The 57,671-nt window shown below is 59.2% G+C and carries 46 protein-coding genes and 1 pseudogene (1 of these 47 running past the window's edge); 32 read left to right on the forward strand and 15 right to left on the reverse strand.

Going from position 1 to position 57,671, the window contains the following annotated elements; genetic code table 11:
* The 5 genes and pseudogenes from LQE90_RS03945 to LQE90_RS03960 all read right to left on the reverse strand — a co-directional run.
* The coding region (locus LQE90_RS03945; protein ID WP_216528979.1) for an ATP-binding protein at positions 1-748 on the reverse strand (748 nt) is incomplete at its 3' end.
* On the reverse strand, positions 748-1,200 hold the full coding sequence (locus LQE90_RS03950) for a hypothetical protein (protein ID WP_216528978.1): 453 nt from the start codon (positions 1,198-1,200) through the stop codon (positions 748-750). The genes LQE90_RS03945 and LQE90_RS03950, both read right to left, overlap by 1 nt.
* A 12-nt stretch (positions 1,201-1,212) precedes the next feature.
* Positions 1,213-1,278, reverse strand: a pseudogene (locus LQE90_RS12550) (hypothetical protein); the annotation flags it as partial.
* 8 nt (positions 1,279-1,286) lie between these two features.
* On the reverse strand, positions 1,287-2,303 hold the full coding sequence (gene istA / locus LQE90_RS03955) for an IS21 family transposase (RefSeq protein WP_216528977.1): 1,017 nt from the start codon (positions 2,301-2,303) through the stop codon (positions 1,287-1,289).
* 492 nt (positions 2,304-2,795) lie between these two features.
* Positions 2,796-3,296, reverse strand: a complete 501-nt coding sequence (locus LQE90_RS03960; RefSeq protein ID WP_114534140.1) for a hypothetical protein — start codon at positions 3,294-3,296, stop codon at positions 2,796-2,798.
* 231 nt (positions 3,297-3,527) lie between these two features.
* Between LQE90_RS03960 and LQE90_RS03965 the strand changes: the two genes are divergently transcribed.
* Positions 3,528-3,761, forward strand: coding sequence for a sugar transferase (locus tag LQE90_RS03965; RefSeq protein ID WP_231088194.1), 234 nt, complete (start codon positions 3,528-3,530; stop codon positions 3,759-3,761).
* A 300-nt stretch (positions 3,762-4,061) separates the two neighbouring features.
* Here the strand turns inward: LQE90_RS03965 and LQE90_RS03970 are convergent, their stop codons facing one another.
* Entirely contained in the window at positions 4,062-5,492 is a 1,431-nt protein-coding gene (locus tag LQE90_RS03970; RefSeq protein WP_216528976.1) for a radical SAM protein, read from the reverse strand.
* Positions 5,493-5,654: 162 nt separating this feature from the next.
* Here LQE90_RS03970 and LQE90_RS03975 point away from each other — a divergent pair, with 162 nt between their 5' ends.
* On the forward strand, positions 5,655-6,278 hold the full coding sequence (locus LQE90_RS03975; RefSeq protein ID WP_114567045.1) for a TetR/AcrR family transcriptional regulator: 624 nt from the start codon (positions 5,655-5,657) through the stop codon (positions 6,276-6,278).
* 154 nt (positions 6,279-6,432) lie between these two features.
* On the opposite strand, the gene LQE90_RS03980 is transcribed toward LQE90_RS03975, so the two are convergent.
* The 3 genes from LQE90_RS03980 to LQE90_RS12500 all read right to left on the reverse strand — a co-directional run bounded on the left by LQE90_RS03980 (position 6,433) and on the right by LQE90_RS12500 (position 8,879).
* Positions 6,433-6,612 (reverse strand): hypothetical protein, encoded by a 180-nt coding sequence (locus LQE90_RS03980; protein WP_147269867.1) that lies wholly within the window; start codon positions 6,610-6,612, stop codon positions 6,433-6,435.
* 236 nt (positions 6,613-6,848) lie between these two features.
* The gene (gene bsh, locus LQE90_RS03985; protein ID WP_216528975.1) at positions 6,849-7,802 is read right to left on the reverse strand and encodes a choloylglycine hydrolase; all 954 of its coding nucleotides are present in this window, start codon (positions 7,800-7,802) and stop codon (positions 6,849-6,851) included.
* Positions 7,803-8,072: 270 nt separating this feature from the next.
* The gene (locus tag LQE90_RS12500; RefSeq protein WP_231088195.1) at positions 8,073-8,879 is read right to left on the reverse strand and encodes a helix-turn-helix transcriptional regulator; all 807 of its coding nucleotides are present in this window, start codon (positions 8,877-8,879) and stop codon (positions 8,073-8,075) included.
* 970 nt (positions 8,880-9,849) lie between these two features.
* Between LQE90_RS12500 and LQE90_RS03995 the strand changes: the two genes are divergently transcribed.
* From LQE90_RS03995 to LQE90_RS04010, 4 genes are all read left to right on the forward strand, one after another.
* Positions 9,850-11,727, forward strand: coding sequence for an FAD-dependent oxidoreductase (locus tag LQE90_RS03995; RefSeq protein WP_216528974.1), 1,878 nt, complete (start codon positions 9,850-9,852; stop codon positions 11,725-11,727).
* Positions 11,728-12,361: 634 nt separating this feature from the next.
* Positions 12,362-12,946, forward strand: a complete 585-nt coding sequence (locus LQE90_RS04000) for an anthranilate synthase component II (RefSeq protein WP_216528973.1) — start codon at positions 12,362-12,364, stop codon at positions 12,944-12,946.
* 8 nt (positions 12,947-12,954) lie between these two features.
* Positions 12,955-14,343, forward strand: coding sequence for an anthranilate synthase component I family protein (locus LQE90_RS04005; protein WP_216528972.1), 1,389 nt, complete (start codon positions 12,955-12,957; stop codon positions 14,341-14,343).
* Complete coding sequence (locus tag LQE90_RS04010) at positions 14,340-15,086, forward strand: aminotransferase class IV (RefSeq protein WP_114567040.1); 747 nt, start codon at positions 14,340-14,342, stop codon at positions 15,084-15,086. Before LQE90_RS04005 ends, LQE90_RS04010 begins: the two co-directional genes overlap by 4 nt.
* A 904-nt stretch (positions 15,087-15,990) precedes the next feature.
* Here LQE90_RS04010 and LQE90_RS04015 read toward each other — a convergent pair.
* Positions 15,991-17,895, reverse strand: coding sequence for a DHA2 family efflux MFS transporter permease subunit (locus LQE90_RS04015; protein WP_216528971.1), 1,905 nt, complete (start codon positions 17,893-17,895; stop codon positions 15,991-15,993).
* Positions 17,896-18,042: 147 nt separating this feature from the next.
* On the opposite strand from LQE90_RS04015, the gene LQE90_RS04020 reads away from it, so the two are divergent.
* Positions 18,043-18,597, forward strand: a complete 555-nt coding sequence (locus LQE90_RS04020) for a TetR/AcrR family transcriptional regulator (RefSeq protein ID WP_114567037.1) — start codon at positions 18,043-18,045, stop codon at positions 18,595-18,597.
* A gap of 166 nt (positions 18,598-18,763) precedes the next feature.
* Positions 18,764-19,831: an endonuclease/exonuclease/phosphatase family protein gene (locus LQE90_RS04025; RefSeq protein ID WP_216528970.1), complete on the forward strand. Its 1,068-nt coding sequence runs from the start codon at positions 18,764-18,766 to the stop codon at positions 19,829-19,831.
* A 361-nt stretch (positions 19,832-20,192) separates the two neighbouring features.
* On the opposite strand, the gene LQE90_RS04030 is transcribed toward LQE90_RS04025, so the two are convergent.
* Both LQE90_RS04030 and LQE90_RS04035 read right to left on the reverse strand, forming a co-directional pair.
* Positions 20,193-21,275, reverse strand: a complete 1,083-nt coding sequence (locus tag LQE90_RS04030; protein ID WP_231088196.1) for an alcohol dehydrogenase — start codon at positions 21,273-21,275, stop codon at positions 20,193-20,195.
* A 38-nt stretch (positions 21,276-21,313) separates the two neighbouring features.
* A complete protein-coding gene (locus LQE90_RS04035; protein WP_216528969.1) occupies positions 21,314-22,132 on the reverse strand; it encodes an MBL fold metallo-hydrolase in 819 nt (272 codons plus the stop codon).
* Positions 22,133-22,714: 582 nt separating this feature from the next.
* Here LQE90_RS04035 and LQE90_RS04040 point away from each other — a divergent pair.
* The 9 genes from LQE90_RS04040 (at position 22,715) to LQE90_RS04080 (ending at position 34,409) form a co-directional block, all read left to right on the forward strand.
* Positions 22,715-25,621: a molybdopterin-dependent oxidoreductase gene (locus tag LQE90_RS04040; protein WP_114567034.1), complete on the forward strand. Its 2,907-nt coding sequence runs from the start codon at positions 22,715-22,717 to the stop codon at positions 25,619-25,621.
* A 28-nt stretch (positions 25,622-25,649) separates the two neighbouring features.
* Positions 25,650-26,228, forward strand: a complete 579-nt coding sequence (locus LQE90_RS04045; RefSeq protein WP_225748744.1) for a 4Fe-4S dicluster domain-containing protein — start codon at positions 25,650-25,652, stop codon at positions 26,226-26,228.
* Positions 26,228-27,208, forward strand: a complete 981-nt coding sequence (gene nrfD / locus LQE90_RS04050) for an NrfD/PsrC family molybdoenzyme membrane anchor subunit (protein WP_216528968.1) — start codon at positions 26,228-26,230, stop codon at positions 27,206-27,208. Before LQE90_RS04045 ends, nrfD (LQE90_RS04050) begins: the two co-directional genes overlap by 1 nt.
* Positions 27,209-27,309: 101 nt before the next feature.
* Positions 27,310-28,305: a heterodisulfide reductase-related iron-sulfur binding cluster gene (locus tag LQE90_RS04055; RefSeq protein ID WP_216528967.1), complete on the forward strand. Its 996-nt coding sequence runs from the start codon at positions 27,310-27,312 to the stop codon at positions 28,303-28,305.
* Complete coding sequence (locus LQE90_RS04060) at positions 28,302-30,563, forward strand: molybdopterin-containing oxidoreductase family protein (RefSeq protein ID WP_216528966.1); 2,262 nt, start codon at positions 28,302-28,304, stop codon at positions 30,561-30,563. Before LQE90_RS04055 ends, LQE90_RS04060 begins: the two co-directional genes overlap by 4 nt.
* Before the next feature lie 63 nt (positions 30,564-30,626).
* A complete protein-coding gene (locus LQE90_RS04065) occupies positions 30,627-31,490 on the forward strand; it encodes a TIGR04282 family arsenosugar biosynthesis glycosyltransferase (protein WP_114567029.1) in 864 nt (287 codons plus the stop codon).
* A 9-nt stretch (positions 31,491-31,499) separates the two neighbouring features.
* Entirely contained in the window at positions 31,500-32,846 is a 1,347-nt protein-coding gene (locus tag LQE90_RS04070; RefSeq protein WP_216528965.1) for a radical SAM protein, read from the forward strand.
* A 65-nt stretch (positions 32,847-32,911) separates the two neighbouring features.
* Positions 32,912-33,892 carry a DUF169 domain-containing protein gene (locus LQE90_RS04075; protein ID WP_216528964.1) on the forward strand — a complete coding sequence of 327 codons (981 nt, stop codon included), beginning with the start codon at positions 32,912-32,914 and terminating at the stop codon, positions 33,890-33,892.
* 79 nt (positions 33,893-33,971) lie between these two features.
* Positions 33,972-34,409 carry a GNAT family N-acetyltransferase gene (locus tag LQE90_RS04080; RefSeq protein ID WP_181792567.1) on the forward strand — a complete coding sequence of 146 codons (438 nt, stop codon included), beginning with the start codon at positions 33,972-33,974 and terminating at the stop codon, positions 34,407-34,409.
* A 33-nt stretch (positions 34,410-34,442) separates the two neighbouring features.
* Here the strand turns inward: LQE90_RS04080 and LQE90_RS04085 are convergent, their stop codons facing one another.
* On the reverse strand, positions 34,443-34,874 hold the full coding sequence (locus LQE90_RS04085; protein WP_114567025.1) for a PadR family transcriptional regulator: 432 nt from the start codon (positions 34,872-34,874) through the stop codon (positions 34,443-34,445).
* A gap of 280 nt (positions 34,875-35,154) precedes the next feature.
* On the opposite strand from LQE90_RS04085, the gene LQE90_RS04090 reads away from it, so the two are divergent.
* The 7 genes from LQE90_RS04090 to LQE90_RS04120 all read left to right on the forward strand — a co-directional run bounded on the left by LQE90_RS04090 (position 35,155) and on the right by LQE90_RS04120 (position 43,112).
* Complete coding sequence (locus LQE90_RS04090) at positions 35,155-35,943, forward strand: trimeric intracellular cation channel family protein (protein ID WP_114567024.1); 789 nt, start codon at positions 35,155-35,157, stop codon at positions 35,941-35,943.
* A 608-nt stretch (positions 35,944-36,551) separates the two neighbouring features.
* Complete coding sequence (rlmB, locus tag LQE90_RS04095; RefSeq protein WP_114567023.1) at positions 36,552-37,301, forward strand: 23S rRNA (guanosine(2251)-2'-O)-methyltransferase RlmB; 750 nt, start codon at positions 36,552-36,554, stop codon at positions 37,299-37,301.
* Between the two features lie 19 nt (positions 37,302-37,320).
* Positions 37,321-37,875 (forward strand): NYN domain-containing protein, encoded by a 555-nt coding sequence (locus LQE90_RS04100; RefSeq protein WP_216528963.1) that lies wholly within the window; start codon positions 37,321-37,323, stop codon positions 37,873-37,875.
* A complete protein-coding gene (locus LQE90_RS04105; protein WP_216528962.1) occupies positions 37,865-38,167 on the forward strand; it encodes a hypothetical protein in 303 nt (100 codons plus the stop codon). The genes LQE90_RS04100 and LQE90_RS04105 overlap by 11 nt, the downstream gene beginning before the upstream one ends.
* Positions 38,167-38,949: a tyrosine-protein phosphatase gene (locus LQE90_RS04110; protein WP_216528991.1), complete on the forward strand. Its 783-nt coding sequence runs from the start codon at positions 38,167-38,169 to the stop codon at positions 38,947-38,949. The genes LQE90_RS04105 and LQE90_RS04110 overlap by 1 nt, the downstream gene beginning before the upstream one ends.
* A 108-nt stretch (positions 38,950-39,057) precedes the next feature.
* Positions 39,058-41,256: an efflux RND transporter permease subunit gene (locus LQE90_RS04115; protein WP_216528961.1), complete on the forward strand. Its 2,199-nt coding sequence runs from the start codon at positions 39,058-39,060 to the stop codon at positions 41,254-41,256.
* Positions 41,253-43,112 (forward strand): hypothetical protein, encoded by a 1,860-nt coding sequence (locus LQE90_RS04120; protein WP_216528960.1) that lies wholly within the window; start codon positions 41,253-41,255, stop codon positions 43,110-43,112. Before LQE90_RS04115 ends, LQE90_RS04120 begins: the two co-directional genes overlap by 4 nt.
* A gap of 361 nt (positions 43,113-43,473) precedes the next feature.
* On the opposite strand, the gene LQE90_RS04125 is transcribed toward LQE90_RS04120, so the two are convergent.
* Positions 43,474-44,370 (reverse strand): arylamine N-acetyltransferase family protein, encoded by an 897-nt coding sequence (locus tag LQE90_RS04125; protein WP_114567019.1) that lies wholly within the window; start codon positions 44,368-44,370, stop codon positions 43,474-43,476.
* A gap of 563 nt (positions 44,371-44,933) precedes the next feature.
* Here LQE90_RS04125 and nrfD (LQE90_RS04130) point away from each other — a divergent pair.
* The 7 genes from nrfD (LQE90_RS04130) (at position 44,934) to LQE90_RS04160 (ending at position 52,917) form a co-directional block, all read left to right on the forward strand.
* Positions 44,934-45,908 carry an NrfD/PsrC family molybdoenzyme membrane anchor subunit gene (nrfD, locus tag LQE90_RS04130; protein ID WP_216528959.1) on the forward strand — a complete coding sequence of 325 codons (975 nt, stop codon included), beginning with the start codon at positions 44,934-44,936 and terminating at the stop codon, positions 45,906-45,908.
* Between the two features lie 21 nt (positions 45,909-45,929).
* Entirely contained in the window at positions 45,930-46,418 is a 489-nt protein-coding gene (locus tag LQE90_RS04135) for a GntR family transcriptional regulator (protein WP_114567008.1), read from the forward strand.
* A complete protein-coding gene (locus LQE90_RS04140; RefSeq protein WP_225748755.1) occupies positions 46,415-47,455 on the forward strand; it encodes a slipin family protein in 1,041 nt (346 codons plus the stop codon). Before LQE90_RS04135 ends, LQE90_RS04140 begins: the two co-directional genes overlap by 4 nt.
* Positions 47,456-47,917: 462 nt before the next feature.
* Positions 47,918-50,332: a molybdopterin-dependent oxidoreductase gene (locus LQE90_RS04145; protein ID WP_216528958.1), complete on the forward strand. Its 2,415-nt coding sequence runs from the start codon at positions 47,918-47,920 to the stop codon at positions 50,330-50,332.
* A gap of 8 nt (positions 50,333-50,340) precedes the next feature.
* The gene (locus LQE90_RS04150) at positions 50,341-50,958 is read left to right on the forward strand and encodes a 4Fe-4S dicluster domain-containing protein (RefSeq protein WP_114567005.1); all 618 of its coding nucleotides are present in this window, start codon (positions 50,341-50,343) and stop codon (positions 50,956-50,958) included.
* Positions 50,959-50,974: 16 nt separating this feature from the next.
* Positions 50,975-52,201: an NrfD/PsrC family molybdoenzyme membrane anchor subunit gene (gene nrfD / locus LQE90_RS04155; RefSeq protein WP_216528957.1), complete on the forward strand. Its 1,227-nt coding sequence runs from the start codon at positions 50,975-50,977 to the stop codon at positions 52,199-52,201.
* A gap of 68 nt (positions 52,202-52,269) precedes the next feature.
* Positions 52,270-52,917, forward strand: a complete 648-nt coding sequence (locus LQE90_RS04160) for a TorD/DmsD family molecular chaperone (RefSeq protein ID WP_114567003.1) — start codon at positions 52,270-52,272, stop codon at positions 52,915-52,917.
* 93 nt (positions 52,918-53,010) lie between these two features.
* On the opposite strand, the gene LQE90_RS04165 is transcribed toward LQE90_RS04160, so the two are convergent.
* Positions 53,011-54,672, reverse strand: coding sequence for a VgrG-related protein (locus tag LQE90_RS04165; protein ID WP_216528956.1), 1,662 nt, complete (start codon positions 54,670-54,672; stop codon positions 53,011-53,013).
* Positions 54,673-55,540: 868 nt separating this feature from the next.
* Here LQE90_RS04165 and rpoB point away from each other — a divergent pair.
* Positions 55,541-57,671: the 5' portion of a DNA-directed RNA polymerase subunit beta gene (rpoB, locus tag LQE90_RS04170; protein ID WP_114567895.1), read on the forward strand. Its footprint extends 1,406 nt past the window's final position; only the first 2,131 of its 3,537 coding nucleotides appear in the window; it begins with the start codon at positions 55,541-55,543; its stop codon lies beyond the right edge, outside the window.

The following is a 57,671-nucleotide window of genomic DNA, read 5'->3' on the forward strand; positions in this document are numbered from 1 at the left end:
AGCCGCGACCGGATTCCAAAGCGGCGGCTCCCGTTGATCGGGCTCTTGTTTCCGCCCGCTCAGGCAGGCTACGCCTACCTTTGCTAGGACGGATTACACCAACATTTGCGGCACTACCGCGACGATGCCATTCGTCATTTGGGTATTGGGTACAAAATATCGTCGAGGACTTGTCGTAGCGCAGCTCCGTTAATTCCAACAAGAAGTGCATTTGGTCTGTGGTTGGCTTGTCGATGAGGAATTCATCTATCACAAGCACCTTATAACCTGCGTATTTGTTCAGAATACGCTTCTCAGTCCACCCAGCATTCATCTTCTCTGCGCGATACCCAAGCAGGTCGGGCATACGAATGTAAAGGGTGCGAACGCAGTTCTTGCATGCCTGCTTGGCAATAGCGCACGCCAAGTGGCTCTTTCCTGTCCCGGTGAATCCCTCCAATATGATATCGGTCGAACTGGCTACGAAGTGTGTAGTCCCCAAGTCATTGATTAACTCGCGTTTGATTGGGCGCCCATCGTAGTCAATGTTGGTGATGTCTGCCTGAGGAAAGCGGAGTTTGGCGTTTCTTATCAGCCTTGCCACCTTGTTGTTTGCGGTTTCTTGATACATGTAGTCGACAGCGACCCTGGCCTTTTCCTCAAACGACAGACCGGCATAGGAGGGGTCATCGCAGAGCATCTCGGTTACATCCAGCATGCCAGGCACACCAAGTTCGCGAATCTTGCGTTTCGTCTCTGGGTCAAGCATCAGCGGTTACCTTTCTCGTTGTTCGAATAATAGCCAGCCCCGCGAATGTAGCCGCCGGATTTCTCTTCAGTTAAGCCTTCCAAACTTGCCGCAGCCTTGCTGCTAAGCACGGATTTGATGAACCTACAGCGCGGACGTGCTACCTTTGCAAGCGCGTATTCGCACGCCTCCTCTAGGTCGTGTTCGGTATAGCGTTTTGTCAGGTTCAATACTGCAAGAGCTGGGTTGTATGCCTGCTCTTTTATCTGGGCTTCGTCGAACATGCGCTGAATAACAGCAAGCGTGTTAGGACCAATCTCGCGAGCCCAGCGCAAGATGCGCTTGTCGTCCCATTCAGCACGGCAGAATTCCGGTGGCATATGAGAGGAATCTGTTCGGTAACGGTACTGAACGAAGGTCGGGAAGCGCGGATGGCTGGCAACGCGCTTGCCGCCAAAGGATGCCTCAACCATCGTGTCTGTGACCTTAAGGTCGACCTTTTTACCGACGAGCTCGTGTGGAACTGAGTAGTTGTTTTTCTCGAATACCACATGGAAGTTTAAGTTGACGGCACGACCGTAGACCCAGGTACAAATCTCAAACGGGCACTTGGCAAAGGTGCTAAGAAGTTGGCTTCCACCTCGTCAAACACCATCTTGCGGCTACCATCGCGCTTTTGGAATGGCGCCGTATTGAACTCGTCGAGCTTGACGCGGATGGCATCATTTAGGTCGGCCAGTGTGGCAAAAGTGACGTTACGCAGGCGTGCAATTACCGCGGTAGCGACCTTACCGCACGCGCCCTCCACCGACGGTTTTTGCTTAGGTTTGCGAACCCCTGTTGGCATGATGGCGGTGACGTAGTGGCGACCGAGTGCCTCATAGGCCTCATTCAGGATGATTTCACCCTCGCGAGGGTGCTTGATTACACCGGTCTTTAGGTTGTCGCAAACAGTTCTCACGGCAACGCCATCGAAGAATTCGTAGGCGTGTACGTGGCACAAAAGCCACGTATTTTGTTTCATGTTTAGTGTTGCTTCGACGTAGCTGTATTGTGAGTACGGCAAACACGCTACAAACAGGTAAGCTTTAGTTTGCTCAAGCGTGGCGGGGTTTTCTAGCCGCATTGTGGCGCCGTTCCAATCAACTTCCATAACCTGGCCTGGTTTGTGTTCGAGGTGATTGGTAACGTTGCGTGCAACAACGTATTCGGAGTAGTCGCGGCAAAACGACGTGTAGCTCTTTGAGGCTAGGCCATCCAATTTTGCCTGGTCGCAATACTCTTCATGCAGGAGTTTTAGCGTAACGCCGGTTTTCTGCAGCTCGGAGTGCACGTAGTCGATGTCAATCTTCGCTACGGCCGCCTCCGCTTGAGCATGGTCGGGGAAAAGCAGGTTGTAGACGTCGTCACCATCCATGTGCGCCACGTCTGCCCAGGTAACGCCCTTCTCCTCCGCAGCCTCCCTGACCTTTTTGACACTCTGCTGGGCAATGTGCCGAGTAGTTCGTATCTCTCGACCTGACATGCCTCTGTCAAGCAGTTCTAATACGAGCTTGGCATCAATTTTCTTCGCCATTTTAATCACTTCCTTTCATTGTTGTTATGGCGAGACAATGAAAGGTTAGTGGTGCAAACAATGATGATATTGACGATTAACTCAACGTGCAAACATTAGCGGGTACAGGTGCAAACAAATGTGGTACTGCCGCATCTAAACGCTGGGAATAATCAGCAGGATTTTTGCATTGTGATAACTATTCGAGATCCAAGGGCCGAGGCTCCTGTATATGAAGAGGTTTCAACGCTTCTCGAAGAAAATAATTTCTGGAATAGCGGCATTAGCGTCACCAATGAGGCGAAGGTTAGAATCGCTGGCTAGTTGACAGACAAAGGATTTGCAATAAAGCTATTGCCGTCAATGGATGGAGGTTATTGTCCTACTCCTTACCCTGACGATAACAAGGGAGTTCCTGCTGGAACTCCCTTGAATGCGGATTCCGCCAGCCTTTGCAGCTCAATCGCGCACGTACTGCAATGGTATGCGTCTAAGCGAATAAACGCATACTGTTTAATCTAAATCGATAAATGCGTAGCTATATGCATCCATTACGTCTGCTACCTCTTTCCATATCCATACTTCAAATCCGTTGTCCTCGAAGACGCGCCCATGCGTCTTGGGGCCGTCTGCTTTCATCTGTGCGTAGTTAGTTCGAAATGTCGGTACATAAAACCGTTCCTGCTCCTTGTCGGCGCAAAGCTCCTCGATGCGGGGGAGCGTTGCCTTGCCGTCTAAGCGAATCGCCTCGAAATAGGCGGCGATAATCTTGTGGTTGTATTGCTCGTTATGGCATGCCCAACGAGGAATGCGCTTAGCGGCTTTGCCCCAGTACTTCCTTGCATTGTCGGTAGAGGGCTGGTATTCGCCGATTACTTCAGCAAAGGACTGAGCGATAAAAGCCTTCATCGCTTCTTCGATGGCAGCGCCTTCTTCCTTGTCGGTAAGCTTCAGCGCCGCTTGGAAGCGATCGTAGACTTGGTCGTCAACGTCTATAGATATTTTCTTAACCATGCCACCCTCAATCCTTGTAATCATTCCATTGACATTATAAGTACATTTGAGTAAATTGTAAACATCAAAAAGAAGCAGCCACTCTGGCTGCGAAGGCTTCAATCGTCTATGATTGATGAGTTATGAATTTCTGTCTCAATGAAACGACGTAGTTTTGAGACACATCCTCTATAATTTTCTTTTCATTCCCCAAATAATTTTGTCTCTAACTTGACCTAATCAATCACGCGCGTGGGAAGGGTGATACGCAAACTCTCGCTGGACGAGCTGCCCCAGTTCATCAACGTGTTCTCATCGAAGATCTCCATCGTGGGCCCGCGCCCCTGCCTGCCGAGGGAAGTGACGCAGTACACCGAGCGCCAAAAGCAGAGGCTCCTGGTCAAGCCCGGAATTACGTGCTATTGGCAAACGCGCTTGGATCGCGACAAGATCACGTTCGACGAGTGGGTCGACCTGGACTTGTGAATCGAAATGGGCGACGTGAACATGCGCGCCAAGTGCAGGAGGGCAAGCTAGGGGCAGAAAGTGGGCTGCCATTGCTGGCCGCATCGGCAGCCGCTGCTGAAGCTGAGTATTTCGGTTGCTCAAAGTGAATACTGGCACTGCTCAAGCGAGCAAATACTCAAGCACGGTGAACTTCGTTCCGGCAAGGTGGTTTTCGCTTTATCATAGAGCGTCTGTCATAAACCCACATCGAACGAATCTTCGGTGCGGGTTTATGATACGTTTGGGACACGTTAACTCGACAGGGGCAGATCCCTCGGCTTACAGTTTCCTCAGCTCACGACCCTGTTTGGCGAACTTGTTCAGTTCCTCCGAAGACATGAGGACCGAGATGTCCTTGCGGTAGGGGTAGCGCGCGTCGTCCTGATCAGTCCACAGCTCCTCGGCTACCGGCTCCCAGGCGCGCGCGAAGTCGCGGCACTTGCCGCACAGGTGCTCCGCGCTCTCAAACTGGTGCAGGTCGGTGGGGTGCGCACCGGATGCCTCGACCATGGCCTCGAGGCATCCGGGGTTCTCCAGCATCGGGCAGGGGCGAAGGAGGTTGTCATTGAAGGGCTGGCCTTCGTAGTACTGCATGAACAGCGGGGATTTCAGGCACTCCAGAAGGCTCATGTCGTGAATGTTGGCGTTGGAGTAGTGAATGAACACGCAAGGTTCCACGTCGCCTGTGGCGTTGATATGCAGGTAACGGCGGCCTCCTGCGATGCAGCCTCCTACGAACTCACCGTCGTTTTGGAAGTCCATGAGGAAAAGCGGCTTCTCCTCGCGCATCCTGCGCACGAAACCGTACATCCGCTTGCGCTGCTCCACGGTGAGCATGAGCTCGGCCGGGGCGTCCATGCCCACCGGCATGTAGTTGAAGATCCAGCAGAACAAGGCACCCTGCTCGATCATCCAGTCCACAAATTCTTCGGACCCGATGGCGTCGGCGTTCTGGGACGTGATGCAGGCCGAGATGCCGAAGGGAAGTCCGTGGGACTTCAGCAGCGCCATGGCGGCGACCACCTTGTCGTAGGTGCCCTTGCCGCGACGGGCGTCGGTGGTCTCCCGGGTTCCCTCGGCGCTGATGGAGGGCACGAAATTCTTAACGCGCAGCAGATCCTGACAGAAGTCCTCGTCGATGAGGGTGGCGTTGGTGAAGCACAAGAAACTGCAGTCAGAATGCGCCTTGCAGAGCCTGATCAGATCCTTCTTGCGCACCAGAGGCTCGCCTCCGGTGTAGATGTAGATGTGGCAGCCAAGCTCTTTGCCCTGGCGAACGATGGAGTCGATGTCGTCGTAGGTGAGGTTGAGTTTGTGGCCGTACTCGGCCGCCCAGCAACCGGTGCAGCTCAGGTTGCAGGCGCTGGTAGGGTCCAGCAGGATAGCCCAGGGAATGTTGCACCGGTGCTTCTTGCGCATCTCCTCCTGGATGGGCCAGGCCATTAGATTACCGTCCACGACAAGGTTCTTGACCAGTGCGTCGCGAACCTCGGGGTTCATCTTCTCCAGAATGCGCATGATGAGCTGGTACCAGTTGTTCTTCGAGTCGATGGCAGTGCGGAAGGCATTGCGCTGGTTGCGAAAGAGGTCCTCGGGGGCCACCTTGTCGATCATGTCCATGATCTTGGTTATGTTCTTATCCGGGTCCTCGAGCAGGTACCCCACGGTCTTCATCATCGCCGCGCGCTTGATCTGATCAGCAGCCCTCATGCCAACCTCTTTCCATGATACAATCCACAGTGTGGAGCTATCAACACTGTGGATTGTATTGAGATTTGCGAGTACTAACAATGGTCACACTGCGCCGCAGTGAGCATTTATCTACATAACTAGCCTTAATGTAGACTTGTATCAAGAAATGAAAGGAGCGATATGCCGGGGAGCAGCAGAAGCGACAGGCGCAGGAGGAAGGTCGACGAAGCCATTAGGACGGCCTTTGGGGAGCTTTTGGCTGAGAAAGGTCTAAAAAACGTCACCGTCAAGGAGCTAGCCGAGCGTGCTGACATTGATCGCAAGACCTTTTATCTGAGGTACAGCTCGATAGACGGTCTTGTTGACAGCCTTCTGCGCGAGGAGATGAGACGCCTGGCCGAAGTTCTGACCACTGCCGCGGCAGACGAGGACGGCTCCGTAAACGTTCCTGTTATCTTCCGGGAGCTCAGCGCCGAGCTCATTGCCACGTTCGATCAGAGGGCAGCTGTGGTGCAACATGTGGATACCGATGCTCTCATATCGAGGCTCAGGCCCGCTATGGCAGATGTTCTTGCGGAAAGGGACGCTCTTGGGTTGGCTGAGGACCTGGGGCCGTACTTCGAGCTTTTCGTTTCGTTTTTCTGCTCGGGGCTGCTGGCGCTCTACCATCAATGGGCGGACAGCGATTCCGAGCTCCCCATGGAGGAGCTTGCCACGTTGGCCGGCTCCGCCATCGCAGGAGGCATCGCGGCAGTGACGGGGATGGCGAAAAGTCTTGGGATCAGCGGCAAGAACGAGGCATGAGAAAAACACTCGGATGTCTAAAATAGCTCGTAGATGGGTCATGTAAGCCTGAAGAGTGATATCGTCCAAACGGGCGCAGCCTCCATATTTTTCGCCAGCAGATAGGACCCTTGCGCCTGGCAGATGACATGGTCGAACCCTACCTCGTAGTCGGTCATGCCCCAAGGTAGGTGAAGTTCTTGGTTGCATCCTTCTTCACCAGCGCGTTCGTCTTGGTCTTTACGGGATGAAGCACGTACCCGTCCTGGATGGCCAAGTCTATCTCGCGCATCTTGGAGTCGCAGTGCAACATGGCCTGCGGCAAGCGTTGAAAAGAACGGAACCGTCTACTCATGCGATCGCTTCGCGACAAGAAGCATGTGCAGGAAAACCTGATGCGGGAGCCTCTCGCAGACCTGCTTGAACGAAATTACGGCTTCGGCATGGACAAAGCCTAGGGGCTTGATCCCGAATGCCTGCCATGCGAATGCGTGCGCCTGCGCTCTGGCGCACGCCCCAAAAAAAGCGATTCGTTCAAGAGCCCTCGGGGCGACGCATTGGCGCGTTATGCAGAGCACCCCGCATGTTTTTCTATTGTTCGATTGAGATGAGGCTCGGGCCGCGCCAATCGTAATTATCGAGCGATACAGAGCGGATGGCTGGGTCGTCGTATGTGGAGTAGTAGTACGTGTTCGTGCGCGACGAGAAACCCCCGCTGAACACGGTGATTTCGAAGTCGCCGTTCGACATGCGCGCAGCGCCTTCCACCATGGAGACTCCCGCAAGGGAACGGAACAAGCGGGAAACGTTCTCCTTCTCGGAGTTTTTCTGCGGGTAATTTGCGTTCAGGTATGCAAGCCGCACGAAGCGCGAGGGGGAGTAGTAGTCACCCGGGATGCCGCGCATGCCAGCGCCCGATCCATAGGGCTCAAGCGTTGCCGCGCGCCACGTGCGCGTAGGGGGGACGTCGCTGGTGACGTTGAGATAGCCCCGTAGGTTCTCGAACTGCCAGGCGAATCCTGGTTGGTTAGTGAGGACGTCGACATCGTCGTGGAACACTTGCATGCCTTGATCGGTGTATTCGACGACGATCGATCGGGCTGCATCTCCAATGATCCAGTGGAGCAGGGACGACTGAAAATCGGCGTTAAGGGGCTTGTCGACGATCGCGACGTTTTGCAGCGCCGCCTCAACTTCGTCGACGGTTTTGTGCAAGCTTGTTACCCAAAGGGGAAACTCGTAGGACGCAACATTGACCTTGCCGTCGACGGAGACGGGTTCGTACTGTGCGAAGCCAGGGAAGTTCAAGCCTGCTATGGCAAGACCTTGGTCGTTGGCGCAATCGAAATAGAGTGGCGTGTCGTCGGCGACGATCCCCATTCCTATAACAGGGTAGAGGGTTTCCTCGATGGCGTCGAAAGGGGATGCGGGTGCATATCCAATGGGCGTAATGCATACATGCTCTCCGTATGAGCAGCTCCAATCCAAGTTACGACCGAAGTACATGTTTCCCGACGCATCCGTGAACCTGATACCCGAGCACATGGCAATCCTTTCTATTCTCTCGAGACAATCCGGCAAGCCCTTGTCTGCGCGCCGTGTTTGTGCGTGCTTTTTTCCTGCCATGCATGCAGTATGGAGGCGAGAGGTCGTGCGCAGCTCGATAATAGCACTCGCTTCGAGGGAAGGCGCAAAGGCGTCTCTCCTCGAATACGATTCGTAACCTTTGGCTTTTACGTTGTTGGGGTAGGCAGGCAGGAAATCGGTCGCGACCATGGGCCGGTCGCCTGTGGTCGCATTCCGGGTTCGTGCGTTTTAGCTGCTATGGCTTGTTTCCGTTGGGGCTTCCACAAGGTCGATAAGCTCTTGTTTGCAGGTGACTCCCGTTTTCGAATACACGCGCTTGATGTGGGACCACACGGTGTTTTCCGATATGACAAGCGCTTCGGCAATGTATCTGGCAGAGCGTCCGCGAGCTAGAAACGCCATGATTTCTCGCTCGCGTTTCGTGAGTGCCACTTCTTCGGCGATGACGGCAAGCCTTTGCTCGATGCTCGTTTCGCTTTCGGCGGGGTCTAGTTCAGACGCGTGCTCGGCACGCGCTTCTGAGTCATCGACGCTCTTCATTGTTACCGCTTCTGCGATGTGCATGCTTTGGTTCCTGTCGCTTGATCCCCGGCTTTTTCGGACTGCGATCATGAGCACGGTTACCAGCGGGTAGATGGTTGCAAACGCCAGAAGGGTGAGAAGCGACAAGCCGTAATCGGCGCTTAAGGCCCCAAGCAAAAGCCCGATGGACAAGCCGACGAAAAGAGATAGGCTTGAACCTCCTAAGTAAAGTCCAGACAGAATATAGCTGGGGTAAGACAAGGTACGCGATCGCTCGACGATGAAGACAAGGAACATCATGCCACAAACGTCATAGCAGGCGATCATGACAAACCCCGTGAAAGAGCTAAGAAAGTCTCCCATGAAAGGTAACAACGACAAAATCACAAGCATGCAAGGAAAACAGCCTTTATAGACGCTTGTAGGATTGGGGCGCTGAGCGGTTGCGAAAGCGAGAATGGCCGTAATAAACGTTGCAACCCCAAGCGGTAACCACATGTTCACATCTCCCACGATGTGCTCCGTCGAAGAGCCAAGAACCGAGGTGTGCAGAATCCCCACGACGCCGACGAGCACGAACAGGCAAATGTAAGATTGGAACAACTCGAAACGCAGGTCTGGCCGTGTTTCGGGCGGTGTTTTGTGCTCTGTTGCCGGGATATTTCGCCGGACTGCTCGAAGCAGAAAGGAAGAAACAAGGAAAAAGGCAATCTCCGCTATCCTCACGACAGTTGCTGGCGCAAAGGAAAGACACGCGACCTACTCCCTGGATGATCAGCGCGCAGACGATTTGGTTGATCGAATGCTGGAGGCTGTCTTGAGCGGAGAGCACTTCAAGCCAGCATGCGCAAGCTATTGTTATTGAAAACCCGCATAATGCACCAAGCAGTTTTGCCAAGAAGACCGGGGGCAGTGCGAATGGGCCCGAGATAAAATTCAGCGACAAGCCTGCAACGAATATGATGACGGCAGGAACCTGGGAAAGGCTTTTCCCAGCAAGCTTTCCTTTGCCAGCAAGCCATGCTATGGCAAGGCCGGTCGCGCAAGCAACAAGATTCATGGCAATCATGAAATCAAGCTCGGACACAAATCCGATGCTGGATGCAACCGATCCCATTGCGGTCATGTAGGCAAGTGATGTGGCAGCTTTGGCCAATCCAAATCCAACAGCGGACAGAACCCTCGTCTCTCGCGTAGTACCCATCGGCCACCTCCGTGCAGTATTTTAATGCTACTGGCATGATTCGTTCTCGAAAAAATGGTTAAGCAGCTGGGAACAAGCTGTACCGCGTTTTTTGTATGACCGCTCCGAACTGGGGAAAAGGTAGCATCTAACCCAAAATCAATGAATTTTCCTCATTCGCAAATGCACCGACATTCGGTGATGCCGGCTCTTGAAAACGGACGTATTCTACCCAGAGGCAAGCGATCCAGCGAATATGGACGACGCCTACACGTATACGCCTCAAGGAGGGAGAATGCCATGGAAATCGATCGCAGGAATTTTATCAAGGGGTCCCTTGCAGTCGGCTCGCTCGCCGCGCTTGGCGGACTTGCCGGGTGCTCTGCACCGAAGAAACCCGAAGATAAGCCCGAGGGTGGGGAAGCCGGCAAGAAGAAGGTGCCCGACAGCTTCACCGATGGCAAATGGATCGGGAAGGCCATGGGCCACGACAACGAGCTGATCACCGAAGTCACCGTGTCCGGCGGCGACATCGCCAACATCAAAGTCCTGCGTTGCGACGACACCATCGGCGTCGGCTCGGTAGCCGCCCCGATGATGGCCGCAAGGCTGCTCGAAACCAAGAACCTCGACGTCGACGCCGTGACAGGTGCAACCACCACGTCGATGGCCGTCACCATGGCCGTCAAAGACGCCATCGAAAGCGCGGGCGGCTCCGCTTCCGACTTCAAAAAGGGTCCCGTCGAACGGACGGGCGGCGCCGCGCAGACCGCCGACGTCGACGTCGTGTTCATGGGCGCCGGCACCGCCGGGCTCGTCAGCGCGTGCCGCCTGCTCGAAGAGGGCAAGAGCGTCATCCTGTTCGAGAAGCAGGACATCCCCGGCGGTTCGATGTCCATGACCTACTCGGGCGTCGCCGCCGCAGGCTCCGAGCTGCAGGCCAACTACGGCCTGGGCCGCTTCGACGACAGCCCCATGTTCAACAAAGACGCCATGCTCGCCGTCATGAAGAAGTACATCGTCCCCGAAAACGATCGCTTCAACGGCGAGATGCCCTACCAGACCGCCATGTACGACAATTCCGGCAAGCTCGTCGACTGGATGCACAAAATCGGCGTGGGCTTCTACAGCCTCGGCGTGAACAAGGCTTACGGCATCACGCCCTACCTGGCGCCTGGCTGTTACATGGGCGGCTGCGGGTACGCCATGCAGTACCTCGTCGATCGCGTCGGGGCGCTTGGCGGAAAAATCGTGTACGCCACGCCGGTGACCGAACTCGTGAAGAACGCCGAAGGCCGCGTCACGGGAGTGAAGGCCAAGGGCAAAGACGGCAGCACCTGGGAGGTCTCGGCAAAGGCCGTCTGCCTCACCTCGGGCGGCTTCGCGGCGAACAACGAGATGATCGCCGAATACTACCCTGGCTACGAAGAGTACAAGTTCAACTGCGCGCCGGGTTCCACCGGCGATGGGATCAAGCTCGGAATCGAGGCGGGCGCAGCCGTCGAGTGCATGGGGCGCGATCTCGGCGCCTATCTTTCCACGACCGCGCAGGCGGGCTCCCGTTTCGAGATCGCCTTCCTGTACCAGACCACGCCCGGCATCATGGTCAACGGAAGCGGCAAACAGTTCGGCAACATCATGTCGGACAACCACGGCGTCATGAGCAAGGCGCTGCGCAACCCCGACAACGGCGGCCGGTTCTTCCATATCACCGACGAGTCGGGCTACATCACCACGATGAAGAACGAGACGTACGCGATGGACATCTACAAGTGCCTCGTCGACCGCGGCGACATGGTTCACTACGATTCCGTCGAAGCAGCCGCCGAAGCGCTCGAGCTGCCCGAGCTCAAGGCGACGATCGACGCGCACAACCAGCATGCGCTCGCCGGCGAGCCCGACGAGTTCGGGCGCAAGAACCTTCCCTACCTTGACACCTACAACGGCATCTGGGTGGTTTCCTGCGAGCCGACGCTCTACCTCACCACCGGCGGTCTGGCGATCGACACGAGCTGCCATGTGCAGAAGGAAGACGGCACCGCCGTTCCGGGCCTTTACGCAGCCGGCGACGTTTGCGGCTCGATCGAAGAGAAGGACGGCCGCGTCTACGCGATGGGATTCGATGCTGCCATGAACTACGGCTACATCATGGCCGAGGCAGTCAAGGCGGAGGTCTGATTGTTTTTTTGACGGCCAAATAAAGAGAACCGCGCGAAGCGACCCCCCCCTAAAGCTGAGCTGGGTTTAATGAACTCGATCGCGGCTTTAGTGGGTTTATGGGCTAAGGCGTTTCGCGAGCAGGGACAAAAAAGATGGCTTTGACGCCTTTGGGTTGAATGGGGTCATTGGGGCCGAAGCAAATTCAATTCATCCGGAGAAGTGGTGAATTGATGATCGGTCAGGTGGGTTCGGGATGCAAATGGAGGCACTCTCAAACGAATCTAGCAACCAAAACGGTGGGCTAGCGAATAACGTATCTTGAATCTTAGAAGCCGGTTGCCTCGATCAGCTTGAAAAAGACGGAGCGATATAAGGGAAAGCTGCGACCATAACTGTCGACGCGAATCAAGCAAGATAAGCTCCATGGGGGAGTGTGGACGTTTCGTGTATGGCGGGCGTTGCGAGGGGAACTCCTAGTATTTTCTTGCAAGCACTTGTTAAACGGGTACAATCTGTTGAAACAGAGGGTGTGTCCCAAAGCAACAAGTGGGAAAACTGCCATTTATTCGCCGGTGACGGCGGATGGGTGGCAGTTTTTCTTTTGCGGCAGTGTTTTTTGCCGGAGGAGCGTAGGAGGCAAGCAGTGTATTTGATGCTGGATAATTACGATTCGTTCACGCAGATGCTCGTAAGCTATTTTCGTGAGCTGGGCGTTCGCATGGACACGTACGAGAATGACGGTATCGACGCCAAGACCGTGCGCGACATGGATGATGCGGGCCTTCTTCGGGGCATCGTGGTTTCCCCTGGGCCCAAAAGCCCCAAAGAATGCGGCAACTGCGGCGATATCGTGAGGCTGGCTGCGCGTCGTCGCATCCCCTTGTTGGGAGTGTGCCTAGGCCATCAGGTAATTGCTGACGTGTTCGGCGCGCGCGTGACTCGGGGCAAGCGTCCCATGCACGGAAAGGTTACCGCGATTCGACACAACAACCAAGGATTGTTCAAGGCTTTGCCCGAGACGTTCGAGGTTGTTCGTTACCACTCTCTAGTGGTTGACGACGACGAGCTTCCCCATTTTTTCTCCGTTGACGCGCGCTCCGAAGACGGCGCGATCATGGCCTTGCGGCATAGAGAACTGCCGCTGTACGGTGTGCAGTTCCATCCCGAAGCGGCGCGAACCCAGTATGGGCATGAGCTTCTGTCTCGTTTTGTGGTGTGCTGCGAGACGGCGCGATAGGGGGACTCGTGGCCACGGCCGTTCATGTATTTCGCTTCTATAAACCGCTTTCTGACCTGTTCGAGTTGGTTAAGGCTATGCCTCAAGCGCTTTTCCTTGACTCCTCCGAGAAGAGCGATCAGGGACGGTTCTCTTTGGTGGGGCTGATGCCGTATGCCACCGTCGAGCAAGTCGGGGGGAGTTGCTACGTCAATGGCGCTGCGTCCCCCCTCTCGTTCTTTGAACAATTGGGCGCCTACCTCGATGATGCTGCGGCGCCCAATACCACCGGGCTCCCTCTCATCTCCGGCGCTTTAGGCTATCTCGGGTATAGCATGGGGCTTCAGGCGTGCAAGATTGCGTCGCGACACTTGCCGCGCGAGCGCATTCCTGAGGCTTCCTTTTCTTTCTATGACCTGCTGTTTGTGGAAGATATTGCGAACGAGAAGCTGTATTTGTGCACACAGGGCGTTCGCATGAGCCATGGTGATGCCCTTGCATGGGCGACTGGATTGTTGCATAAGGTCACGCCGGCGCCTACGCCGTTAAAGCACGAGCGCCAGGCGAGCTTTGATGCTTCTTTCAGTGCCGGCGATTATTGCGCCGCCCTTGACCGCATGGTGCGCTATATGGTTGACGGGCACATATACGTTGCCAACATGACGCAATTGTTGAGGTCCTCGGCCCCGGCAGACCCCTACGATGCATATCGTTACCTACGCTGTCATAATCCTGCTCCCTTTTCAGCGTATCTATGCGGGCAGGGGGGCGATGCCGCGACGGATTATCAGATTTGCTGTGCGAGCATGGAGCGCTTCCTGCAGGTACGGGGCGGGCACGTTCTTGCTCGTCCTATCAAAGGAACGCGCAAGAGGGGGGGAACGCTTCAAGAAGATGAGGCGCTTAAGGCCGATCTTGCCGAAAGTTCCAAAGATAATGCCGAGCTTCTCATGGTTGTCGATTTGGAGCGTAACGATTTGGCTCGCGCATGCGCACCGGGAACTATCGTCGCGCATCCGGAGTTTGTCGTCGAGGCCTACCCGACAGTGTTTCAGCTTGTGGCGACTGTGGAAGGAGTGCTGGCGCCTGGCAAAAGCGCGTTGCGTTTCGTACAATCGGCGTTTCCGGGAGGGTCCATCACGGGTGCGCCGAAAATTCGCGCTATGGAGATCATCGACGAGCTTGAGCGAGATGCCCGCGGCCTCTACACGGGCTCTATTGGATACTTTTCTGCAAACGGAGACTGCGATCTCAATATTGCTATCCGTACGGCGGTATGTCAAAACGGAACAGCGTATCTAGGCGTCGGCGGGGGGATCACCGTGGAATCTGATTTCGATTTCGAATACGAGGAAACCTTGCAAAAGGCCAAGGCGGTGCTGGAAGCATTGGCTATTGAAGAACGGGAAACGAGATGAGCGATATGGTGGCGGCCGACGACGGCTTCTTTTTCGGTTTCGGCGCTTTTGAGACTGTGGCGGTGGAGAACGGCCGTCCTGTTTTGCTCGAGGAGCATCTGAATCGTCTAGACAAGGCCTTGCGCTTTCTCTGCATTGATGTGCCCAAGGAGCGTGTACTCGAGCGCGTACGGCAGGCTCTTGATTCTCGGCCAGTCGATGCGCCGGAGCGACAGGCATTGAAAGTCACGGTCACGTCTCATAATCTCGTGGTGGCCTTGCGCTCCAACACGTATGTCGGAGAGGATTATCGCAAGGGGTTTTCCTGCAGCGTAAGTTCTGTGCGCCGCAACGAGACTTCTCCGTTTACTTTTCACAAAACGCTGAACTATGCCGATTGCGTCTATGAAAGGCGTAGGGCTCGCGAACAATGTATAGACGAGCCTCTGTTCTGTAATATCCAAGGCCATCTCTGTGAAGGGGCAACTACGAATCTGTTCATCGTTCGCGACGGTCGAGTTATAACGCCCTCAGTTGCGGAGGGTATTCTTCCCGGCATCATGCGGGGCTTTGTGATGGAACACGCAGATGTTGAGGAGGCTGTCGTCACCGTGGATGATGCAATATCGGCAGACGAAATGTTCGTCACTAATTCTTTGCTGGGAATCATGCCGGTTTCGCGTTTTTGCAACCACGGTTACGAGAGTAGAACGAAGGCGCATGAGCTTTCGGTTATATATCGCGACATGGTGCGAAACTTGTGAGCAATAAGTCGCCAAACGCAGTGGCTACTGTTTCTTTCCTCTTGGGCTGGTGGCTTGCATGGTCGATGTATCGTTTTGCTCAATGGTCGCATGGATAGATGATTGGTGGCAAGATTTTTCCTGTTTCCATACAGGCTGTAGTTCACGTCTCTGTTGGCAGCCTTTGTGCAAGGACCGCTCGGTGGAACACCGTTACGCTGCTCTATGCTAGGAGAATTATGGCGAAAAATAGCCACAAACTTTGCAAGGGATAGGCATTCTTTAGAGCGGCTTAATGGCTGCGACTGCTGTTTTTGACCATGAAGAGGATGGAAGAAAGATGTGGTAAAACAAAAAATCCATCATACAAAAAGTTCTAGGAATCAGCACGAGGGGCATGGTATTTTCGTGTGCGTGCTTTGCGGCAACGGCAAGAATCGCCATCACTCGCGTTAAGGCTTGCGAGCTGAATCTCGATTTGGTACTGCGAAAGGCCAGCATCGACTATGTTCCTGTTGACGAGGGCATGGAGTGCCTCGGCATTGCAATTTCGCTGACGCTCGTGGTTAGCTTGCATCTGCAGCGCCCATTGCGAGGCTACTGCCGTCGCCAACATATTTTCCTGACGTCAACACTCTGAGCGCGATCTCTGGGGATGATGCTCGAAACACGATGTTGGCATGCGTATCGTTATGGTCTTCATTGGCAATGCGTTTGCCAGTATGTTAAGAGCTTTTAGAGGCTCGTTCGAGGTTTCTAAGTTCTCTCCACTTCAAAATGCAAAGATTGCCAGAATTTGTGAAGAACGAGGTAGGCCTCCTTGAGGTTTACCTCGTTCTTAGGCGACTTGAAATGGGGGCAGCAGCGTCGATGATGCGCAGGGTGGTCTGACTGAGTCGTTTCGTGCATTAGTGCGGAAGCTGTTTTAACACTTGTTTTCGGTTTTGATCGGGGCTTGCTGCTTTGCGCCTAGATCAACCATAACATCCATAAGGTGTCGTACCGCCTCGTCACGACTGATGGTGCCAATTAGCAGATTTTCGTCTATGACGGGAATTTTCTTGATTTTGCGTTTACTGAGGACTGCGAACACTTCGTCTATAGTGGCATTCGATTCTACCGAAATCACGTTTTTCGTTGCAATATCTTTTACCTGCAGCTGCATGAGTGCGCTGCATCGTTCGGCAAATGTTTTAGTATCCTGTATTTCGCGTACTTCGTACGTTGCGTCGACCGTGAGTGCAGTATGCGCGCCCGTGAAGCTAAGCAGGTCGCCGTCGGTTACGAATCCCGTTACGCGCCTTTCAGATCCCAGTACGGGAACACCGTTGATTTTATTGGCAACCAGGAGTTCAACAAGATCGGATACAGGTGCGTTTTCCGAGATAAACAAAGGGTTTCTGTCTATCAGAACCTCAATTGGGGAAGGCGATTTCGAAGCTGCATTTTCGTTGTTTGCTCGAGTTCGCACGAATATGAACGAAAGAGCCAAGCAGACGGCGGCCAAGCCGAAGCCAACCCAGTTCGTCATCTGGAAAGCCGCAATGGACGTTTCGTTCGCCTGGACGGCTCCGCCTGCGAACAGCGAGAGCAGCACCGCCATGACGGCAGACCCCATAGCGCCGATTATTTGCTTGAGGGTGTTGTTTACCGCAGCAGCGTCTTCTACTAGATCATCTACGGCTTCGAGAGACCATGTCGTCAAGACCTGCATCGAAAGGCCAATGCCCACGCCGCGCAGCACTTGGAAGAACATGATAGCCCAAACGGGTGTTTCGAAATCAAAGAATGCCATACCGGCAAGTCCCGCACAAAGAACTGCGCTACTAATCAAGGTCAAACGTCGTACACCCACTTTTTCTGCGAGAACTCCGCCTAACAAGCTGCACACTGCCATCGCAATGGCTGACGGAAGCGAGAGCATGCCGGAAAGTGTTGCAGAATACCCACACATGCTTTGTGCGTAAATGGGAACAACTAACGTGACTCCCAAGTTGACAAAGTTCATAAGAGCGTTGATGAGCGTTCCCATGTTGAAGCGCTGATTTTTGAATACTGTTAAGTTCAAAAAAGGATGTGAAAGCCTATTCTGGCGACGAACAAACAGGACGGCAGTCAACACGCCGATCGCGAGAGGCGCCCATACGAATAGGCTCGTCACGCCAAATGAACTTATATTGGAAAACGAGACGATAATGCCCACGCAGAGTATGGCCGATTGTGCAAGAGAGACGAAATCAAGAGCGCTCTTTTCGCTGTCTGTAAGGTTGCGTGCGACTATGAAAGCCACTACGGTCATAACGCAACTTGCAACAGCCAGCATGGCGAACACGAAACGCCAGCCGTGCGAGTCTATCAGCACGCCGCCTAGCGTTGGCCCTATGGTGGGTGCTACGCAGATAACCAATCCAACAACGCCCATGGCAAGCTGCCAGCGATGTTGCGGGAGCACCTTGAAAATGGCAATTTGGAGGTAAGGGTATAAAACTCCTGTACCGGCTGCTTGCAATACGCGTGCTAATACGAGCATTGCAAAGCTTTGCGCGAAAAAACCCGCTACCGAACCGACGGTAAGCAGTACGAGAGAGCTGAGAAGAACCTGGCGGGTTGTGAACCGATGGGTAATGTAGGCAGTGGGGGGAATCATGACTGCCAAGACGATCGAGTAAGAGGTGGACGCCCATTGCGCCATACCGGAGTCTACGCCAAATTCGTCCATGAAAATAGGCAATCCAGTAGCGAAGATGGTTTGGGCTAAATATCCCACTATGCTTACGCATAGCAAAACCGCCAAAGTGGCCATGAAACGAGGCTGAACTTTTTGATGCATGTAGTGAGCTTCTCCTTTCGGCAGTAATGGCGCCTTCTAGGGCGCCATCAACAAGTCGTAACATTGACATTTGTTAGACTTTATCGGATGCTTTCTCCCGCGTCAAAGCACGCGGTGTCACTAACCTGACAAAGAAAGAAATCCGTCATGTATTCTGGAAAAAATCCATCGGCGCTCAAATCTCAACATGCATTAGCTTGGGCGTTATACGAGCTTATGAAATCTAGACCTTATCAAAAGATCACCATTACGGGGCTTTGCGCGCAAGCTGGAGTATCGCGGCAGACCTTCTACCAGCTTTTTAATGGAAAAGACGAGGTGATACGCATGTTCTTGCGCATCAAGCTAAGGCGTGGGTTCGAGAACATCGACAAGCGTGAAATCGTAGATTTGTCCGATGTCGTTCGCGATCTGCTGCTTCCGTTCGAACGAGATCGCACGTTTCTTTGCATGCTGTATCGTAACGGCCTTGATGCGCTCGTATATGATGAACTTCTGTGTGCTATTTCTCTCGCAACGGAGAAAGTGCAAGGAAAGCACCCTCGACGTACGCGCGGATATGCCGATGCCTTTCTCGCGGGTGGGTTGACGAACCTGCTTCTTGCTTGGGTTGTGGACGACGATCCTCTTTCCGATGGTGCTGTCGCGGACATCATCTCCGACATTCTCCAAGGGCGTTACTATACTGATCCCATTATTTGATAACAACCCGTCATATGAACAAATGCATCGTACGAGTTTCGAGTCTTTCTACGGAGGTCTAAGGTCGTTCGAGACGATGGGAGCCATGATGTCCCCGATGCTGTGTCGTTTGTCGAAGTGTGATAGATTGGCCTTTCCGCGCACGCCATTCGAAAGCGAGGGATCTATGGAGCCGAACGAAGGACAGCACGCTGCTCGTAACGCACGACCCAGGCACTCTATTGGGCGCACGATCGCAAGCGTTCTCTTGTGGGCGCTGACGGCCTGCATCGTCGTCGGCATGGCCTCGCGGTACGCGCCCTCCGTCCTCAGCAACGGGCGGCTCATTCCCGAAGTGGCGGCGTTCGTTCCGTGGTTCGCCATTCCCAGCGCGGCCGTGCTTCTTCTTGCGGCGTTCACCAGGCGAAAAGCGCTCTCGGCATTCACGGCGCTTTGCTTGGCGTGCCAGGTTTTCTGGCACGTGGGGTTCTTCTTGCCCGCTTCGCGCATAGCGCCGAAGGCGGTGGAGCCTGTTCCCGTTCAGACGTCCACCGACGCCGTCATGCGTATTATGACCCTCAACACCAAGAACGGCTTGGCCGATGCCGACCAGATCGTTTCGATCGTCCGCGACCAGCGCGTCGAGGTCCTGGCGCTCCAGGAAGTCAGCGCCTCGCTGATCGAGCGACTCTCTGCGGCCGGCATCGACGAGCTGCTTCCGTACCACGTGTTCGGCGATCCCGGCCCCTACGACAACGGCGGCGTCAACGTCCTCTACGTGCTCGCTCCCATGAGTGACGCGTCTTCGAGCATTCTGCCCATCACGGGGTCTGCCGCCCCCGCCGCCACGGTAACCGCCGGGTCGCATACGGTGCGCCTGGTCAGTACGCATCCCACGTCGCCCAAGTCGGGCACGCGGGGATTCTGGAACGAAAGCCTGCGCAACTTGAGCTCGCTTCGCCAGTACGACGACGAATACCTGATCATGGGCGACTTCAACTCCACATGGGATCATTCGCGCTATCGCAAGATGCTCGGCGACACGCTGGTGGACGCCTCGCAGCAAGCGGGGGAGGGCTTCCACATGACGTACCCGTCCGAGCCGGATTACGCCATGTTCCCGGTGCCTCCCATGATCGAGATCGACCACATCGTCTACTCCAAGAACAGCGGCATGTCCGTTGGCTCCCTGCAGACCGTCAACGTGAGCGGCACCGACCACCTGGCCTTGCTGGGCACCTGGACCGTGTCGTAGCCAAGCGCGCTCGCCTGTCTTTCGGTCGTGGAAGCCCTCGGCGTACCGGAAGCTGGTTTGCCATGGAGGCCGACCCATTCGCGGTACAAAATCACGGGTCTGCGCTGCCGGATCTGCTCATCGCCTGCATTCGTTTTGTGCGCTTGCATCAACGAGCCAGCTCACCGAGATGCAGCGGATTCGACAGTTGTCGAAAGCCCTTGCCTAAGAGCGCAGGCCGGTGATTTTGTACCTAAGCACCGACTTCTCCGTGCTAGACCAGCATTGACACGGCTCGGGTGAAGGCGCAGCGAAAACGCCCCAGTGGCGAACCGCGACGTCGGGCTCGCGGTTGTCGTCATCATGATCGCCAAACCGCCCCTTACTCCTCGTAAGGAGTCAGCACCACCTTCAAACAGCCGTCTTCGTGAGCTTCGAACGCGCGGTACGCCTCAAGCGCCTCGTTCAGCGGGAAGCGCTTCGAGATCAAAAGCCCGGTGTCCAACCGCCCTGCGGCGATCAGGTTCATCACGCGGTCCAGGCAATGCGCGTCCACGCCGCCGGTCTTGAACACCAGGTTCTTGCCGTACATGCGGGGAAGGGGCAGCACCTGGTCCTCCTCGTACAGCGCCATGACCGACACCACGGCGTTGGGCCTGGCCACGCGCCAAGCAAGCTCGAACGTTCCCGATGCGCCGGCGCACTCGATGACAGCGTCCGCGCCGCGCCCTTCGGTCAACGCGCGCACGGCCTGCTCGGGGTCCGTCGCTGCATCGGCGGGGTCGATCGCCGCATCCGCCAGCCCGCGCTCCATGGCCAGCGCCCTGCGTTCGGCATCCACTTCCAGCGCGATCACCTGCGCCGCGCCGTACAATCGCGCGCACATCATGGCGCACAGCCCCACTGGTCCGGCGCCTATGACCGCCACCGTGTCGCCCGGCTCGATCTCGGCTATCTCGGCTCCGAAATAGCCCGTGGCCAAAATGTCTCCCAGAAACAGCGCGTCTTCGTCGGTCACGTTGTCGGGGATGGGCGTGCAGCCGTTGTCCGCGAACGGAACGCGCACGTACTCGGCCTGGCAGCCATCGATGCGGCATCCCAGCTCCCAGCCGCCTCGTTCGCAATTGTTCATGTAGCCGCGCTTGCAGAAGAAGCACTCTCCGCAAAACGTCTCCACGTTCACGGCCACGCGGTCTCCGGGCTTCACGCGCGCAACGTTCGCGCCCACCGATTCCACTACGCCCACGAATTCGTGCCCCAGCACGGTGCCGGGCACGGCCCGCGGTACCGCATGGTGGAGTATGTGCAGGTCGCTCGTGCAAATGCTCGATCGCGTAACGCGCACCACGGCATCGGTGGCCGCCTCTACGCGCGGTCGGGGCCGATCGGCCAGCTGTAGTCTCTCGCCGTCCCAAACGACGGCTTTCATAGTTTTCGCGGGGCGGGGAAGAGGTTGGTTCGTCATACGTGCTCCTTCGGGGCGGCGGTTTGAAAACAGCGGGGTCAGATCGAAAGCGACAGCCCGTCGGTGGCGGGCTTCACGCGACCGTCGTACTGCTCGAGGTAGTTCTCCAGCTCTTCAAGCGTGACGGGCTCGTCGTAGTGCATGGCCAAATGCGTGAGGTACAGCGTCTTGGCGCCAAGCCCCAACCCCTCTTCGATGCACTCCTGCACGCTGTGGTGGTCGTCGGGCGACCAGTTTCGCTTCCAGAACGTGGCGTCCATGGCCATGATGTCCACACCTCTCACGCGCTCGGCCGTTTCAGGGGGCAGCTTGCCGGTGTCCGACGCGTAGAGCAGGCGGGTCTCCTCGGTTTCGATAAGGTATCCGTACGTGCCGGGCGCGTGCGTCACCGGCAGGGCCGTGTAGCGCGCGCCGTCCAGCTCGATGCGCTGGTGGGGCTGAATCTCGCGCATGTCCAGGCAGCCCGTCATGTAGTGGAACTCCCGGCCGATGCCTTCGAGCGTCGCGGCGCTGCCGTACGTGGGCAGCGCCGCCTTGCGCACAAGCTGCACAAGGTACTCCAGCTCTCCCAGGCCGCCCATGTGGTCGAAGTGCGCGTGCGTGAACAGCAGTTCGTCCACGGTGCGCACGTCCTCTCGGATGAGTTGATGGCGCACGTCGGGCGGCGTGTCGATGAGCACGGTCCTGCCTGGCGAGCCGTCGGCGTTCGCGCCCCGCACCATGACGCCGCAATCGCCGCGCCGCGCGCGCGGGTTCCGACGAGCCTCGTTGCAGGCGGGGCAGTCGCAGAAGAAGGCCGGTATGCCGCACCCGGCGGCGGTGCCCATGAACGTGAACGTATGCGTCCCTTTTTCCATCGCTGCTCCTTGATTGTTTGTCGTGCCCACTGCTTCATGATATCGCTTTTGCGGCGGGCTTTCCTCGGGTCCCGCGACGAGCCGTACCCGATATGGGCGGACTCATTGCATCGTTATCCTCTTTTTTGGATCGTCGGGGGCGCAAAAATCCATTATCGGGGTAGCACATGCTTTTATGCATGGTTATAATCAATTAGCAGATCTAATCTACTACTTGTTGGCATCGAGCAACTAAAGAAGACGAGAAGCACGATGCCGATTGGCGGTTGAAGAAGACGAGCTGCTGCTGCGCCGGTTCGATCCAGGGGAGCCGTGCCATGTCCCCGGGAGCGCGCGGAATGCCCAGGCGAGCGGTCGGCGCGGAAATCGAGGTCCGATCAACTAATACTAGCGGGCTTACTCGCTGGAGGAATTTAGAGCTTCCGGGGTGATGTGGATGGAACGGGCGTTTTATACACTGGCGTGGATGATCCGCGCGAGCGAGAGCGTTCATGCCAAGCGGAGCTCCCGCGCATAATCATGCGAACGGTACGACAGGGTTAAACGGTGAGGAAAACGGACGAGAAGAAGAGGGGAAGGTAGATGACGGAGATTTCCAAGACGTCGAGCGGTCTCAAGGGCCTTGTGTGCCCGGATACCGAATCGACCGAGGTGGACATCCATCAAGAGGGTGTCACCATGGTCAAGTCGCTCTGCTATTTCTGCCATGCCAACTGCGGCGTGCTCGCTTACGTCAAAGACGGCGACGTAATCAAGATCGAGGGCGATCCCGATTACTCGAACCAAGGCGGATTGTGCTGTCGCGGCACCAGCGCGTTGCTGCACGTCAACCACCCCGCCCGCATCAACCATGCGTTGAAGCGCGTGGGCGGCAAGGGCGAGGGCAACTGGGAGAAGATCCCGTACGACCAGGCCATCCAAGAAGTTGCCGATCGGCTGAACCAGATAAAGAAGGAAAGCGGCGCCGAAGCGGTAGCTTCCGCGGGCGGCACCACGCGCACCGACGACTGGGCGCGTCGCCGCTTCCTGAATCAGTTCGGCACGCCGAACGGGTTCCACAACGCGCTGCTGTGCTGGATCCCCACGTTCATGGCCGAAACCTGCGTGGCGGGTTGGTCGCCGTTCGAAACCGACCTCATGGGCGCGAAGTGCCTCATCCTCTGGGGCATGAACCCAGGTGCCTCCACGCTAGGCGGCATGAACGGCTACACGGACCTACAGAAAGCCGGCTTGAAGATCGTGGTCGTGGATCCTCGGTATTCCGAAACGGCCTCCAAAGCCGACCTGTGGCTGCCGCTGCGTCCCGGCTCCGATGCGGCGCTCGCGCTTGCCATGCTCCACACCATCATCTACGAGGGCCTTGTCGACTACGATTTCGTGGGCGAGTGGTGCGACGGCTTCGACGAGCTTCAAGAGCACGTCGCCGAGTACACGCCGGAATGGGCCGCCCCCATCACCTGGCTCGAGCCTGACAAGATTCGCGAGGCCGCGCGCCTGTACGCCATGAACACGCCGGGCTGCATCCAGTGGGGCTGCACGTGGGACCAGATCGGTCGCGCTTCCACCACCGGCAGCCACGCTATCGCCCTTATACGTGCGATCTGCGGAAACCTGGACGTTCCCGGCGGCGACGGCATGCCCGGCCCCGCTTTGAACTACCTTACCGACGAGGAGATGGAGCTTAACGAGTGCCTGCCCGAAGAGCAGAAGGGCAAGCAGATCGGCTCCAACAAGTTCAAGCTCACCTCGTGGCCCGGTTACCAGCTTATCTCCGATAACGCGAAGCGCACGTGGGGCAAGACGCTGCCCACCGAGTGGTTCTGCGAGGCGCACGGCCCCAGCGTTTTCAAGGCCATCATCACGGGCGACCCGTACCAGGTGCGCGCGCTCATCGTGAACGCCAGCAACCCCGTCAACTCGTACGGCGACGCCAAGATGACGCTCGAAGCGCTGAAGAAATGCGAGTTCCTGGTCACCGTGGACTACTGGATGACCCCCACGGCGCTGCTGTCCGACTACGTGTTCCCGGCGGCGGGCGCGCTCGAGCGGCCCACCATCGTCACCCATTACGGCGCAACCGACTCGATCATGGGCGGGAAGCGCGCCATGCAGCCCAAGTACGACCGCCACACCGACATGACGTTCTGGCGCAAGCTGGGACTTGCGTGCGGCCAGGATCCCGCCAACTGGCCTTGGGAGACCGAGGAAGAAGCCTACTTCCACATTCTCCAGCCTTTGGGCCTGCCCGGCGTGGAATGCTACGACGATTTCGTCGACTACTATCGCATGTACTATCCGCCGCTGCATCAGAACAAGTTCAAGACCAACGGCGGCTTCTGGACGCCTTCGGGCAAGGTCGAGTGCAACTCGTCCATCCTGCGCGAGCTTGGCTACGCGGGCATGCCCACCTACATCGGCTGTATCGAAAACGAGATCGACACCCCGGAGATCGCTGCGGAATACCCTATCGTGCTCACCACGGGCGGCGGCTTCATGCCGTACCACCATTCGGAGCACTTCCAGATGCAGGGCATTCGCTACCTGTATCCCGATCCGTACTTCTCCATCAACCCGGAACTGGCTGCGAAGCTCAACATCGAGTACGGGGAATGGTGCTGGATAGAAACGCGTCGCGGCCGCATCAAGATGCGCGCCAACGTGGAGGCGGAAGTCCATCCGAACGTGGTGTTCGCGCCGCGCGGCTGGTGGTTCCCCGAGCGCGACGGCTCCGCCGATCTGAACAACCCCTTCGGGTGCCTTGAGTCGAACGTCAACGTGCTGACCTCGGTCGATGACGAGCACTGCGATCCGATGGGCGGATCGTGGGCGAACCGCGGCCTGATGTGCAAGGTGTACAAGTGCGGCGATTTCGACAAGGAGTACAAGCCGGAGGATACCCAGTTCTCCATCCCCGGATCTTCGGTTAAGCCGGGCGTCACGGTCATGCCAAGCGACCAGAAGCTTGCACGCGAGCCTATTCCGTTCGAGAAGCCGCAGCCTCCCGAGGACGTTCCCGAGGGATACGAATGGGTGTGGCAGAACAACGCCCTGTACCAGAAGGACACGCATTTCCGTCTTGACGAATCGGGTTGGCTCGTCAACCCCCGCACGAAGGCGTACCACGACGCGTACACCGGCTGGCGCTACGACGCGGCGGGCGAGTGCCTTGTGGACGACGCGACCGGCAAGCTGTACACGATGGATCGCGAGGAAATCGTGGTCGTGGCGGGCGTCCGTTGCTATCCCGGTGCGGCGGCTGCCCCGTTCGAGGTTCCCGAGAACTTGACCTGGAACGCGGAGGCGGGCTGCGCCGTCCTTGGCGACCTTCCGTACGTCTACGATCCGAACAGCGGCTGGTTGCTGGATCCTGAAAGCGGCGCGTTCCACGATGCGTACTACGGGTGGCTCTACGACGCGGCCACGGGAAATCTGATCGACGAGGCGACGGGCAAGCGCTACGACATGTCGTATGCCCCCGTCGAAGACTAGTTGCCGAGCGGGAAGAAAGGATAGATACATGACTCGTTACGTTATGGTCATCGACCAACGTCGTTGCATCGGTTGCCATTCCTGCACGGTTGCTTGTCGTACGTGGAACAAGCTTCCGCTTGACATCATTTACAACCCGGTGGTTACCGAGGGCGCGCAGGGCACCTGGCCCAACGTCCATAAGAGCTGGCAGCCGCTGCTGTGCATGCACTGCGAGAACCCCGAGTGCGTTCCCTGCTGCCCGTCGGGCGCAAGCCAGCAAGACGAAGACGGAACCGTGTGGGTCGACCCCAAAAAGTGCCTGTCGTGCAAGGTGTGCGTGAACGCCTGCCCCTACGGCATGCGTGACGCCTCGCACCTGGAGGATCGCATGCACCGCTTCGTACGCAAGTGCACGTTCTGCCGCGACAAGCGCCAGCTCGATCCCTCCGCGCAGCCGTACTGCGTGCTGACCTGCCATCAGAAGGCCCGCATTTTCGGCGATCTCGATGATCCGAACAGCGAAGTTTCCAAGCTTATCGGATCGGTGAAGACCGAGCGTCTCTTCGAAGAGCTGGGCACCGAGCCTCAGATCTACTATATTCCTGATTTGGGAGGTAAGGCATAATGAAGCATCATTACTGGGAGCCCCCCATCGCCCTCTACCTGTTCCTGGGCGGCTTGGCTGGCGGCGTTTTGTTCCTGGCTGCTATCTTCAACAGCTTCGTGGTTCCGGGTCATGCGGAAGTGTTCGCGCTTCCGGTGCTCGTGGCCCTGGGCTGCGTGGCCCTGGGCTGCGTGTTCCTGATCGTCGACCTTGGCCAGCCGGGCGTGTTCTGGAGGGTGTGGACAACGTCGAAGTCCATCATCAAATGGGGCGCGACGTTCCTGGTCATCGCCTCGGTGTTCGCGCTGGTGTTCTTCCTCGCCTTCGTCGGCGACGCGCTGCCCGTGCTCGCCGGCCTGTCCGATCTTCTGAAGCCCGCCGCCGACTTCTCCTTGCTGGTTGCCGGGTTCTTCGGGCTGTGCATCATGATGTACACGGGCATCATGCTGTCCACGCTGAAAGCCCATGCGTTTTGGGCGACCCCGGCGCTTCCCGTGCTGTTCACCATTTCGGCCATCTCGACGGGCTGCGCCGCCATCGTCTTGTCCATCGGCGGTTGGCCTGCGGCTTTTTCGCTGGAGTCGTTCGTCGTGTCCGAAGTTGTGCTGGAAATCCTGCACGTGGCCGACATCGTGCTGGTCATTGCCGAGCTCATCGTGCTGCTGACCATGATCCTGTCGTTCGCGGGTGCCGGCAACGTGACCGCAAAGGCGGCGGCTCGTCGGTGGGTGCGCGGATCGTATGCGGGCCTGTTCTGGGTTGGCATGGTGGGTCTGGGCCTGGTGGTGCCGCTGCTTATGTACCTGGGCGGCGGCCATTCGCCGGCTGCTCAGGTTGTGGCTCCCATCCTGGTGCTGTGCGGCGGCTGCCTGCTGCGCTTCATGGTGGTCAACACCGACGATCGTGCCGAGATTCCGGGCGAGAACCGCTACTACAATCGCGTTGCCAAAAAGGACGCGGAGTTCATTTCCAAGTGGACGTACGGCGATAACCAATTCTAAATTCGCCCGCGCCGGGCTGCGGGCTTCCAAGGATGCCTGCAGCCCGGATGCGCGGTTTTGACCGGAGGGGATAGACGATGGAGAGGACGGGGGAGGGTTGCATGAGCGAGTACGTGTTTGAAGACGCCCTGGCGCGAAGCATTGTTTCGTGTGGGTTCCCGCAACTTGAGATCGCGGTTGAGCGCGTCCCGGGCGATCCGCGCCCGTGCTCTTCGGTGTTCTTCCCCGGTTGTTCGCTGATCAACTACGGATTGCCGCTGGTCAACGCCATGTACGACACTCTTTCGGATGCGGGTTGCGTCGACGGCGTCTCGCTTTTGTGCTGCGGGAAGATACTGTCGTACGAACCCGACGGAGACGCCGTGCGCGCTTCGTTCGAAGAGCAGCTGCGCGCAAGTTTGCGTTCCTCCGAAGTCGAGCGCATCGTGGCTGCCTGCCCCAATTGCGTGCAGGCCCTGCGCGCCGCGCTTGCGGCCGACGAGCGTACGGCCGGCATCCAGGTTGTCGCGCTGCCTGCGGTGCTGGCCGATCTGGGCTACCGTATCGACGAAGGCGTTGCTCGGCGCCTGCTGGCGCAAGAGACGGGAGTCGCGGCTTCCGAGGTGCGCGCGAGCGTGCACGACTCGTGCCCTGATCGGGATACCGGGGAATTCGCCGATGGCGTGCGCGCGCTCATGCCCGCCGACCTTGTGGTTGAGCTGGCTCATATTCGCAAGCGCTCGTACTGCTGCGGGTCGTTGCTGCGGGCGGTTGGGAAGTTCGATCGCGCCGACGACGCCGCGCGCCGTCATGGCCAGGAAGCTCGTGCGGCCGGATCGAGCGCGTTCGTGGTGGCGTGCATGAGCTGCGCGCTGCAGTTGGAAACGTTTGCGGCGCCGATCTCGGCGTTTCACTACCTGGAGCTTTTGTACGATTGGCGCATCGATTGGAGTCGAGCCGATTCGTACATGAAACTCCGGTTTCTTTTCGACGACGCTCTTGATGCCGTGGAGGGCGCATCGAGTTCGCGGGCGTTCGCGTCTCTCGGTGCGCCCGAGGCTGCTTGCGCCGTCGGCGCTGGCCAGCGCGTCGAAACGAGTCCGGAGGTGATCTCGTGACCACGGAAATCAAGCCTACGAACTGCCATTACTGCGGATACTGCTGTGCGCTTCTCGCCACGGTCGAGGACGGGCGCGTGGTGAAGATCGACCCCGATCCTGCGCGCTATCCCTACGATGCTCGCGTTCTTGCGGGATGTCGCCGCTGGCGCATGAACCTGGACGCCCTCGACGGCGCCGATCGGGTGAACTACCCGTTGCGGCGCGCAGGGTCGCGCGGCAGCGGGAAGTGGGAGCGCGTGAGCTGGGACGATGCGCTCGACGATATTGCGGCGCGGTTGCAGGAGCTTGCTGCCGAGCACGGCCCGGAAACGCTTGCCAGCGCCATCGGCGGCCCGCACGCTTCGTTTTGGCCGCTGCATCGTTTCATGAACCTGTTCGGAAGCCCGAACAACATGGGCATCGGGCAGATCTGCTGGAACCCACGCATCTGGATGGACGCTCTGACGTTCGGGTGGACGGTGGAGGCCGACATTGTTCCGGGTGTTACGGAATGCCTGTTTCTTTGGGGCACGAATCCGGCGGAATCCGACAACTCGGCATTCTGGCGCTCCGTGCTGCGGTTCGCGAAGTCCGACGCGCCGCTGGTGGTCGTCGATCCGCGGCGCACGCAAGCCGCAGCCGTCGCCGATCTGTGGCTGCCCGTTCGCCCGGGAACCGATTGCACGCTGGCCTTGGGCTTGCTGCAGGTGATCATTGCCGAGAACCTGGTCGATCGCGCGTTCGTGGACGCTTGGTGCTTCGGCTACGACGAGTTGGCCGCATGCGTACGGCACTACACGCCCGAATACGTGGCCAGCGTGTGCGATGTGCCGGCTGACGACATCGTGCGCGCCGCGCGTCTGTTCGCGCAGGCCGGAGCCGCCGCCCTCGTTTCGGGCCGCGGCATCGACCAGGCGGGCGCGAACGTCGCGCCGACGCACCGCGCGATCTGCTGCTTGCGCGCCGTCACGGGCAATGTGGACAAGCCGGGATCCTGCGTTCTTGCCGACGCCCCCGACTTCGTTTCCGAGATGGAGCTCGAGATGACCGACGCTCTGAAGCCGGAGCATCGCGCGCGCTGCTTGAACACGCCGCACACCCCGCTTCAGTGCTTCGACGGCTACGATCTGGTTCGCCCTCTTACGGAGCGGTTGGGACGCACGCTTCCGGAGCGCTACCTGACCTCGGCGCATCCGCATCTGGTGCTGCGCGCCATGGAGGTCGGCGACCCGTACCCGGTGCGCGCTCTTATCGTGAACGCCACGAACCCGCTTCTGACGTACGCCGACACGCATCGCGTCTTCGAGGCGTTCATGGGGCTGGACTTGCTGGTGGTTCTGGACTACTACATGACGCCCACCGCGAGCATCGCCGACTACGTGCTGCCGATTGCCGGCGCCATCGAGCGGCCCGTGCTGCAGGTGCACGGCGGCGTGGCGAACATGGGCTACGGCGGTCCCGCCGCGGTGCCTCCCTACTACGAACGACGGTGCGACTACGACGTGTTTCGGGAGTTGGGCTTGCGCTTGGGGCAAAAGGACGCGTGGCCCGAAGAGACGCTGGCCGACGCCTTCGCGGCGCAGCTTGCGCGCGCGGGCGTGGACTGGGATACGTTCTGCGATCTGGGCACGTACTGGCAGCAGCCCGCGTACGCCAAGCACGAGCTGCTCGGCCCCGATGGTCGTCCTCAGGGCTTCGCAACCACGACGGGCAAGGTGGAGCTGGCGAGCGAGCTGTTGCCGCGGCTGGGCGGCCCCCGCTTGCCTACGCCGGCCAGGCCGATCACCTTGTGCTCGCAGGAACTGCTCGACGACGCCCGGGCGAAGGGGGCGGCGCATGTGGCGATGATAACCGGCTCGCGCAAGCAGCCCTACAACGCGTCGATGTACTTCAACAACGCATCGTTCAGGAAGAAGTCGCCGTACCCGGTGGCCGAGATGAGCGAGGCTACGGCCGAGCGCCTGAGGCTGGCTCCGGGCGATTGCGTGGAGGTTGCCACCGACAACGGCTCTGCTTGCTTCGTGCTGGCCGTCGCGCGCATGCGCGACGATCTTGTGAACGTCGACTACGGCTGGTGGCATCCCGAATGGGAGCCGGGCGCTCCTGCGTTCGGGGGCATCTGGGAGTCGAACGTGAACTGCCTCACATCGTGCAAGCCGGAAGAGCCGATGATCGGCACATGGTGCTACAACGCCGTCGACTGCGTAGTGCGAAAGGTCGACAGAGTTCTAAGCTGGGAGCGGCCGACGGGGGAAAGCGTCGGCAAGTCCGATTGATCGGACGGTCGTGAACAGCTGATCTATAACGAAAAGAAACACGACGAGAAGGAGAATGTCCCCATGGCGGAGAAGAAGCAAGCATTGCTGTTGTTCAGCAAGCCTCCGGTGCCGGGTATGGTAAAGACGCGCTTGACCACCGAGCGAGGCGGGTTTCTCACCCCCGAGCAGGCTGCCGAGTTCTTCAAGCGCAGCCTGTACGACGTGAGCGAGCTTTCGATGCACGCGCTCATCGAGATGCAGCTTGAAAACGACGCTGCCGTCGAGGCCGACCCGAGCGTCGACAAGATCACCTACGACTTCTTCGTGTCCACGACGCCGGCGTCGAACGTGGAGCTTATGAAGGAGACGTACGACGCCATCGGTCCGTGGCCGATGGAGGTGCATTACCTCACGGACAAGGGCGCGACGTTCGACGACCATTTCGACGACGCGTTTCGCCAGCTTTTCGATCTGGGCTACGAGCACGTGGTGTCCGTGGGCGGCGACATTCCCACCTTGCCCAAATCCCACGTGATCCAGTCGTTCCAATGGCTCGACTATTTCCAGGCGCTCGGCAAGCCCGGTTTCGTGCAGGCGCCGTGCCAGGAGTGCGGAACGTCGCTGGTGGGGTACAGCCACAACACGCCCGTGAACCATCAAAGCGTCTATTACAACACCGACGGGGTTCCGGCACTTGACGGCTACATGGCCAAGCTTCAGGACCGTGACGTGCCCTGCGCCTATTTGTCCCCCGTGTCCGACATCGACGAATCGACCGACCTTGCGCACGCCATCTCGTGCATACGCGCCATCAAGCAGTCGGCCGCGTACCAGCCCGGCTTGTTCGTGCCGCAGCGCGTGCTCGACTGGGTCGACTTCATGGGCATCCGGGTTGCCACGCCTCCGAATGACGAGCACGATCCCCGTCAGTACATCGACGAGTAAGAAGACCTGATGAGCGAGCAAAAAACAAGAGGAAGCGAGCACGCGCCGCTGCACAAGACCACGGCGCTGTGCCCGGACTGCTTGCGCGAGCTTCCCGCGGACGTGTACGCCGACGCCGAGGGCGTCGTGTGGATGGAGCGCACCTGTCCCGATCACGGCAGGCTTGCTACGCGCATGTGGCCCGATGCCGCGCACTACGAATGGCTGCGCTCGCTCGCGTTTCCCAAGACGTCGCCGTGCGGTGCCATTCCCCCTTCAGGGCCGTGCCCGCTTGGTTGCGGCACATGCTCTCGCCATGAACGTCGCGCAACGCTCATGGAAATCGAGGTCACGCGCAACTGCAACCTGCATTGCCCCGTGTGCTTCATGAGCGCGGAAACGGGCGAGGGCGATCCTACGATGGACGAGATCGAGGCCATGTACGACGTGATCGCGAACGCGGTGGGCGCAGACGGCGCCGTGCAGATCACGGGCGGCGAGCCGACGTGCCGCAAGGATCTGCCCGAGATCATCCGCATGGGTCGCGAAAAGGGCTTCTGGGGCATCGAGGTCAACACCAACGGCCTGGTCATCGCCGCGCGCGACGGCTATTTGGAAGAGCTGGTGCAGGCGGGGCTCACCGGGGTGTACCTGTCGTTCGACGGCTTGACGGGCGATGTGTACGAGGGGACGTGCGGCCGGGACATCCTTGACGTCAAGCTGAAGGTCATCGATCGGTGCCGCCAGGCGGGCGTTCAGGTGGTGCTGTCGGTGGCCGTGGTCGCCGGCCTGAACGATGGGCAATTGGGGGACCTGCTGCGCTTCTGCCTGGACAACGCGGACGTGGTGGCGGGCTTGGCACTTCAACCGGCGTTCACCTCGGGGCGCTTCGACGCGGAGCGCGCCCTGCCCATGAGCTCGGGGGACGTGATATTCAAGCTGGCCGAGCAGTCGGAAGGGCTTATCGGCCCGCGCGACGTATGGCCGCTCGGATGCTCGAACCCGCTGTGCGACACCGGCGTGTTCTTCGTGCACGGCGATCCTCCCCGGGGCGTTGCGCCGCATCCGTCGGGCTTCTACCCGGCTACCAGGGCGATAACGATGGAAGAGTACCGCAAAGGGTACTCGCCCGACAGCCCGCAGGGCTCGGTGTTCTTGGACATCCTGGCTCAGAAGGGCGTCGAGGTGACAAGCGGGCTTTCGGTGATCGTCATGAACTACATGGACGCAGTGTCCATGGACACGCAGCGGCTGCGCGAATGCTCCATGATGGTCACGGTTCCCGATGGTCGCGCGATTCCGTTCTGCTCGTATCACTTGACGGACTCGTGCGGGCGAAGGGTGTATCCGCCTTGGTGCAAGGAATCGCTGCGGTAAGGTTGCGCGACGGGCTCGAAGGCCGGTTTTCGGTTTCGCGCGGAGGTTATGGAAGGGACGCTGATATGACGAATAGCAACGAGGTGGCTTACGCTATCCATGTTGACCAAAGGCTGTGCACGCAGTGCGGCTTGTGCGAGGCGTTTTGCCCGGTGAACGTGTTCGAGCTGGTGGAAGGCGTTCCTCAGGCGTTGCGCTTGGACGACTGCTGGGGCTGCGAGACGTGCGCGGGACAGTGCCCGGCGCATGCGATCCGCATCGAAGCCTCGGCCGCTGCGCGTGCGGCCCAGGCCGATCGGGAGATGGCGCCGCCTCTTGATGAGGCCGTGAAAGCCCAGTACAAGGAATGGGCCGATACGATGCGCGAGATCCTGGGATTGCGCTGGCATCCTGTGGCCATCTCCCTTATCAAGGCGGGGGAACCGCTTCCCGACGTGCCGCTTCCCGAGCAGCGTCTGCGCTATTGCCAGTCGCTCATGGTCGCCCGCCGCGGCGCGTCGATCATGATGCCTGCGAACCGCCACGCGTGCCCGGACGGAACGTCCATTCTGGGTCTTACGCCCATGCCGGAGAAGCTTGCGTCGGGGGAGCTGTACATCCTGTTCCATAAGCTGGATTCTGTAGAGGCGGCGAAGCGCATGGTTCACGAGCGCCCCTGCTTGGAGCCTCGTACGGTGGATGCGACGGTGGTGTGCCCCCTCGACGACGCGAAGTGCGCAGCCGACGTGGTGGCCGTGATCGCGAAGCCCGAGCAGATGATGTGGCTGTCTATGGCAACATCGTACTACACGGGACATCGCCATGATTTCCATGCAAGCGGCTATAATGCCCAGTGCGTTGAAACCACGCTGCTGCCTCTGACGTCGGGCGAGATCAACATATCGTTCGGGTGCTACGGGTGCCGCGCTTCGTCTGATGTGGACGATTCCATGATGATGATGGGCATTCCCGTGGACTTGATGCCCGACGTGGTGAAAGGGTTGAAGGAGCTGGGGAAGAAGGCCATCCCTCAGTCGCGGGATAAAATATACTTGCCGCCGTTCTAGGCGGGGCTTTTCCGGCAGGCGGGCGTGCGGCGCGTTCGTTCGCCCCGCCTGCCGCGTACGTACGAACAAGGGGGTTGTCGTGGTTTGCGATTTGTTCTCTATCCGCGATGCGCGGCAAGAAGACAAGACGGTGCTCGATTCGTACGCGAACGCCGAGGGGATGGATGCCATTCCCTCCATCGAGGGCGTGCGCGTGGCGGTGAACGAAGACGACGAGGTCGTGGGGTTCGTTCGCGTTGTCACGTCCAAGGAGGGCGTGGCGTTCGTGAACCCGGTTGTCACGTACCGAACGTGGCAGGGCTTCGGCGTCGGGCGCGCCCTCATGGACGAAGCGCTTTCCCGACACGGCGAGCTCAGGCTTGTCTCGCGCGGTTCGAGTCGCGCGTTCTACGACGCTCTTGGCTACGAGCCTATCGGGTGGGATCTTATCGAAATGAGCTTGGTCGACGATTGCGACCACTGCACCATGCGCGACGAATGCGGGCCGCAGCCTATGCGAAAGGGGCGGCGGCCCTAGCGTGGTTTTGCGGCGCGTTTTCGCAACTTGTTGCTAGTGGGAACAACGAGGGGCGTCGGGCAGGTCGATTCCAAGGGCCGACGCGGCCAGGCCGCGCAGCTCTTCGAGCGTGAGCTCGTAGCAGGCAAGGGCGTCGATCCAGCGGCGCAGGCAGCAGCGACCCTTGTCGGTCAGCGAGAACAGGCGCTTGGCGGATCCCTCTTCGGGCACGTCCCATTCCGACGTGACCAGCTCGGCTTCCTCCATGCGCTTGAGCGCGCGGTAGATGCCGGTGGCGTCGGGCTTCTTTCCGCCGAACATGGGCGAGGATGCTGCCTGCTGCACGATGACGTAGCCGTGCAGCGGCTCGTCGGAGCATGCGAGCAGCGTAAGGATAGTGGGCTGCGACAAACGGTTGAGCGACTTGCCGAGCTCCGCGCACTCTCGCATGTCTTCGTCGGACTTAGGATGACAACTGCTCCACATGGGAAACCTCTTTTTCACTACGCGGTTTGCTTTGGGATTCGGCACGCCTTCGCATGTTCTCGGTCGTGCGCGCTTTCGGTAAAATTGCAAATGATATCATCTCATGAATATTTGCACTTAGCCAATAGTTTCTTCTCGTCTTTGCTATTTTGTTTCTTTCGGCCTTTGCGGCGCGCGGACGGGGGCGCGTGCGGGCGTGCATCGTGCTTTTTTGACCTCCTTCCTCTAGCGCACCGTCGCTTGTTGTGGTTTCATAGGCGCATCGACCGATAAGGGGCTTATGGACACCTCCTTTTTTCAGCAAATGCTCTCCGACTCGCAGGTGCTTACCGTGCCGTGGAGCATCGATTATTTTTCCGTGGTCGTCGGCGTGCTGACGGGCGCGCTGTTCGCATGCGACCGCAAGCTCGACATCATCGGCACCGTTGTGCTGGGCCTGGTCACCGGGTACGGCGGCGGTATCATCCGCGATGTGCTCATGCAGGATCACGGCGTGTACTTCACCTCGCACCCCGACCTTATCGTCATCTGCATTGCCATCTGCGTGTTCGTGTTCTACTTCCGCGGATTGTTCCGGCATTTGGATGCCACGGTGTTCTTCGCGGACGCGCTGTCGGTGGGGCTGTTCGCGCTGGCCGGGGCCAGCAAGGCGTATGCGTGCGAGCAGGGCGTTGTGCTGTCGATCATCCTGGGCGCCATCACGGCGGTGGGTGGCGGCGCGGTGCGCGACATCTGCGTGGGGGAGACGCCCGGCATCTTCAAGCAGAGCAACTTCTACGCGGTGGCGGGCTTGGGCGGCTCGCTTGCGTTCGTCGTGCTGGCGTACGCGGGCGCTCCGTTGCCCATCGCGGGCGTTGCCTGCGTGTTCGCGGTCGTGTTTCTGCGCTACTGGAGCGTGTACTACGATTGGAAGACGCGTAGCGAGGCGGACCTTACGCCCCATGTAGCGCGCGGCGTCGGCAAGGTGAAGCGCGTGGTGTCGGGCGTGTTCCTGCACGGCGGCGACACGACGGCGGCACAGAAGCGCAGCCTGCGTCGCGTGCTGCGGCGCCGTCGCGACGACGAGTAGCGGGCGCGAGGCTGTCGGCGTCGGCTGCGCGGCGGGGGTGCAGGAACGTTTCGCTTGCGAGCGCTTTCGCCATGCGTGCCGTCTGCCAGCGCTACCTAAGGTAGCGTCTTGCGCACGAAAAACGGCTCCCGCTGGCAGGTTTTGACGGTTTGCGGTCGTTTGACGCCCGCTACAAGTCGGCCGTTTTCAACCCGGATTCGCCACGCGCTCCTGAACAGGCACGATGCAAAGCGCTTTTCAGCTGGAAGGGCGGCGAAAGCGAATCGACGACCCCCAACCGTCAAAACCTGCCAGCGAACGCGGTTTTTCGCGCGCAAGCGGGGTGGGAACCCGTTCGCGCGGCCCGGGCGCCCCGTTCGCACGGCCCGCTGCATGCACCCTGTGCCCCGCCCCGCTGTGCGCTTCCGGTCCCAGTCCCGCGCCCCGCGCCCCCATGCGCCCCGCCCGCCTCGCACCTCGCCGCCTACATCCTGCGCCCTCCGCGTTCGCCCTGTGCGCTTTTCGTCCCCTCGTTTCCCGGCGCATGTGCGGCGTGGTACACTTTCGAGCGATCGAATTCTCCAGGATCGGCGCAGATGATCGCGCGATCCTCCACGAAAGGCAACCACATGGCTGACTACATAGAAGGCAAGCGCCCCATCATCGAGGCGCTGCGCACGGGCGTGCCCGTCAAGAGCATCCTCATGGCCGACAACGTCAAGCGCGACGGCCTCATCGAGGACATCTTGCGCAAGGCGAAGCGCGCTGGCGCAACGGTGGAGATGGTTCCGCGCAAGATCCTCGACGACAAGTCGGATCGCGGCAGCCATCAGGGCGTTATGGCCAAGACGAAGCCGTTTCCCTATGCGGGCATCGGCGATATCGTGGGCGCGGCTGAAGCCTCTGCGGCAAACAACGACGGCCGTGCGCTCGTGGTGATCCTCGATCACATCACCGACGCCGGCAACCTGGGCGCCATTTCGCGCAGCGCTGAAGCGGTGGGCGCGTGCGGCCTGATCATCCCCAACAAGCGCAGCGCGCACGTGGAAGCTTCAACGTACAAGAGCTCGGCCGGCGCCATCGCGCACGTGCCCGTGGCGCAGGTGTCGAACCTGGTCCAGGCCATCAACCGCCTCAAGGAAGAGGGCTTTTGGGTGGCTGCTGCCACCGAGCATGCCCAGGACCTTATCTGGGACACCAACCTCAAGGGCAAGATCGCGCTGGTGATGGGCAACGAGCACGAGGGCGTTTCTCGTCTGGTGCTGGAAAACTGCGACCTGTTCGCGAAGCTGCCGCTTGAGGGCGAGGTTGCTTCCCTCAACGTGGCGCAGGCGGCCACGGCGTGCATGTACGAGTGGCTTCGTCAGAACCGCGCTTGATTGCAGGCGATGCACCGCTATGGCACGGCAGCGTAAAAAACTCCTGATCGTGGACGGGTACAACGTGTTGCGCTCGGGCAGCCGGTACCGTCAGGTCACCGACCCGGACTACACGGACGACACGTTCAACGTCGCGCGCGAAACGCTCATCAACGACGTGATCAACTACGCGGGGCGCGACTGGCGCGCCATCATCGTGTTCGATGGCGCGCGCAACGCGTTTTCCACTGGCGAGGCGGAAACCGTCGGCGGCGTGCGCATCATGTTCAGCCCGGCCGGCCAGTCGGCCGACAAGGTGATCGAGAAGTTGGCGCACGATGCGCGCGAACGTCAGGTGGAAACGCTCGTGGTCACAAGCGATGCCACCATCCAGGACACCGTCTTCGGCTTCGGCGTGGATCGCATGAGCGCCGACGGTTTCAGCCGCGAGGTGGGCATACATTACGAAGACGCCCGCTTGGACGAAACGCCGAAGGTGGCGCAGAAGAACACCGTTGCATCGCGCATCGATCCTGCCGTCCTGGCGAAGCTCAAGGCCATGCGCGACGGGGAGAGCGAATCTCATGGACGATAGCGCGCATGCCGAGGCCGGCCGTTCCGTCTACCATGTGGGCGATCCCGTCGTGTTCGAGGGCTACGTGGACGACTTCGCCGAAGGGGTGTCTGCGCTTGAGTTCTCGCTCGACAACGGCGAGACCTGGACGGCGTACGCGACGACGGGGGCGGTGGCCGAGCGCGGCGTGAACTGGCGCTTCGTGTACACGCCCGAGCGTCCGGGCTGCTATCTGCTCAAAGCCCGTGCTCGGGACGCGCACGGTCGCTCGTCTTCGTTGGTGTCGGGGTTCGCATTCGAGGTCCTGCCGTGATGGCTGTCGCAAGCCCGAACGGCTTGGGCGCGGATTCCGCGCACGCCGCGCCCGAAGCCTACGGAGCTTCGCGCATTCGGGCGATAGGCGGCGGGCCGCTTGCGGGCGCGCGCCTGTTTCGCTCGTGCGACCTGTCTTCCATCGACGCTCGGGAAGCCGACGTTATCGTTCGGTTGCTGGGCGTTCGTTCCATATACGACATTCGCAACCAGAGCGAGGTGGCCGCGCGGCCTGAGCCGTACCTGGTGGGCGCGAAAACCGTCGCACTGGCTCCTTCGGCGGAAACCAGGCGCAAGGATACGGGGAAGCGCCTGGTAGCAGGCGTGATCGATGCATACGGCGCGCCGGGGGAGCGCATGGTACGCAACTACCGCCGCTACGTGAGCGAGTATCCGCTCATCGGCACGGCGCTGCGATCGATTGCCGCGGAGGGCGTTCCTGCGCTGGTGCACTGCGTGAACGGCAAGGACCGCACCGGTGTGCTCTGCGCCGTGCTGCTGCGCGCATCGGGAGTCCATCCCGACGACGTCATGGCCGACTATCTGGCAACGAATCAGGTGAACGCCGCGTCCATGCGCGCGGAGGCCGCATCGCTCGGCGCGGGCATGACCGACGGGGAGCGCGCGATCCTCCAGTCGTTTCTCGAGGCGCGACCGGCGTACCTGGACGCGTTCTTCGCGGAAGTGGACAACGCGTTCGGCTCGTTCGACCGCTACGTGCGGGAAGGGTTGCGACTTCGTTCTGACCAGGTTGAACGGCTGGCTGCCCTGCTTGTGCGGTAGCTCGTCGGGACGCGAGCGCATCGTCGCGCGCTTGTTGGTTGTTTCCCCACCTGGTGTTGGGTATTATTCGAAGTACGAAACGGCATCAAGGCGAACGGGATTTCCCTCATGACACGCACGAATTGTACGGACCGCATCATAGACGGCGTGATCGCGCGCCGAAAAGCGGTTGTGGCGACGTTTATGGTCGTTGCCTTCATGTGCGCGGCCATGATTCCGTTCGTTGGCGTCAACTACGATATGGTTGACTATCTGCCCGACGAGGCTCAATCGACCACTGCTGTGGAAATCATGAGCACGGAGTTCGCTCAGGCTGTTCCGAATGCGAACGTGCTGATACGCGACGTGTCCGTGGCGCAGGCCCTCGAACTTAAGAGCAAGGTCGCCGCTGTTGACGGCGTGGAGTCCGTTATGTGGCTCGACGACGTCATGGATGTGGCAACGCCGCTGGAAATGGCCGATCCGTCGCTGGTCGAAACGTACTACCGCAATGGCGCAGCCCTGTTCCAGGTGGCGGTTGCCGAAGGCTTCGAGGGTCGGGCCGTTCCCGCGCTGCGTGCGCTGGTGGACGAGGCGGGGCCGGGAAACGCAGTGTCGGGCGAAGCCTCCGATACGGCGCAGACCACGGCCAGTACGGGCGAGGAAACCGGAAAAGCCGCGCTGGTCCTGGTTCCCATCATCGTGCTGCTGCTGGTTCTTTCCACTCGGTCTTGGATCGAGCCGGTGCTGTTTCTTGCGGCCATCGGCGTGTCTATCATCATCAATATGGGTACGAACATCGTGTTCGGCCAGGTGTCGTTCATCACGTTTTCGGTGAGCCCCATCTTGCAGCTGGCGGTTTCGCTGGACTACGCCATTTTCCTGCTGCACGCTTTCGCGGCCGAGCGGGCTCTTCAGCCTACTCCCGAGCGTGCGATGGCCGTGGCTATGCGCACGTCGCTGTCCACGATCGCCGCAAGCGCCGTCACCACGCTTTTCGGATTTATGGCGCTGTCGTTCATGCAGTTCCAAATCGGCGCCGATCTGGGCATCAACCTGGTCAAGGGCATCGTGTTCAGCTTCTTCACGGTCATGGTGTTCCTGCCGGCCCTCACGCTTTTGCTGTACAAGCTTATCGACAAGACGGCGCACCGGCCCTTGCTGCCCTCGTTTCGCAACGTGGGGCGCGTGCTGGCGAAGGTGCGCGTGCCGGCGCTCGTGTTGGTGCTTGCGCTGGTGGTGCCGGCGTATTTGGGCCAGGCCCATACCGTGTTCACCTACCAGAACAGTGAGCCTGATCCGAATTTGCGCGCAGGGGCTGACACGCTCATGATCCAAGACGAGTTCGGTCAGCAGAACGCGGTAGTGGTGCTGGTCCCGCGCGGCGACGTTGCCGCCGAAGCGGCGCTTTCGGCCGATTTGGCGAAGGTCGACAACGTGGCCAGCGTCATCTCGTACGCGGCAACCGTAGGGGCGACCATCCCGCAGGGTTTCGTGGGCGCGAGCGTGCTGGATCAGTTCTACTCGCAGAATTGGGCGCGCATCATCGCTTATACGGATACCGACGTGGAGAGCAGCGAGGCTTTCGCTACGGTCGAGGCCGTTCAGCGTACGGCGGCTGCGCATTACGGCACGTACTACACGGCGGGGCAGTCGGCGAACTTGTACGACATGAAGAACATCGTGGCCGTTGACAACGTGGTGGTTGCTGCGGTGGCGTTCACGGCCATCCTGCTGGTGCTGTTGGTGACGTTCCGTTCGCTGCTGCTGCCGCTGGTGCTGTTGTTGGCCATAGAGTCGGGCATCTGGATCAACCTGTCCATCCCGTACTTCACGGGCGATTCGGTGAACTTCATCGGGTACCTGGTCATCAATACGGTGCAGCTGGGCGCGACCATCGACTACGCCATTCTGCTGACCACGCACTACCTGACCCATCGCAAGGATCTTCCTGCGCGCAAAGCGGCGTATCGGGCCTTGGGCGAGACGTTCCCGTCGCTTCTGGTTTCGGCGGGCATTCTGGCTACAGCCGGGTTCGCGCTGGCGTTCTCGTCCACCATGTCGGCGGTTGCTAGCCTGGGCATGTTGCTCGCGCGCGGTGCGTTGCTGTCGTTTGCGCTGGTCACGTGCTTCTTGCCGGCATTGCTCGTGCTGCTTGACGGCCCCATTCGCCGGACCACCTGGCGTGCGGACTTCGCGCCCAAAACGCAAGAGGGCGCGGCGGGCGACGCGTCTGCGGCATCGGAAGCTTGCTGTTCGAATCCCTCGGTCGCGCTTGGAGGCGCTTCCGTTTCCGTGCTCCATACAAGTGAAGGAGACGAATCATGAGGAATCATCCCTGCATGCGCACGGGCCTTGCGGCCCTGCTGACCGTTGCCTTGTCGGTGGCGTGCGTGCCCGGCGCGCTCGCGCTTGCCCAGGACGAATCGGCGAAAGAACCCAGGGCGAGCGGCGCATCGGCGCAGCCGGCTTCCACCGCAACGTATCGGAAGTCCGAGGTGGTGTACGCGAACCTGACGGCAAGCGGGAAGCCGGAAGCGGTGTACGTGGTCAATCGCTTTGACGTAACGGGTGTGGGGTCGATCGCGGACTACGGCGATTACACGGCGGTGCAGAACCTGACCAACCAGACGGATCTGAAGCGCCAGGGCAACGCCACCGTGTTCGAGGCGGGCGAGGGCGCGTTCTTCTACCAGGGCGACGCGGCGCGGACGGCGCTGCCCTGGCTCGTGTCGCTTGAATACAAGCTGGACGGCAAAACCGTGCCGGCCGATCAGCTGGCCGGCGCGTCAGGGGCCTTGTCCATCCGGGTGAGCACTGCGCGAAACGATGCGGTTCCCCCGGCGTTCTACGACAGCTTCATGATGCAGATCACGTTTACGCTGCCGGGGGCTGTGGCATCCGATGTGACGGCCGAGGGGGCCACGGTGGCAAGCGCGGGCCAAGACACCACGGCAGCGTTCACCGTTCTGCCTGGCCATGATGGTGACTTCGAGTTGAAGGCCCAGGTGAAGGATTTCCGTATGGCGGGCGCGCAAATAGCCGCGCTGCCGTATTCCTCGGTTATTGAGATGCCGGACACGAGCGGCATGGCGGACGGCATGACCAGTTTGTCCGATGCCGTGAGCCAGCTTGCGGCGGGAGCGTCGTCGCTGGCTTCGGGCGCGAGCGCACTGTCGAGCGGCGTTCAAGGGCTTTCGTCGGGCGCGACGTCGTTCGGGCAAGGTTTGGCGCAGCTCGACTCGTCTTCGGGTGCGCTTGTGGAAGCCTCGAGCCAGATCAAGACCGCGTTCGATGCCATGTCCGCGGCGTTGTCGAAGATCGATCCCGCCCAGCTTGAGCAGCTCAAGCAGCTTCCGGACGCGATCGACCAGATAGCGGACGGACTCGAGGTGCTTGCTCGGCAAGCGCATGCGGTGCAGCAGGAGTATTCCCAGGCCATGACGGCGCTCGACGGGGCGATCGAGGGGCTGTTGGCGAATGCTCCGACGCAAGGCCAGATCGATTCGTTGAAGGAATACGTCAAGGGCGATTCCTCCCAAGCTGAAACCGTGCAGAAGCTTCTGTCGGTGTACGAGGCTGCTCAGGCGGTCAAAACGGCGTACGTCGAAGGGAAGCCGGCGTTCGACGATGCCGACAATGCGCTGTCTGCCTCCGCGGTCGCGCTCGACCAGCAGGTGGCTGCGTTGCGCGCCGCTGCCAAGCTGCTGGATGCGGCCGTAGCCGACGGGCGCGTTGACCAGCTGGTGCAGGTGGTCGAGGGGTTGTCTCAGCTGCCTGCTTCGTACGGCCAGTTCCACGACGGATTGGTGCAGTACACCTCCGGCGTGTCGGCTCTGGCTGCCAGCTATGGCGATCTCGAGTCCGGAACGTCGTCGCTTGCGGGTGGCGCACGCCAGCTTTCGGGAGGCGCGGGCTCGCTGAGCGGCGGGTTGGGCCAGCTCAATGCGACCACGATCACGCTGCCGGAAACCATGCGCAAACAGATCGAGGAGATGACCGCGGAATTCGATTTCCCCGAATTCGACCCGGTGTCGTTCGTGTCGCCTGACAACAAGAACGTTGCTGCCGTGCAGTTCGTGATGTCCACGGCGGCCATCGAGAAGCCCGAGGCGCCGCAAGAAGAGGAGTCGAAGGCCGAGCCGACGCTGTGGGATCGCTTCCTGGCGTTGTTCCAGGGATAGAGGGTTTGCGGACGGGGAAGGGGCGGCTTGCCGCCCTCTCGGTCGGGTGGCGGCGGCTCTTTTGCCGGCCCGTCCGGCTTCGACCGTCTCGCCTTCCCCTCGCGCGGGCACGAAATCGCGGGTCTGCGCTCCCCGGATAGCTTCGTTGCCGCGCCGCCCGCGACTGCCTGCTCTCTGACCTGGGGTTCTCGTGCATGTGCGCGACACGGCGCGCCCCGCAGGTCGTTTCGTGCAGCGCAGACCCGCGATTTCGTGCCCGCTGGGGGCCGCATCGGGAATTGCGTGACTCCCGATGACGGCGCGGGCACGCTCTGTTTCCCGAAGGGGCGACTCGATTCGCCGTTGCTCGCGAGGCGCTTTGCTAGCCAGGCAGCACGATGCCGAAGTGCTCTTCTAAAAGCGCCCGGAACATGTCTTCGGAATCGACGGCTTTCGTCTCCTTGCCCTCGGGCGTCACCTGGGTGAACGTGTTTGCGGTGATGGACACGTTCCCGTTTTCGGTCCGACGGTTGATCATCCTTTGCTGCGTGAACATGGAATCGGGATGCGTGGAGCAGTAATGGGAAAGCGGTACGAAATCGGTCAGGGCTATCGGTGCGTCAAGCAGGGCGAACGCAGGCGTTTCCGTTGCGTCGCCGCGCCGCCTTTTCGCTGCGCTCCCGCAGTATACGACGTGCCACCAGCACGAATCGTGCAGTTCGACGCGAAACGCCTGCCCGCACGATTCGACCTCCGCGCCATCGACAAGGGGGATGGCGCATGCCGGCGAAGGCCCGCCGTAGCCGACTTCCGCGATGTATCGCCGTCCTTCTACGCGTGCGATCGTGCCCCGGTGCAGGATGGGGTAGACGTAGCCCCGGTCTTTCAGGCTGCGTCCCAAGCAAGGCGACGTTTCAACGCCCATGTGCTTGAGCAACGCGTTGAACAGGGCGTTCAGTTCGAAGCAGTAGCCGCCGCGCCGTCCGACTACAACCTTGTCGAATATGTCGGGTATGCCCAACGAAACAGGGCGATGGTAGTCGCATGCGTCCAGGTTCTCGAAAGGGATGCGGCTTTGGTGCGCAAGGATCATGCGGTCCAAGTCGCTTTTCGACAGCGGCAGCTCGGGCTGCTCCATCTCCAGCCTTTCCCAGTACTTTTGAACATCGGGGATGTCTTCGTACAGCTCCTCGTACATTGCGGCTCCTATCGTGAGTGTGCCGAGCGCCGCCTGCTGCAGCGGGCAAGCAAGCACGCCTCGGTGCGATGGTTGTTCCATGGTCGCTCTTTCGGTCGTGGTCGCGCATCCCTCCCGAAGGATGAACCGGGCTCATTCGCTTGTGTTCGAAGGCTGATTTCTTTCATTGCTCGTGCGGGTTGGGGTGTCGTGGGGGGTCTTTCTCGTTAGGGTGGCCCCGCATCCTCGTGTGCGGGCATAAAATCGCGGGTCTGCGCTCCCCGGGCGACTCCGCCACCACGCCGCCCGCGACCCCCTGTTCCCTGGCCTGGTGTTTTCGTGCGAGCGCACGAAACGACGCCCTCCGTAGGGCGCTTCACGCAGCGCAGACCCGCCAGTTCGTGCCATCGCCTCCAAGCGCTGCGTCTTTCGTCGTCTCCGCCTCCCGCGGAGGCTTCCTCGATCAATCACCTCTGATGCCGAAGCGCCCTTCGGGAAACGCGCTGCGCTAGAAGTCTCAAGCTGCAACGAGGCGGTGCGGCAGGCCCTTCGTCACGCTCCGCTGCATACCTTTCCGAAATCGCGTACAATGTTCTCGATAATTGTCTTAGGATAATGTGCGGGCGTTTGGGAGAAGGCTTGCGGCCAGGGAGGGGGGCGGCGCGTTGTTCGGATCGCTGATCGTGTGCTACTTGTTCTTGGGCGGCGCGGGAGCCGGTGCTTGCCTGGTTTCGGCTGCGCTGAGCTTGCTGTCTCCTGCTTCTCTGACCGTGCAGCGCATGCCTGGTCGCACGGGTTCGCCTTGCAGGATCGTTCGCCTGCCTGAAGCGTATAGGCGACTGCTTGCTCCGGGGCTTGCCGCGGGATTGACGGCGCTTGGAGCTGGCATGGTCTGCTTGCTGGCGGACGTCGGGCGCATCGATCGCGTGGCGTCGCTGCTTCTGAACCCTTCATTGTCGTACGTTGCGGCGGGCGCCTGGGCTTTGGCCGCGTGCTTCTTGCTGGCGTGCTTCTTGCTGGTTGCATGGGTCGGCTTGGCCCGCCTCTCGGTTGCGGTGGTTCGCGTGGCCGAGGTTTTGCTGGCTTTGGCATCGGTCGTGACCATGGCGTATACGGGCTTACTGCTGCAGAGCATGCCCTCGGTGCCGCTCTGGTCGACGCCTTGGCTTCCGGTGCTGTTCGTCTTTTCGTCGCTTTCGTGCGGATGCGCTATGGTTCTGGCTGTCGGTCAGTTCTCAGGCGCAGCGCGAATGTTCGGGGGCGTGTTTCGGCGGCTGGCGGCTGTCGATGCCGTGGTCGTGGCGTGCGAGATTCTGGTTGCGGCAGCTTACGTAGCTGCGGTTTCGGGGCTGACCGCGCTGGGGGCTCCTGCGTTTTCCGGTTCGAGCGGCACCGGACAGGCGCTGGCCGTCTCGTCGCAGGTTTTGGTTGGCGGCCCGGACGCGTGGCTGTTTTGGGTTGTGTTCGCGGCGGGCGGACTTGCCTTTCCGCTTGCGGCTGATTTGGCGATCGTGCGGGTTGCGAAGCCTTTGCCGATGATGGCTTTAGCTGTGGCTGCGGGTGTTTTAGCCGGTGGGCTCGCTTTGCGGTATTGCCTGGTTGAAGTGGGAATGCAGCCTGTTTTGCAGATGGGATTGTGATAAGGATGGAGAGTGCGACCAATGGATAAGTCCACGTTCCCTTTCGAAGTTGATGCAACTACCGACGTGCCTTTGTGGGTACAGCTGCGCCAGCGGCTTATCTATTTGATCAATTCCGGTTATTTCAAGCCTGGCGATCGGTTGCCGACGGTGCGTGGGCTGGCGTCCGACATTTCCATCAACTACAACACGGTGAACAAGGCGTATCTCAGCCTTGTGTCCGATGGATATCTGGAATCGACGCGTGGGCGCGGCGTGTTCGTGCGCGACTTGGACGCGGAGATGGACGAGGGGTTCGCAAAGGAGATCGATAGCCTTATGGACGATTGCATTGCGGCGTGTCGCGACCTGGGCTTGTCTCTTGACGACGTGCAGCGGTGCATGCTCCTTAAGATCAAGCAGGCAAAAATGGCCGAGGGGATTGAGGACGATACTTCAGTGGAGGGATCTGGCCGTATCGTGAAGGTGGACGTGATCGGTGCATCTGGCGGCAAAGTGCGCGGCGCATGATCAACTGGTATAAGAAGAGGGAAGAAACCGACATGAATCTTGAAAACAGCAGGAATGCTCGGCGCAGGCGGACGACTGAAGCCGAGTCGCGTTCGTTCGGAGGGCGTTCCTCGTGGAGGGTGCTTCCCGATGCGAATACGGAAGTGGTGGGCGAGCGCGCTTCGAGTGCGGGCGTGCTGTTGTTTACCGCGACGGTGTTTCTGGTGACGTTTTGCCTGGTTATGGGCATCTCGATAGGGGCAACGGGTCGTATGGGGCTGGTTTCTCTTGCGCTTTCGCTGGTTATGGGGCTGCTGGCTGCCATGTCGACGCATATCGCGCAGCAGTGGGAAAAGGTCGTGGTGCTGCGTTTCGGCAAGTTCAATCGAGTTTCCGGGCCGGGGTTGTTCTGGACCATCCCTATTGTCGAGCAGAACACCATGCGCGTGGACAATCGCGTTCGCGTGACCACGTTCGGAGCCGAAGAAACCCTGACGGCCGACCTGGTGCCACTCGATGTGAATGCGGTCCTGTTCTGGCACGTGTGGGATGCAAAGGCGGCGTGCATGGAAGTGGGGGACTTCACGCGCGCGGTGGAGCTTGCCGCTCAGACGGCTTTGCGCGACGCTATCGGTCGGGGAGGCGCGGCCGAGGTGGCCATTCGCCGCGAGCAGCTGGACCGCGAGCTCAAACGCGCGCTCGAAGAGAAGGTGGAGCCTTGGGGCATTACCATCCTGTCGGTGGAGATCCGCGACATCTTGCTGCCGAAGGAGTTGCAAGATGTTATGTCGCTTGAGGCTCAGGCCGAGCAGCGCAAGAAGGCTCGCATCATTCTTATGGAGGCTGAGCAGGATATCTGCGAAATGATGGACGATATGGGCGATATATACGCGAGAAACGATGCTGCGCTGCGGTTGCGCTCCATGCATCTTCTGTATGAGAGCGTTCGAGAAACCGGCGGCACGGTTGTGGTGCCAAGCAGTTTCAGCGAGGGCTTTGGGGACGTGCTCGGCGACGCTGCGAAAGACGCTCTTGGCGGGAAAGGCGGGAAGGCGTAAGGTCTTGGCGCCGTGCTTCCAAGTTGCGCGGCTGTTTTGTACATAATTCATGCGTACGCAACAATTCTCGTCCGATTGCCCTTGATAATTGTGCGGCGTAAGCTTGTCGGACTTGATGCTGGTTGAATGCTTGTGCTTGTCGACTGCTCGGATGTGCGGGGTCGACGTTCCTGCTATTGATCTGCTGGATTTGAAGGTTCCCGCGCTTTGCATCCAACGGTACGAGCTGAAGCGACCGCTGACATTGTTTCTAAAATAGAATAATACTGCCGGTAAATTATCCTATGACAATCATTGATTGTCATAGGATAATTTCGTATAGTGCAGGCAAGGGAATTTGGCCAATTCTTGTCAGGAACGTATTGGAGGATATCCGATAGGATTGCGCTTGGGATTCGCGGCAATAGATTCGCGATCCATTTCGCAGGGGGATATCCTGACGAGATCTTTGGAGGAGGAGAAATGTCAGGAACAACCAGCTCGCAGAGCGGGCTCACGCGTAGGAGTTTCCTGAAAACAACCGGCGTTGCGGCTGGGGCGTTGGGCCTTGCGGGCGCCGTTGGCATGACTACGCCCGATGGTTGGCTTGCGCCCTCGGAGGCCCACGCCGAGCCTGAGGAGCGAGTGGGGTATACATTCCACTATCGACATTGTCAATGCAACTGCCACTTGAAGTGCACCGTTCGCGATGGTCGCATGGTTCTTGTCGAGCCGAATACTTGGCCGGATAAGAGAAACGAAACCGTATGCTTGAAGGGTATCTCTGAGATCCAGCATACATACAGCTCTGAGCGGCTGCAGGTTCCCCTAAAGCGCGTTGGCGAGAGGGGGTCGGGAGATTTTATCGAGATAACTTGGGAAGAGGCTCTTGACACCATTGCCGACAAGGTAAAGGAAACCCAAGAAAAGTACGGCGCAGGGGCCATTGCTTTCCAGACGGCAGTGGATTCCCTAACCACGTTCTTGCCAAAACTTCTCAAAGGACAAGAAAAACCCCACCGCGGCATTGATATCGGTTTAGGGAATGGGTTTTCGCCGGCATTGGCTGAATCTGGTCAACAGGGAGCATCCTCGAATGAAGTTGCTGACTGGAAAAATGCTAAAACCATTCTCAACGTCGGTTGCAATATGCTCGAAACCTGCATGGTGACGGCTCCTTACTTCTTTGAGGCAAAGGAAGCGGGTGCAGAAATTATCACGCTGGATCCCAATTTTTGCACCACTGCTGCAAAAAGCTCTCGCTGGATACCTATGATCGCGGGTACTGATCCGGCATTGTATCTGGGGATGATTACAATCATTCTAGAGAATGAATGGTATAACGAGCCGTATCTTAAGGCTAATACCAGTATGCCTTTCTTGGTCAAGCGTTCCGATGGATCGCTTTTAAGGGAGCGCCCTGCCGTCGACGGCAAGCAAGCAGGTGACGATAATCCGTTCATGGTTTGGGATGGGCGCACGGGCTCGCTTGCTGGATACCGCGCAGATGGCGTAGACCCAGTGCTTGATTTCGAAACGTCCATCAATGGCGAAGAGTTCGTCACTGTTTTTCGACTGCTAAAAGAAAGCCAGAAAAAATACCCTGCTTCATGGGCTGCGAGGACAACGGGCGTAGATGAAGATGTTCTTGTCGAAATAACCGACAAGTATGCAAACCACGGACCTTCGATTCTCTCGTTTGGATTCGGCGGTGGTGAGAAGTTCTATAACGCTGATGTTGCCGGGCATGCAGCCGTTTTGCTTGCGACCCTTGTGGGTTCGTTTGGAACTGACATTCCTGGTTGGGGCGCAGGCGCGTACGTCAATGCTTACCAAAAGATATTCGGCGCAGGAAAACTGGCTAGTTGGCCGCTTCCCGATGAATGCAAGACGGCACCGGCTCCCAAAGCGAGCGTTGACTACCGCGATGAAGAGAGCGGCATTCGTTTCATGTGGGTGCAAAACGGAGGCTTTCAGCAAATTGCGGGAAACCAGAATCGAACGAACGAATGGGCGAAAACGCTCGATTTCGTTGTCGTTCAGGACATTTGGCATACTCCTTCGGTTGATTGGGCTGACATTGTCCTTCCTGTTTGCTCTCATTTTGAAGTCGACGAAGAAGTGGGTTTCTTGCGCGCGCTGCGCGGCCATGTTCTTCTCCAGCAGAAAGTGCTCGATCCTTTGTTTGAAAGCAAAACCGATTTTTGGATCGATTGCGAAATGGCGAAGCGCTTGGGGTACGGAGATTTTTTGCCGAAAAGCCAGGAAGAACTCGCCCGCTTTCAGCTTGATTGTGCCACCGACAAAGCGATTGCTGGCATAACGCTTGACGAGGTTATTGCCAGCAACGGTGTGGTGGCGCTTAAGAATCAGCCTGAGATTGCGCGTAGCTATAGTGGCCAAACCTATAAAACCACATCGGGAAAGATAGATCTGTATTACGAGAATCTTGTAAAGCATGATCAAGCCTTGCCTCAATACGAAGCTCCTTGCGAGGCTTACGAAGAGAATCCCTTGCGAGAGAAATACCCTTTGGTTATGACCCAGCGTCGATCGAAGTACTTCATTCACCAGAACCTCATGGACGCTACGTGGATACGTCAGTATTACAAACCGACGCTAGAAATGAACCCGGGCGACGTATCTTCGCGTGGGTTGGCGTCCGGTGATATGGTCGAAGCGTTTAACGATCGCGGTTCCTTCAGTTGCGAATGCGTCGCCACTGAGGCGGTTCGTCCGGGCATGGCTGTTATTGTCGAGGGCATTTGGAGTCAGTACATGGGTTCTGGGGACTTGCAAAATGTCACCAATGATGCCGTCAACCCCAGGGGAAAAGCACTTGCCAAAGGTCGTGTTACTCCTTTCAACGACACGCTCATCGAAGTTAAGAAAGCATAGGTGATCGAATGACTAGGCTGGGAATAGCTATCAATTTGGATCGCTGCACTGGTTGCAATACGTGTGCAATGGCGTGCAAGATGCAGAACAATGTGCCCATGGGCATGACGTGGAACCGAGTGATTAATGAGGGATGCGAATCTGAGTTCGGAGTTCAAGGAACTTACCCTGATGTTACGCGCACGTATCTGCCTATTGCCTGCCAGCATTGCGAGAATCCGGCGTGCTTGCGCGTATGTCCGACGGGGGCTACGTACAAGGATGACAAGGGACGCGTGGAAATTGACTACGAAAAGTGCATCGGTTGCCGTATGTGCATGGCTGCTTGTCCGTACAATGCACGCGTGTTTAATTGGAGTGATCCGGTTCGCGATCCTGATTTCAATTATGGAGACAAAAGCGTACCGGTGCGCGGAAAGGGCGTTGCTGAAAAGTGCACGTTGTGCAAAGAGCGCACCGACCGCGACGAGCAGCCTATGTGCGTGAAATGCTGCCTATCAAAAGCTCGCACATTCGGTGATCTTGATGATCCCGAGAGCGAGATATCGAAGCTCGTCGTTGCTCGCAAGGCCGGCGTCCTCCTTGAGGAACAAGGTACCCGCCCGCAAGTCCATTACTTCAACTAGGGAGGAGGTGCAAACCATGCAAACCTCTACGAAAACTAAAGCTGCCATCGGGGTGCTGGGAATGCTGACGGTGGCGGGTGTTGCCGCTTGGATTTATCAGCTGATGGGTGGTCTTGGCGTGACGGGCATGAATAACGGCACGTCGTGGGGCCTTTACATCACGTGCTTCATGTTCTTTGTGGGCTTGTCGGCCGGCGGCCTCATCGTTGCATCGTCGGCTAGCGTGTTTCATGTGTCCGATTACAAGAAGGTGGCGTTGCCCGCGGTTATTCTATCCACGGTGTGCATCTGCTGCGCAGGAATGTTCGTGCTTATCGATCTTGGCGGCATTCAACGGGTGTGGCGCATTGTTACGGGACCGAACGTGATCTCCCCCTTGTTCTGGGATATTTGCGTTATCACGATGTATCTTGTCATCAACCTGGCGTACCTGTACTTTATGATGTCAAAAAAGCCGGGTGCCCAGGATAAGGTTGCTGTCGTTAGTCGCTTTGCCTTGCCCATCGCTATTCTGGTGCATTCAGTGACCGCGTGGATCTTCGGTCTGCAGATTGCGCGAGAGGGTTGGTATTCCGCCATCATGGCGCCGTTGTTTGTGGCTTCGGCTATGGATTCGGGCTTGGCGTTGCTGCTTCTGGTGTTGAACGGATTGAACAAGTCGGGTGTGTTCAAGACGGACAAGAGACTGTTGGCGAACTTGGCGGGACTTTTGGCTGTATGCGTTGCTGTCGACGCGTTCTTTATCGGCTGCGAGGTTCTGACCATGGCTTATCCAGGTGCTGCCGGAGCCGATACGTTAGCCATCATGACAACCGGAGCGACTGCGCCTTTCTTCTGGTTTGAAATTGTGGTTGGCTTGCTGATTCCGTTTTGCATTCTGGCGTTTGCGAAAAACCGTCAACGGCAAGGTTTGGTTGTTTTCTCCAGCGTGCTGGTGGTGGCTGGCGTGTTCTTCAAGCGCGTGTGGCTGCTGCTTACCTCGTTCTCCCATTTTAATGTGCCGGGTGCTCCGGGTGTGTCGTTGGGAACTGTTAATGCCCAGCAGGGAGGTTCCGACATGTGGGCGCTGGCTGGTACCTACGTTCCTACTTGGGTTGAAGTCGTTGTAGTATTGGGCGTTGTGGCATTGGGGGCTTTGGCGTTCGTGGCGCTGACGCGTATGCTGATGCCGACGAATAGGACGAATACCTCTTCGGCAGATGCGCGTCGCGTGGTTGAGCCCGCGTCGGAATCTGTTCAGTAAGAGAAAGAATGCGCCGGACGCTTTTGTCAGGTTCGGCGCGTCGACTGATTTCAAGAAAGGACGACTCTATGGCCGGTATTCCTTGGAAGGCTTTGTCTGAGGCGTACGGATTCCTGGGCAATTCGCTGCTTGCTCCTATGACCATGACGGCGTCGGTTGGTCTTGACGGGCGCTTTTGGGAGGCGTTTCCTACGTTCGGAGATCAAGGTTTGACTGACGCCGTTGCTGCGTGCGTTTGCTGGACTCAGTCTGTTCGCTCACGCGCAGAGGAGAGCGGGGAAGACTCGGTCGAACGCTGCGCCGTGGAATATACCCGCCTGTTTATTGGTCCTCCGTCTCCTTTGGCACCGCCATGGGAAACGATGTATCGAGCTTCGAACGTTACGGTTGGCTTCGGTCAAGCTACTTTCGAAATGCGTCAATTGTTGCGCGAGGCCGGCCTTGAACTTCGAAACGACAATCGCCAGTATGAAGACCATATGGGCATCGAACTGCTATACCTTTCCGATCGATGTCGCTGGCTGTCGGGCGATCCTGTCGAGATCGTGGACGCTCGGCAGAAACTCGCTTCCTTTATCGACGATCACCCGCTTGATTGGATTGGGTCCTTTAGAGATTGCGTGGAAGAGCAAAGCCCGGACGGTTATTTCTCCCGCATTCTATTGGTGACTCAGTGCTTGTTGAAGTGGCATCGGGCGGAATTGTCGGCTCTTTGATCGGGCTTAACCGTTCGCCTTCTCGATTTGCGTCCCCAAAAAAGACGAGCCCCGTTTCGGGGCTCGTCTCGACATGTGCGTTGATCTGCGCGGTTAACCTCTTCCCAGAAGCTTCCTCATGGCCAGCGCGGCGCCTGCCACAAGGGCGAGACACGCCGAAGCGAGTGCAACCACAAGGGGCGTGCTCGTGCTCTCGTCACCCGTTTGGGTCAGGTTCGAGGTTTTCGACTCCTTCGCAGCTGCGGGCAAGGGCTTGGCTTCGGTCTTGGATGTTCCGGAGGTTTCTGTCGTCAAGGTTGCACCGGGTTCTTCCAGCTTGCTCCCGGATTCCGAATCGGAGACTTCCTGCTTCGGGCCGTTTTCCGCTCCCTGGTCCTGGGCGTTCGACGAATTCCCCTCGTTCGATCCTCCGTTGCCCGACGCCGACTGGTCCCCGTTGCCCGTCGAGTTGTCGGGCGGGGCGGGTGCGTTCGGCTCTCCCGTGCCAGGTTTGCTTTCCTCTGGCGAGGGGTTCTCGTTGCTTGCCGGGGGAGCAGGCACGACGACATCTTCCGATCCCGGTCGATCGGCATTGCCCGGCGCGCCTTCGCCAGAGCCGCCGTTCTCGGGAGTGGAAGGCGTGGGCGGCTCAATAGGAGCCGTCGGTTCGTTGGGGGATGGGGCGGGTTCGACAGGCGTCGAAGGTTCGTTCGGAGCCGGCGTCTCGCCCGGAGCCGGGTTCGGGGTGGGCGTTGCCTCCGGCGCAGGATCGGGGTCGGGCGCCGGCGCCGGCTTGTTCGCTTCTGCATCTTGCTCGTGCTGGGTGATGAACGCCAGGCAGTCGTTCAGTTCGTTGCGGTAACGGTTTTCCCAGCCCTGGTGGTACTGGGGCTGGCCCTTGTAGAACACGCTCACGTTCTCCACCACGTAGTTGCACAGCTTGGTGACGAACTCGCGGTCGGTCATGTCGTTGGTGAGCCCGGCTCCCGGCCAGTCGTACCTTTCGCTAGGGTAGTGGTACGTGCCGTTCCAGTCGTATCCGTCCGAAACGCCGCCCACGAACTTCTTCCAGCCGGAAGATCCGAACAGGCTGCTCAAACCCCAGCACAAGCCCTTCACGGCATCGGAGCGATTCGAAATGTCGATGCCCCTGCTGGCCAGGTATTCCTGCGCAGGAATGTACGAGTTGTTGTACGCGTAGCTGTCCTGCAGGCCGGAGAACTCGGTCGGGTTGGCAGCGTATGCAAGGTGCCACGAATCTTCGAGTCTCTGGCCGACCTCGGTCAGCTTCCCGGCGCTTTCGTCGTACAAATCGCCCGAGATGTTCGTGGAGGAAACCCACTCGAACATGTGGTACGTTTCAGGATCGTACGCGTAGCATGCCTCCAGAAATCCCTTGAGGGTGTAGCGGTTGTCGAACTGGTAATACCCCATTGCATGGTATCCGTCGCCATAGGAAAGCCCCTGGTCGTAGTTTCTTCCGCTCTCGTATTTGGCGAAGTACTTCATCTCGCTGGAAACTGCAACCGGATCGAGCGACACCGCGTACGGCATTGCGATAGAGCGAGCAAGCCTGGTTTTCGGCGAGTTGTCGGAGTAGAAGTCGTCCTTGTCGTAATCCGCGGGCTTCTGCATCGCGTTTGAAGCCGATGCGCCCGTCGAAGCAGCTTCGGAAGGAATGGGCTCGTCGGCAAGGGCTGCTGCTGGCATCATGCTGCATGCAAGGGAAAGCGATACGCCCAAGGCGAGCGCCTTCGGTGCGCTGGGTTGTCCCATGGGGACCTCCGTTCTGCGTGTATGGTGCGTTTCATCTGCGTTTGTGGTAGTGCGCGCCAAGGCGCGCATCCGCTGGGGCCGATCGGAGGAATCAGCACGAAGCGGAATAATAAGTTTCTCACGCGCGCGCGAGAGGAAGCCAGTTCGGCGGCGTCTTCTCCATGGCTTTACGACAAATTAAACAGAATTGCTGGGCAACCAGGTGCATCGGCGGCGCGTCGCGTCGCGTCGGCAGGATTGATCCGGTTGCGTCGTGTTGCCTGGCTCCACCTCGTTCAGCAGCGGAAGCGTCCCCTGTTGTCAAAACGGACGAGTTTTGCGGCGATTTTTGTGGCATCGGGGCGGTTCCGCGTGAGGCAGTTTTGCATCGTGCCAGGTCATAAGCTTGTCGTTCGTTATTATTCTGGCTTGAGGACCAGCAAAACTCGCTCGTTTTGACAGCAGGCGGCAGGCGGCAGGCGGCTGCGGGCAACGGCAGTCAGCGAACGGCGGGCAGCGAGCGGCGGCGAACGGCGGCCCCGCCGCGCGCAAGGCTGGAAGCCGCTTCGGATGCGTGCGCTCCGGCGGCGATCGCTCCAGGCGGGTTCCGGGGGAGGAGTCGCCCGAGCCCCCGCCGCGCGCGCAGCCCCTCGGCCCCCGCCTCCCGCCCCCGCCGCACGCGCAACTCCGCAGCCGCCTCTCGCCGCGCGAAAAATTGCCCTCCGCATCCAAAAATTCCAACGACATCCGCCCAGATGAACAGCCAAATCCACAATAAATTTCCATAGTTCGTAAAAATTTTTCTTGACATGGCTTGACGGGCGCACTATTTTTAGAACTTGCGACTTTTTCGCATTTTTGCGGGTGCACATGAAGGAGGAAAAGCCTCGTGGCTCAAGGAAAAACGACTGATCAGACCAGCCTTTATAGGGATCGGCGAAACTTCGCCAAGATTCCGGACGTCATGGACGTCCCCAACTTGATTGCTATCCAGACGGATAGTTTCGAGTTCTTCAAGGGCGAGGGCCTGGCGCAAGCGTTCCGTGACATCAGCCCCATCGAGAACAACACGAAAGATATGTGCGTGGAGTTCGGCAAGCACGAGTTTGGCGAGCCGAAGTACTCGGTTGACGAGTGCAAGGAGAAGGACGTCTCCTACCAGGCACCGCTGTTCGTGGAGATCCGCTTCATCAACCGTGAAACGGGCGAAATCAAAGAGCAGGACGTGTTCATGGGCGACTTCCCGCTCATGACCCCGCGCGGTACGTTCATCATCAACGGCACCGAGCGCGTCGTCGTCAGCCAGCTGGTCCGCTCCCCGGGCGTGTACTTCGCCTCCGAGCGCGACAAGGCGTCTGACAAGATGCTCTACAACGCCAAGGTCATTCCCAGCCGCGGCGCGTGGCTCGAATTCGAAACCGACAAGCGCGACATCCTGTCCGTGCGCATCGACCGCAAGCGCAAGCAGCCGGCTACGCTGCTCGTGCGCGCCCTCGGCCTGGCCGAGACGCGCGAGGAGATCATCGAGCTTCTGGGCGCCGACGAAATGGTGCTGCGCACGCTCGACCGCGACCCCGCCACCACGAAGGAAGAGTCGCTCATCGAGCTGTACAAGCGCTTCCGTCCCGGCGAGCCTCCCACCATCGACTCCGCCCGCACGCTGCTCGAGGGCTTGTTCTTCAACCCGCAGCGCTACGACCTGGCGAAAGTCGGTCGCTACAAGATCAACAAGAAGCTGGGCTTCGATCCCGACTACGAGGCTTCCACGCTGACCGACGACGACATCGTGAAGACGATGCAGTACATCGTCGCGCTGCATGCCGGCGTCGAAGGCGTGCAGACCGACGACATCGACCACTTCGGCAACCGCCGCATCCGCACCGTGGGCGAGCTGATCCAGAACCAGTTCCGCATCGGCCTGTCCCGCATGGAGCGCGTCGTCCGCGAGCGCATGAGCATGCAGGAGCCCGACGAGATCACGCCGCAGTCGCTCGTGAACATCCGCCCCATCGTGGCGGCCATCAAGGAGTTCTTCGGCTCCTCGCAGCTGTCCCAGTTCATGGATCAGACCAACCCCGCCGCCGGCATCACGCACAAGCGTCGTCTGTCGGCCCTCGGCCCGGGCGGCTTGTCCCGCGAGCGCGCCGGCTTCGAGGTGCGCGACGTGCACACCTCCCACTACGGTCGCATGTGCCCCATCGAGACGCCTGAAGGCCCGAACATCGGCCTTATCGGCTCGCTGGCCACGTACGCTCGCATCAACCCCTACGGCTTCATCGAGACGCCGTATCGCCGCATCGTGGACGGCAAGGTGACCGACGAGATCGACTACCTGACCGCCGACGAGGAGGAGAACTACACCATCGCCCAGGCGAACGAGACGTTCGACCTCGAAACGCGCGAGTTCGTCACGTACGCCGAGGACGGTTCGTTCACGGTCGACAAGAAGGTTCTCTGCCGCACGAAGGACGCCGCCGGCGTCTTCGGCGAGCCCGACGAGGTGCCGCCCGCGCAGATCGACTACATGGACGTGTCCCCGCGCCAGATGACGTCGGTCGCAACGTCGCTCATCCCGTTCCTCGAGCACGACGACGCGAACCGCGCTCTCATGGGCTCGAACATGCAGCGCCAGGCCGTGCCCTTGCTGCGTCCGAGCGCGCCGCTCGTGGGCACCGGCATCGAGCACCGCATCGCGGTCGACTCCGGCGAGATCCTGGTCGCCCAGAACCCGGGCGTCGTGGACTACGTCGACGGCCAGACCATCATCATCCTGAACAACGACGGCGAGTACGACGAGTATCTGGTGCCGAAGTTCCAGCGCTCCAACCAGAGCGGCTGCATCAACCACCGTCCCATCGTGCGCAAGGGCGACGAGGTCCAGGCCGGCGACGTGCTGGCTGACGGCCCGTCCTGCGACGGCGGCGAGCTGGCGCTGGGCCAGAACCTCATGGTGGCCTACATGCCGTGGGAAGGCTACAACTACGAGGACGCTATCATCGTGTCCGAGCGCGTGGTGGCCG

Origin of the sequence: Paraeggerthella hominis (assembly GCF_021044775.1) — a bacterium.
In the GTDB taxonomy this organism is placed as follows: Bacteria; Actinomycetota; Coriobacteriia; order Coriobacteriales; family Eggerthellaceae; genus Paraeggerthella; species Paraeggerthella hominis.

Excerpts from the sequence above, each read along its gene's own strand:
- LQE90_RS04150 (WP_114567005.1), top strand. The coding sequence starts at position 50,341 with ATGACTAGGCTGGGAATAGCTATCAATTTGGATCGCTGCACTGGTTGC.
- LQE90_RS04010 (WP_114567040.1), top strand. The coding sequence starts at position 14,340 with ATGAGCGATATGGTGGCGGCCGACGACGGCTTCTTTTTCGGTTTCGGC.
- LQE90_RS04085 (WP_114567025.1), bottom strand. The coding sequence starts at position 34,874 with ATGTGGAGCAGTTGTCATCCTAAGTCCGACGAAGACATGCGAGAGTGC.
- LQE90_RS04065 (WP_114567029.1), top strand. The coding sequence starts at position 30,627 with ATGGCGGAGAAGAAGCAAGCATTGCTGTTGTTCAGCAAGCCTCCGGTG.
- LQE90_RS03975 (WP_114567045.1), top strand. The coding sequence starts at position 5,655 with ATGCCGGGGAGCAGCAGAAGCGACAGGCGCAGGAGGAAGGTCGACGAA.
- LQE90_RS04145 (WP_216528958.1), top strand. The coding sequence starts at position 47,918 with ATGTCAGGAACAACCAGCTCGCAGAGCGGGCTCACGCGTAGGAGTTTC.
- LQE90_RS04135 (WP_114567008.1), top strand. The coding sequence starts at position 45,930 with ATGGATAAGTCCACGTTCCCTTTCGAAGTTGATGCAACTACCGACGTG.
- LQE90_RS04115 (WP_216528961.1), top strand. The coding sequence starts at position 39,058 with ATGACACGCACGAATTGTACGGACCGCATCATAGACGGCGTGATCGCG.
- LQE90_RS04025 (WP_216528970.1), top strand. The coding sequence starts at position 18,764 with ATGGAGCCGAACGAAGGACAGCACGCTGCTCGTAACGCACGACCCAGG.
- rlmB (WP_114567023.1), top strand. The coding sequence starts at position 36,552 with ATGGCTGACTACATAGAAGGCAAGCGCCCCATCATCGAGGCGCTGCGC.
- LQE90_RS04035 (WP_216528969.1), bottom strand. The coding sequence starts at position 22,132 with ATGGAAAAAGGGACGCATACGTTCACGTTCATGGGCACCGCCGCCGGG.
- LQE90_RS04140 (WP_225748755.1), top strand. The coding sequence starts at position 46,415 with ATGATCAACTGGTATAAGAAGAGGGAAGAAACCGACATGAATCTTGAA.
- LQE90_RS04045 (WP_225748744.1), top strand. The coding sequence starts at position 25,650 with ATGACTCGTTACGTTATGGTCATCGACCAACGTCGTTGCATCGGTTGC.
- LQE90_RS04015 (WP_216528971.1), bottom strand. The coding sequence starts at position 17,895 with ATGCATCAAAAAGTTCAGCCTCGTTTCATGGCCACTTTGGCGGTTTTG.
- LQE90_RS04105 (WP_216528962.1), top strand. The coding sequence starts at position 37,865 with ATGGACGATAGCGCGCATGCCGAGGCCGGCCGTTCCGTCTACCATGTG.
- nrfD (WP_216528968.1), top strand. The coding sequence starts at position 26,228 with ATGAAGCATCATTACTGGGAGCCCCCCATCGCCCTCTACCTGTTCCTG.
- LQE90_RS04120 (WP_216528960.1), top strand. The coding sequence starts at position 41,253 with ATGAGGAATCATCCCTGCATGCGCACGGGCCTTGCGGCCCTGCTGACC.
- LQE90_RS04070 (WP_216528965.1), top strand. The coding sequence starts at position 31,500 with ATGAGCGAGCAAAAAACAAGAGGAAGCGAGCACGCGCCGCTGCACAAG.
- LQE90_RS04160 (WP_114567003.1), top strand. The coding sequence starts at position 52,270 with ATGGCCGGTATTCCTTGGAAGGCTTTGTCTGAGGCGTACGGATTCCTG.
- LQE90_RS04075 (WP_216528964.1), top strand. The coding sequence starts at position 32,912 with ATGACGAATAGCAACGAGGTGGCTTACGCTATCCATGTTGACCAAAGG.
- LQE90_RS03960 (WP_114534140.1), bottom strand. The coding sequence starts at position 3,296 with ATGGTTAAGAAAATATCTATAGACGTTGACGACCAAGTCTACGATCGC.
- LQE90_RS04100 (WP_216528963.1), top strand. The coding sequence starts at position 37,321 with ATGGCACGGCAGCGTAAAAAACTCCTGATCGTGGACGGGTACAACGTG.
- LQE90_RS04165 (WP_216528956.1), bottom strand. The coding sequence starts at position 54,672 with ATGGGACAACCCAGCGCACCGAAGGCGCTCGCCTTGGGCGTATCGCTT.
- LQE90_RS03970 (WP_216528976.1), bottom strand. The coding sequence starts at position 5,492 with ATGAGGGCTGCTGATCAGATCAAGCGCGCGGCGATGATGAAGACCGTG.
- LQE90_RS04020 (WP_114567037.1), top strand. The coding sequence starts at position 18,043 with ATGTATTCTGGAAAAAATCCATCGGCGCTCAAATCTCAACATGCATTA.
- LQE90_RS04030 (WP_231088196.1), bottom strand. The coding sequence starts at position 21,275 with ATGACGAACCAACCTCTTCCCCGCCCCGCGAAAACTATGAAAGCCGTC.
- istA (WP_216528977.1), bottom strand. The coding sequence starts at position 2,303 with ATGGCGAAGAAAATTGATGCCAAGCTCGTATTAGAACTGCTTGACAGA.
- LQE90_RS03995 (WP_216528974.1), top strand. The coding sequence starts at position 9,850 with ATGGAAATCGATCGCAGGAATTTTATCAAGGGGTCCCTTGCAGTCGGC.
- nrfD (WP_216528957.1), top strand. The coding sequence starts at position 50,975 with ATGCAAACCTCTACGAAAACTAAAGCTGCCATCGGGGTGCTGGGAATG.
- LQE90_RS04125 (WP_114567019.1), bottom strand. The coding sequence starts at position 44,370 with ATGGAACAACCATCGCACCGAGGCGTGCTTGCTTGCCCGCTGCAGCAG.
- LQE90_RS04090 (WP_114567024.1), top strand. The coding sequence starts at position 35,155 with ATGGACACCTCCTTTTTTCAGCAAATGCTCTCCGACTCGCAGGTGCTT.
- LQE90_RS03980 (WP_147269867.1), bottom strand. The coding sequence starts at position 6,612 with ATGAGTAGACGGTTCCGTTCTTTTCAACGCTTGCCGCAGGCCATGTTG.
- LQE90_RS03950 (WP_216528978.1), bottom strand. The coding sequence starts at position 1,200 with ATGGTTGAGGCATCCTTTGGCGGCAAGCGCGTTGCCAGCCATCCGCGC.
- LQE90_RS04040 (WP_114567034.1), top strand. The coding sequence starts at position 22,715 with ATGACGGAGATTTCCAAGACGTCGAGCGGTCTCAAGGGCCTTGTGTGC.
- bsh (WP_216528975.1), bottom strand. The coding sequence starts at position 7,802 with ATGTGCTCGGGTATCAGGTTCACGGATGCGTCGGGAAACATGTACTTC.
- LQE90_RS04000 (WP_216528973.1), top strand. The coding sequence starts at position 12,362 with ATGCTGGATAATTACGATTCGTTCACGCAGATGCTCGTAAGCTATTTT.
- LQE90_RS04055 (WP_216528967.1), top strand. The coding sequence starts at position 27,310 with ATGAGCGAGTACGTGTTTGAAGACGCCCTGGCGCGAAGCATTGTTTCG.
- LQE90_RS04110 (WP_216528991.1), top strand. The coding sequence starts at position 38,167 with ATGGCTGTCGCAAGCCCGAACGGCTTGGGCGCGGATTCCGCGCACGCC.